Here is a 57,671-nt window from a genome sequence, read left to right as displayed (position 1 = left end):
TTAAGCTCAAAATTCTTTAAATATATAGTAGAATTTATAGTTTCGTGTATTTGTTCATATGGTAAATCTGTTGCAATAACAAACTTAAAGCCTTCTTTTTTAATAATTTCTTCAGATTTTTCATCTGTAACATCTTTAGGTATAGTATTAACTATTTCTCCAAAATCTTTTAAATTATTTATAACATTAAAAGACCTTATGTTTTCCATACCACTTTCATCTTCAAAATAAAGATGACATTCAAATTTATTTTCAAAATTTAAAGCTTCTGTTTTATTTTCTTCTTTGCTCTCTACAACAGTTTCTTGTTTAGTATTATCCCCTTTTTCTACTAATTCTTGTGGTGCATCTTCACCTTTTAAAACACATAAGAAAGCTTTTATTCTTTTTATGACTTCACTTGGGTCTGTATCTGCCTCACCACCATCTGCTATTTTAGCAAGTTCATTTTTTATAAAATCCATACCTTCAAGCACTAAGTCTGTAAGGTTAGAATAGTCTACATCTGATGGATTTTCTTCTCTTAAAAAGAAAAATAAGTCTTCAATAGCGTGTGCTGTTTTAGATACATTGTCATACATCATCATAGCTGCCGAGCCTTTAACTGTATGCATTATTCTAAATATTTCATTAATATTATCCATAGAATAGCCATCTTCACACTCTATTATTAATTGCTCCAACTGGTCTAAAAGTTGGTTCATCTCAAATATAAACATATCTAGCATAGATTCTCTAGAAAAATCTGCCACCTTAATCAATCCCTTCTATCTTTAATAACTTAAAATAATTTATGTTAATCATAATATGCTTTTAATAAAACATCAAATTAATAAAAATATTAAATATAATATTTCTTTTATAATTATACCAAAATTTTTAAAAAAATCAAACTATGTTATTATTTTTTTCTATACACTGCAGGCATAATATATTCATAATCTGTTTTTATATTATTTAGTGTTTCAGAATGCCCTATAAAAAGATATGCACCTTTTTCCGATGCGTCATAAAATTTTTTAATAAGTTTAGTTCTTGTTTCATCATCAAAATATATCATTACATTTCTACAAAATATAACTTGAAATTTCTTTTTAAATGGAAATTTAGGTTCCATTAGATTAAATTTTCTATAAGTTATTTTACTTTTTATACTATCTACAACACTAACTTGTTTATCATTTATATCATAAAAATAATTTTTTTTCCATTCTTCACTAAGCGGTTTTATTTGGTCCTTAGTGTAAACCCCTTTTATTGCCTTTTTTAACACCTGAGAAGATATATCTGTTGCTAAAAGCTCTGTATCCCAGTTTCCTTTATTTTTAAAATAATCTGTTAATATCATCTCTAATGTATAAGACTCTTCTCCAGACGAACAACCAGCACACCATATTCTAACGTCTTTATTTTTCTCATTAGACTCTATGTATGGCAAAACTTTTTGTTTTAAAAAGTCAAAATGGTCAATTTCTCTCATAAAAAAAGTATGATTTGTAGTCATTTTATCTATAAAAGTTATAGCTGCATTGCCTGTTTTATCTTTTGTTAAATACTCATAGTATTCTGTAAAGTTTTTTAGTCCATTTTTGTCTAAAATACTTTTTAATCGAGAATAAACTAGAGATTTTTTATCCCCATCCATATTAATACCATAATTATCTTTTATATAATTACTAATAAGTAAAAACTCTTTATCTGTCATTTCCTGCATTTAACATCACCCAATTTTCTTTTTTAATTGTTATAATAATTATACATAAAATTAATAAATATGTCGATAGTTATATCAAATATTTTTATTTTTTTATATATATTTTTATTTTATGCCAAAATTTGTATAATGTACATTTAATAACTTTTATTTTTAATCTAATCAAACCTTTTAAGTATTATACATAAATTTTTATTTTTTAATATTTAGATTGAAAAATAATATTTTTTATTATATAATTTAATAAAAATATACATTTAAGGAGATGATTATATGCAAAATACACCACATATAAACCAAACTAATGAAATAGCAGAAACTATATTATTGCCTGGTGACCCTTTAAGAGCAAAATTTATAGCTGAAAACTTTTTAGAAAATCCTGTACAATTTAATGCTATTAGAGGTGCTTTAGGATTTACTGGTACATATAATGGTAAAAAAATCTCTGTTATGGGTACTGGTATGGGTATGCCAAGTATAGGTATATATTCTTATGAGCTTATTAATACATTTGGCGTAAAAAATCTTATAAGAATAGGCTCTTGTGGAGCACTTAGCAAAGATTTATCTGTATATGATATAGTATTTGGTATGGCTGCTTCAACAGATTCAAATTTTGCAAGTCAATATCAATTACCAGGTACATATGCTCCTTGTTGTAGCTATACTCTTTTAGAAAAAGCTAAAAACATAGCAGATAGTAAAAATATTCCAGTTCATATTGGTAACATTTTATCTACAGATGTTTTTTATTCAGATTTTAAAGATGTTCATAATTTATGGGCAAAAATGGGTGTATTAGCAACAGAAATGGAAGCTGCAGCTTTATATATGAATGCTGCAAGACTTGGTGCTAATGCTCTTTGTATCTTAACAGTTAGCGACCATATAATGACTGGGGAAGAAATATCTGCTGAAAAGCGTGAAAAATCATTTACAAAAATGATGGAAATAGCTTTATCTATGGCTTAATTTATAATAAAATATAAATATTAAAATTAGACTAATATCTTTTATTTAGTCTAATTTTTTTATAAAATAAATCTATTTATCTTTATATAATATATAAATTTTATAATAAAATAAAAAGCTATCTATAAAATAGATAACTTTTTATTATTTTATCTAACTATTTAGCATTAAAAATTGTTTGTTCTGCTTCATTTAATATTTTATCAAAATCTTCATATTTAGTTAAATCTTCATTAAATTCTTTAACAATTGTATTTCCAATATCTTTATATTTTACATAAGTTTCTGAACTAATTTTCGCTTTAACAAGTTCAGAAGAAACATCTGAATAATCCATATTTAAATTTAATTTACAATCTAATGGTTGATTTTTACTATCTACAGTAAAGATAATATCTGTATTTTCTATTTTAATAGCTTTTAAAGCTTCTAAATCTGTTTCATCTAAACCAAACTCTTTTGAAAATTCTTTAATAAAATCAAAGGCTTTGTTTAAATCTACATTAAACATATATTGTTTATTACCATTTTCTAAATTTTTAAAACTACCATCTAATATAAATTCTTCATTTAAAAGATTATTAACATTCATATTATTAGACATTTGTATAGCTTCTTCAATGTTTAAATCCATTTTATATTTTTGCTCTTGTCCACTTTCATTTACTTTTACATATAATTTATTATCTTTAAAGAAACTTTTTTGTTCGATAGTTTCTTTTTCTCCCATAAGCTCTAATGTTATTTTTTGTTCTGAATACAAACCAGGTTTTTCTTTATTAATATCCATATTTGTTGTTCCAGATATATTTGCTTTCATAGCTAAAGTATTAGTATTATCAGATATAGTAAAGTCCATATTGCTATTTAAATCAATAGTAGCATTTTTAATATTTTGGTTAGCTTCATTTATTTGTTTGTATGCTTCTATAGCCTGAGCTTTATCTAACTTAGTAAATCCTTCTAATTGTTTTAAATCTTTTTTGTTATATTCTACGTTATATCCAAGATTTTTAACAAAATTTACTGGTATATAAGCTTTACCATCAATAATTAGTGGACAAACTTTTTTATTATCTTTATCAATATCAACAATGTTTCCATTTACACTAGCTTTATTATTGTCAATTGGTAATTGTATTTTACCATTATCTAAAACTACTATTTTACTTTCAGCTATATAATCTAATTTTAAGCTTAAAGCATCTGCTAATTCTCTAACTGGTATATAATTATTATTTTCATATACCACTTCACCTTTATTAACCTCTAACTTTTTACCATTTACTAAAATATTTGGTACATTATCTGATACAGAAATATTACCTTTTTCTCTAACTAAATTTACCTTATTTTCTTTAATCTTTATAGCTTGTTCAATTTTTAGGTCAGTATTGGCAAAAACATTTGCCCCAGAAGTAAAAATTATCGTAGATGATAAAATAACTGCAATAAATTTTTTTATAAAATTGCACTCCCTCTTTTTTAATTTAATATATATTAAATTTAGCATAATTTTTTATCAAAGTCAATACTGTTGTCGAATTTTGTAAATAATTATTTAGCATAATGTATATTTTTTCTTTACATATTACATATTATTTGTTAAAATATAATAATATAAATTAAATAAAATTGGTGATTTTTATGTCAAAAAATAATATTATAATAGCTTTTTCATCTGATAAAATTTGTAATAATCTTTGTACTATATTAAATAAAAATGGGATAATTTATAATCATATTTGCAAAACAGGGGCTAATCTTAGGAAATATTGTTCTTATTATGAAAATGGTATTATATTATGTGGAACAAATTTTATAGATGAATCTACATATAATATAGTAGAAGATTTTTATAAAGATTTTTGTTTTTTATTGATAGGTAGTTTAGATAAAATAAATATATATGATAATAAAAAAGTTTATAAACTTCCTACCCCCATTAAACAAGAAGATATTATTAATGCTTTAGATATGGCATATTATAAAAATATTGAAAATATAAAAACTAAAAATTTAAAATTTATAAATGAGGCAAAAAATTTACTTATTTTACATAATAATTTTACTGAAGATACAGCACATAAATATATACAAAAAAAGAGTATGAATACAGGTAAAAAAAATATAGACATAGCTAAAATAATTATATCTAAATATAAAAAGCGTGAATTATAATCACGCTTTTTATATTTAGATAATTTATATTATTCAGGTATTACTCTTCTTGCTCCATAATATGTTCTTAAAGAATAATCACTATTTAAACTAGATATTATAACACCTTGGTTTTTACTATCTGTAGAATGTATATATTGATTGTTTCCTATGTATATACCAACATGAGATATTGGAGAATTGCCTCCAGTATTAAAGAATACTAAATCACCTATTAAAAGGTCTTTCTTTTCAACTGGTTTTCCATTTAAATATTGGTCTCTAGATACACGATTAATATTTATACCAAAATTTTTAAATACTGCATACGTAAAACCAGAACAGTCTGTCCCAATATTAAGATTTGTACTACCATAAATATAAGGCTTTCCTAAATGAGCTTTAGCAAAGTTTACAACTTCTTCTCCACTAACTTTATTGCTTACTGTTTGTGTTTGTGTCTGTGTTTCTTTTTTATCTGTTATCGTTCCAAAGCTTTCGCTTATATAACCAGACTTTCCATTATATTTAACTTTAAGCCAACCATTATTATTTTCTATTAAGTCTACATATGTATCACTAGGTATAACCGCTAAAACTTTAGATGAGGTAGAAGGCTCTTCTCTAAGATTAAGCCCTGCCTCAGATGTTATTTTAACATATTTTCCTGTTGGTTTATCATTATTATTTGATACTGGTTTTTCTTGTGGCTTAGAGTCTACAAGATATGTATTTTCTATATATCCTATTTTTTCATCAAAAAATATTTGAGAAAAGTTTCCTTCTTGGCTTCCTATTACAACAGTTGAATCTACCGGTATAGAGCCTATACTATTACTTCTATTTGATGGACTAGAATAAACTGGTACATAATTTTCACCATTTTTAATACTAGTAACTTTTGCAAATTTTGTTGTAATATAATTATTATCTGTAAAAGATATTCTAAAAGCAGAATCTAAATTATTTACTTTAGATATAGACTCTCCATTTTTAGAAGATATAACAGATATATCATTTTGTTTTATACTATTTGTATTAGTAGCTGTAATAACATTTGCTGCATATACAGAAACATTGCTAAATAATAAAGCTAATGCTATTACAGAAACTTTGGTTGTTATATTTATTTTCAAACCAATTTTCCTCCTTAGTATATTGCTATAATATATATCTTTGTAACATTATACAACAATTTAATCTACTTTGTCAATTTTCATTACACCTAATAAAATAACTCTTTATTTATATACAATTTATTTAAAAAATAGTTAAACTTTAACATAAAAAAATATATAATAACATAATGTTGTTATAGACAAAGTCTACAACCTTTTATCGTAATAATAAAATTATCATGACGAGATGCTGTATGAATAAAATAAGTTTTTTTCGTGCAAGGGGCTAAGCCTCCTTAAAATTTAACTTTATATATAATAAGCAAAGCCTTTTATACTATTTAAGATGAGAACTTTTGCCCACTTTTATTTATAAATTTTAGCCTATCTTAAATTTGATAACTTAAATATGTACATAAAAAGGGCTATGATAAATCCATAACCCTTTAAAAATATTAAATATTAAGCTACTTTTTCGCCTAAAACATAAACATTTACATTTCTTACTCCATACTGTATTGCATCATTATATTTATCAAAAAATACATCTATTTTATTTCCTTTTATAGCACTACCTGTATCTCCTGCTATGGCATATCCATAACCTTCTATATAAAGTTCTGTACCAAAAGGTATAACGCTAGTATCTACCGCCACAACCCCTCTTTGTGCTTTCATACCAGATGCAGTTATTCCATATCCTGCATCTCCTGGTCTTTTACCAGTAGATTCTGGTCCTGCTGTATATGCAGTAGATTTCATATTTATTTTTTTATCTATAACAAATATACCTTTTTCAGTTTTTATAGTATTCTTTTTAGTTCCTTTTTCTATAATTTCTGTAATAGGTTCTTTTGTAACTTTTTCTTCTATAATATTTTTAGACTCTAATTTATCTTCTCTATAAACTTCTTTTATAGTTGTTTCTTTTATACCATTTACACCCTTAGTTTTTATATTAATTTTACCTTCTGGTAAATCTGGATTTTCTACTGTTTCAGTTTTAAAAGGTATCTCTTCTTTTATAGTTTTTATTTCTTCTTTAAAATAAGATACTTTTATAACCATATTATCATTAATATTTGATGCTGAGCTTTGTCCCTCATCTAAAAAAACTTTTTTATTTGTTTCTTCACAAAATTCTTTTATAGCCGTACCAACTAAGCCTTTATTTGTAAGAAATTCAACTTCTTCTTTTTCATCTATAATAAATTTTACTGTTTCTGCAGTATCAATGTTTATTACCATATCTTTATCTATCACTGTATCAAGATTTATATCTACTATGTCTTTTTCAGTTAATTTTATATTTTCTTTTTCAAAAAGCTCAGACACTTTAACATCCATAGTGTTATAAACGTGCCATTTTCCATCTATAACTACTCTTACTTGATAAAGCCCTTCTGCAAATGCAGTTAGTGTGCCACAAAAAGTAGATAAAACTAAAACTGAGCTTGTAAAAATATTTATCCTTCTTATCTTTAATCTTGTAAGCTTAAAAAATTTGTTACATAAATTGTTAAACATTAATATTCCTCCTGTACAGGTTAAAATATTATTTATATAATATTTAATATATTACATTTTTAAACCTGTTTATTAAGCTATATTAAAATTTATTAATATTGGCGTAACACTTAATTTAACACCACAGGTAATATCTTAACATATTTGTAATATTTATGCAATAACTTTTTAAAGACTAATTTAGACAAAAAAATTCTTTAGCAGTTTCTAGTGTTATTTTTTCAACTTTTTCTTTATCAATTTGTTTTATTTCGCTAATTTTTTCGACAATATATTTTAAATTTTGTGAATTATTTCTAGTACCTCTAACAGGCACTGGAGATAAATATGGCGAGTCTGTTTCTATCAAAATTGCTTCTAAAGGGATATTTTCAACCATTTTTAATAGCTTATTAGCATTTTTAAATGTTAAAACACCACCTACACCTATATAAAATCCCATTTTTATATATTCTAATGCCATTTCTAAGCTACCAGAATAGGCGTGAATAACACCTTTTCTAACTTTACTATCTTTTATTATATCAAAAACTTCTTGGCTTGCCTCTCTAGAATGAATTATTACAGGTTTTGTAACATTTTCGCAAATTTTAAGTTGTTTTTTAAAAACTTGTCTTTGAATGTCTCTAGGTGAAAAATCGTAATGATAATCTAAGCCTATTTCACCTAAGGCTACAACTTTATCGTGTTGTAGCCATTTTTCTAAAGTTTTGTAGTCTTCTTCTTTAACAGATTTCGCTTCGTGAGGGTGTACCCCTACGCTTGCATATAAAAAGTCATATTTTTCTGCAAGTTGTATACTATTATATGAAGATTTCATATCTACACCAATATTTACAACATATCCTACATTATGCTCTTTTAAACTTAATAATACTTGATGTCTATCTTCATTAAATCTTTCATCATCATAGTGAGCATGAGATTCAAAATACATTTATTTTACCTCCGCACCACTTTTTATAACATTTTCATTATCTTCAACAGTTATTATTTTTAAGTTGTTTTCATTATCACTAGCTGCTAAAATCATACCCTCAGATATTTCTCCACATAGTTTAGCAGGTTTTAAGTTAGTAAGTACAACAACTCTTTTACCTACCATTTCTTCTGGTGTATAATGATTAGCTATTCCAGATACTATTTGAATAACTTTTTCACCTATTTTTACTTGAGATTTTAAAAGCTTGTTAGATTTTTTTATTTTTTCACATTCTAAAACTTCACCTATTTTAAAATCCATTTTTAAAAAGTCTTCAAAGCCTATTTGTTCTTTTTCCTCTGTTTTATTTTGTTGGTTTGTTTTAGCTTTTGTAGCCTCTAACATAGCATCTAACTGTTCTAACTCTTTTTCTATATCAATTCTTGGGAAAATAACATTACCTTTTGTTATTGTTAAATCTTTTGGTAATAACCCAAATGTTTTACTACTATCCCAAGTTAATAAATTATCATCTTTTATAGATAATTGTTCAAAAATAGCTTTAGCCGTGTTAGGCATAGCAGGTTTAATAAGTATGCCTATTATTCTAAGAGATTCTGCCAAAACATACATAACGTTATAAAGCTTATCTTTATTAGCTTCATCTTTAGCTAAAACCCACGGTGTAGTTTCATCTATATATTTATTAACACGTCTTACTAAATTCCATATTTCTGTCAAGGCATTGCTAAATTGCATTTTGTCCATATAATTTTCTACTTTTAAAATAATATCTGTACAAAATTCTTTTATTTCTTGTTGACTTTCTTCATTATATAATGCAGTTGATGGTAAGCTACCTCCAAAATATTTATCTATCATACCTACTGTACGAGATAATAAGTTACCAAGGTCATTAGCTAAATCAAAATTTATTCTTTCTATAAGTGCTTTATTTGTAAAGTTACCATCTTGTCCAAAAGCAACTTCTCTTAATAGGAAATATCTAATAGCATCTACCCCATATCTATCTACCAAAACTTTAGGGTCTACTACGTTGCCTTTAGATTTACTCATTTTACCACCATCTATAAGCAACCAACCGTGTCCAAATATTTGCTTAGGTAGCTCTAAATCTAATGCCATAAGCATAGCAGGCCAAATAATAGTATGAAATCTAACTATTTCTTTACCTACAACATGTATATCTGCTGGCCAATATTTTTTAAAGTCGCTATCATCATCAGAGCCATAACCAAGTGCTGAAATATAGTTTGATAAAGCATCTATCCAAACATATACCACATGGTCTTTATCAAACTCTACTGGTATCCCCCATTTAAAAGATGTTCTTGATACACATAAATCTTCAAGACCTACTTTTAAAAAGTTATTTAACATTTCATTTTTTCTAGATGAAGGGCTTATAAAGTCTTCATTTTCTTCTATATGCTTTATAAGTCTGTCTTGATATTTGCTAAGTTTAAAAAAGTAGCTTTCTTCTTTTACATTGTGTACATCTCTTCCACAATCTGGACATTTACCATCTTTTAGTTGGCTTTCTGTAAAAAATGTTTCACAAGGTGTACAATATAAACCTTCATAATATCCTTTATATATATCTCCTTTATCATATAAAGCCTTAAAAATTTTCTGAACAGTTTTTATATGTTTTTCATCTGTTGTTCTAATGTAATAATCATAATCTATGTCTAAAATTTGCCAAAGCTCTTTTATATGGTTTGTTATATGGTCTACATATTCTTTAGGAGAAATTCCTCTTTGCTTTGCCGATTCTTCTATTTTTTGCCCATGCTCATCAGAGCCTGTTAAAAATTTTACATCATATCCTCTCATCTTTTTGTATCTTGCCATTGTGTCTGTTGCAATGGTAGTATATGAATGTCCTATGTGTAAATAATTATTTGTATAATATATTGGTGTTGTTATATAAAATTTTTTACTCATTATTTATCCTCCATTATATATGTTTATAATATTATATATTATTTTTATATAAAAATCAAAGTTTTATTAAACAATTATTATATTATTGGTAATAACTTTTGTAATATTAAAAGCAAAAAAATATCCATTTTAATAATATAATAAACTATTTTTACTAAATTATATAACAAATCAAAATATTATGCCCTTAATAAAAATACTTGTATTATATAGCTTAATTTGTTATAATTTTTATTAAAGTTATTATTTTTAGGAGGTAATAATGACTAATTTATTAATAAGATTATTTATAAAAGACTACAAAAATATTAAAGATGAAACTGTTAGAAAAAGATATGGGGAGTTAGGCAGTTTTATTGGTATATGTAGCAATGTTATGTTGTTTATAATAAAATTTTTAATAGGTGTTTTTATAAATAGTGTTGCTATAATGGCAGATTCTTTTAACAATCTATCAGATAGTTTATCTTCTATAATAACACTATTAGGGTTTAAACTTGGGTCAAAACCAGCAGATGAACAACACCCTTTTGGACACGGTCGAATGGAATATATATCTGGGCTTATTGTTTCATTTATAATAATGCTTATAGGCTTTGAATTTTTAAGAACTTCATTTTTTAAAATTATAACGCCAGAAAATATCACTTTTAGCTATGCAACTATTTTTATACTGTTAATAACTGTTATAATAAAAGTATGGCAAGCTTTATTTAACAAAAAAATAGGTAAGCTTATAAACTCACATTCTCTAATAGCAACTGCAGCAGATAGTAGAAATGATGTTATAGTAACATCTGTTACAATATTATCTCTTATAATATTTAAATTTTTTAATATAAATTTAGATGGATATTTCGGCGTGATAGTAGCATTATTTTTAATGTATTCTGGATTTAACCTTGCAAGAGAAACTTTATCTCCTCTTTTAGGTGAAGCTATTGATAATGACCTTGCAGAAAAAATAAAAGATATATGCTTAAGCTATGATGGTATAATAGGTATCCACGATTTATTAGTCCATAATTATGGTCCTAATAAAAGTATTGCTTCTTTACATCTTGAAGTACCTAGCAATGTTGATATAAATAAATCTCACGAAATTATAGATATAATAGAAAAAAGAATACAAGATGAACTTAACATATTTTTGACTATACATATGGACCCTGTAAACTTAAATGACGATAGAATAGACAAAATAGTTAAAACTATACATAATGTTTGTAAAAAATATGATGAAAACATAGATACTCACGACCATAGATTAGTAGATGGTGAAAATACAATAAATTTTATATTTGATTTAGTTATACCCTACAACTTTTCAAAAGATAAGGAGCATAATCTTATACTAGATATAAAAAATAGCGTAATGTCTTTAGATAAAAGATATAAATGTATAATTAACATAGAGAAAAGTTTTATAAATAAATAATTACAAAGGATGTTTATAAATGGCTAAAATAGAAAATAAAAAGGATAATACAAAAGGTAAAAAAGCTATAAAAAATAATCCACCTAAAAAGCCTATTAATTCTAGCCTATCTTTAGAGATAACGTCTATACTCATAATTTGTTTTAGCATACTGCTTATAATAAGTATATTTTTTGGCAGTGGAGGTTTTTTAGGTAAGGCTCTTAGTAGCCTTTTTAAAGGACTATTTGGTATAGGTGCTTATTTGTTGCCAATAATAATGATTGTTTGTAGTGTATATGTATTTTTTTCACAAAATAATAAAATAAATATTTTTAAGGTTGTTTTATCTATTATAGTTTTTATTCTTTTAATTACATTTTTTCACATTGCAACTAGACAAGATATTAGTAGTTTTTCAAACTATTTCACATATTTAGCTAATGAATATAAAACTGCTAAATTTTTAGATGGTGGTGTTTTAGGAGCTTTAGTAGGAGATTTATTTTTAAAAGTGCTTGGTGTTTTAGCAAGTTATATTTTTATTATAATATTATTTATCGCTTCTATATTTCTTTTAACAGGTAAATCTTTTTTTACAAGTGTTTATAAATGGTTTAAAAATTTATCAAACTACTTTTACTACGAATATGACATAGAAGAAGAATATGAAGAAGATATTAATTTACCTGTTAAAAAAAATAAAAATATTATATCAAAAATAAAAAATATAATGCCTAATAAAAGCACTTATTATGAAGATGAACAAGAAGAAATATATGAAACTCATAATAAAAATAATTATTTAGAAAATGAATATAAAAAACCAACAATAAAAAGATATAATAACTATATATTTGATGGAACTTATAAATATAGACGTATACAAAAACCTGTTTTCTTTGATATGAGCAAAGCTCCCAAAAATAATAAAGATAGAAAAATTATTTTTGCTATAGATGAAATTAATAATCCAGAAAAATATAGAAATATTACCTACAACAAACCTTTAGAAAATAATTTTAATAATAATGATACTAACAATACAAATATTATAAATAATTTAAAAGAAGAAAATATTTATAATACAACAGCTAATGTAGTTAAAAATTTTGAAAATACTTCTTCAAAAAGTTCTACAAATGACGATTTATTTAAAATAAAATCTAAAGAAGAATATATTAATAATGTTTATATGAAAAAGAAAACAGATACACCTATAAACCGTGAATTTGACATAGATTTAAAATTTATAGATAATAATATAGATGATATTTTTGAAAATCCACCGGAACAATTTTTATCCGATAATGTAGAAAGTAATTATTTAAATAATTTAGATAATTTTTATAATTTTAATGAAGATGATGATATAGAAGAAGAATTACAAGAAGTAGAAAATATAGAAGAAAAGGCAAAATTTGAAAATTTAGTGGAAAATAATGAAAAAATAGTATATAATGAATACGATGAAGAAACTAAATATGACAATATTATAGATGATACATTAAATGAAGAAATTATAACAAATGATTTAAACAGTACCATCAATAATGATGATTGCCCTTTTGACATAGAAGATAATAATTTAGAAGCTTCGCCAATAGTTCAAAATAATAGTTTACAAAATAAACCTATATCTAACATTAAAAAAGATAAAGATGATTTTACTATTATAAATCAAGATTCTCATAAGTCAGCCTACCAACAAGTTAATAACAATAATATTAAAAATTTAGATAAAACCGAAAATATAAATGAACCTGTTATTATTAAACCAGATGTAGAAAAAATGGTAACAAGTGCAATAGTAGAAGAAGATATTAAAAGAGAATATATTTTCCCAAAACTTGACTTTTTATCTAAAAATCCTAATGAAAATAATGAAAATAACGATATAGAGCTTAGAGAAAATTCATATATATTAGTAAAAACATTAAAAAGCTTTAATGTGACTGCTCAAGTTATAAACATAAGCAAAGGCCCATCTGTTACTAGATATGAATTATCTATTGAAGATGGTATAAAAGTTAGTAAAATTTTAGGACTTGCCGATAACCTTGCCCTTAGTCTTGCCGCTAGCTCTATTAGGATTGAAGCTCCTATACCAGGTAAATCTGCCGTTGGTATAGAAATACCTAATAAAGAAGTAAAAAGTGTATTTTTAAGTGAAGTAATATGCGCAGAAAAATTTCAAAAATTTCCTTCAAAAGTTGCTTTTGGCTTAGGTAAAGACATAACTGGTAATGTTATAGTTACCGATATAGCAAAAATGCCTCATATGCTTATAGCTGGTGCTACAGGCTCTGGTAAAAGTGTTTGTATAAATACTCTTATAACAAGTATATTATATAAAGCAAACCCTAATGAAGTTAAACTTATGATGATAGACCCAAAAGTTGTAGAACTTAGCGTTTATAACGGAATACCACATCTTTTAACACCTGTTGTTACAGAACCTGAAAAAGCCGCTGGTGTTTTAAATTGGGCTGTATCTGAAATGATGGAAAGATATAATCTTTTTGCACAAACTGGTACAAGAAATCTTGTAGGATATAACTCTTTAATAGAAGAAAAAGGCGAAGAAAAGTTACCTCAAATTATAATTATTATAGATGAATTAGCAGACCTTATGATGGTTGCTGCAAAAGAAGTAGAAGCTTCTATATGTAGACTTGCTCAGCTTGCAAGGGCCGCTGGTATTCACCTTATTATTGCAACACAAAGACCTTCTGTTGATGTTATCACTGGTCTTATTAAAGCAAATATCCCTTCTAGGATAGCTTTTGCAGTGTCTAGTGGTACAGACTCTCGTACTGTTTTAGATACTGTTGGGGCAGAAAAGCTACTTGGTAAAGGTGATATGCTATTTAGGTCTGTTGATATGAATAAGCCTCTTAGAATACAAGGTGCTTTTATATCCGACAAAGAAGTTGAACATATTGTAACATTTATAAAAGAAAATAGTAGCCCTAATTATGACGAAACAATAATTAACAAAATAGAAAATTCTACAAAATCTAACGATAGCCTTTCATCTGATTCATCTGATGAAATTACAGAAGATGTTATAGCATTTTTAGTAAAAAAAGGTAAAGCCTCTACATCTATGATACAACGTCAATTTAGGATAGGCTATAATAGAGCTGCTAGAATTATAGAAGAGCTAGAAGATAGAGGTATAGTTTCTTCAGAAAACGGTAGCAAGCAACGTGATGTCTTAATGGATAGATATCAATATGAAGAATATCTAAATAGATATAATAACTATTAAATATAAATTAAGGAGGATTTTTTATGAAAAAATCAAAATTAGCTTTAATTTCTTTAGAAATTTTACTTATTATTGTAACGGTAGGTTATAATGTTTTTGGTATAGGTCAACCTAAAAATATAGAAAACGTTATACAAAGAGAATTAAAAAAAGATGAAATGGCATCTTTAAACTATATTTTAAAATATAAAATGCCTAGTAATTATGAAGAAGTTACAGATTTATACGGAGAAATAGCTATTAGAGAAAAAGAAAATAACTGTATATTTACCTCTGAAATAGTGCCAACAGATACTTTATCTCCAGAAGACTTTTTTAAATCACAAGAAGATATTTTTACTAGTGCTTCAAACTTCTCTGTAATTAATGAAGATACTATAGATTTAGAAGATAGAACTATTAATAAAAAAGTTTATAAAATATCAAATGATTTTATGGAATTATATGCTCTTGTTGGTACAATAGAAATTAAAAGTAATCCAAATGAATTTATAGGTGTTGTTGGTAATGCTACTTCTGCAGATTTTGAATCAGATTTAGATTTATTATTAAATAGTATAAAATATACAAAACAAACTTTAAATTCTGAAAGATTCTTTTCAGATGATATTGAAAAAGTAAGTGTAGTAGTTCCAGCTAATTGGAAAAAATTTAAAAAAGATGTTCCTTATAGCTTTTTTAAAGAAGATGAAAATGGCATAGCTTATTCTGTACTTAATAGTGGTAGTAAAAAAGATGAAGACCCTAAAGAAGGCTATGATTATATTAAAAATGTATTTACAGAAGATGAAAATGCAGTTATAATAGAAGATTCTAAAGTAGAAACTGTAGATAATAAAACTATAACAACTACTATTGTAGAATATCCAGAAAATAAAGTTACAACAATATTAACTTTAGTAGAATTTAATAATTCTGATGTATTTGTAGCTGTTAGACAAGAAGTTGTAAGCGAAAATGGAATAGACTATATAAAACCAGAATTAGATGCTATGGTTAAATCTTTAAAACTAAAATTAAATTAAATAAAAGTACTTAGCACTTCAAATGAAGTGCTAAAACTGAATATAAAATAAATTAACTTTTTTAATACAGTATTTAAAAAATAATCTTATTATTTTTTAAAAAGAGTGTAGACTTTGTCTACACTCTTTTTAATTATATTATATATTCATCTTTTTTATTTGGCATAGAATCTAATTCTTTTTTCTTTTCTTCATATCCTGGTCTGCCAAAATAAGCATAAGTTGCATTTTTACCTTCTTCAACACCTGGTTGGTCAAAAGCATTAATGTTTAAAAGCTCTCCTGTAAAAGCTGTTGCAACTTCAAATAAATATAATAACTGACCTAAAGTATTTTCGTTTACTTCTGGTAACGTAATAGTCATATTAGGTTTGCCTGCTTTTAATAAAGCATACTCTGTAGCTATTTGTTCTGTTTTGATAAGGTCATCTTGTGTTACACCTGCTAAAAATCCAAGGCTTGGTATATCTGTATATATTTCTGGTATAGTTATAGATTTTTTGAATTTTTCTACACCTATAAATGTAATTATTTTATCAAAAGGACCTTCAGCATAAAGTTGTACTTGTGAATGTTGGTCTGTTGCACCTAATGCTTTTACTGGTGTAGACCCTACATGAACTTCATTTCCTTCGTTATCATATTTTTTACCAAGACTTTCTGCCCAAAGTTGTGCATACCAGTCTGCTATAAATTTTAAAGAGTCGGCATAAGGCATCATAACGCTTATATTTTGCCCATTTTTCATAGTTAAATAGTTAAGGATAGCATACATAAAACCTGGATTTTTATAAATATCATCGTTTTTACACATTTCATCCATAACAGCTGCACCTTTTAAAAGCTCTTTAATATCAATTCCACAAAAGGCTGCTGGTAATAATCCAACAGGTGTAAACTCACTAAATCTACCACCAACACCAGCTGGTATAATAAATGTTTTATAGTTTTCTTCTTTAGCTATTTTTATAAGGTTTCCATTTTCTTTGTCTGTTGTACAAACAATATGTTCGTTTGCTTTATCACCTAATTTTTCTTCAAGAAGCTTTTTAATAATCATAAATTGGCTCATTGTTTCAGATGTAGAACCAGATTTTGATATTACATTAAACATAGTTTTAGTAATATCTATTGTTTCGAAAAGATATACTAATTTTTCTGGGTCTACATTATCTGCAACATAAAATTTAGGATAGCCTCCTCTTTTTTCTCTAGATATTTCATTGTAATAAGGATGATTTATTGCTTGTTGTACAGATATAGGGCCAAGTGCAGAACCGCCTATACCAAGAACAACAAAAGCATCAAATTTATCTTTAACTTCTTCTACATAAGATATTATTTCATTACAAACTTCTTCTTGATTATATGGTAAATCTCTCCAGTCCATTTTACCATTAGCACGTTTGTCTATCATAGCTTGTTTAGCTTTTTGTAAGTCTAATGCATCTATATCTGCTCTAGAAACACCCATTTTACCAACAAATTCTTGCATCATATTGTTATAATCTAAACGTATTTTCATATTAAATCTCCTTTGCTTATTTATATTTAATATTATTATACCACTTATTTTATTTTTTTCAATTATCTTTTATCAAATTTAACTAATATATCCATTTCTTAACTTTATAATAATAAAGCTTAATTAACAAAGTTTGATTTTGTATATATTTAATGCTATAATAATGTTATTTTAAACAGGGGGTAGCTTATAATGACTTTAGAAACAGATAGACTTTTTTTAAGAACATTTACAGAAAATGATTTAGATGATTTTTTTGAATATGCCAAAACAGAAGAAATTGGGTTAAATGCTGGTTGGATACCACACACATCAAAAGAAGATTCTAAAATAATTTTAAATATGTTTATAAAAGACAAAAATACTTTTGCTATTGTATATAAAAAAAATAATAAAGTTATTGGGTCTATAAGTTTAAGTAAAGATAAATTACGCTCTGGTGTAAATTCAAAATGCTTGGGATATGTTTTATCTAAAGACTATTGGGGTAAGGGAATAATGACAGAAGCCGTTAAAAAAATAGTGCAATATTGCTTTGTTACATTAGATTTAGATATATTATCTGTATCGCATTTTAAGGATAATATAGCATCTAAAAGAGTTATAGAAAAAAATGGATTTATTTACGAAGGAACTATAAGAAAAAGTTTTTTGCTCTATAATGGTACATTAAAAGATAAATGTTTATATTCATTGTCTAAACTAGATTTTATACTCTCAAATATATAGATTTTTTAAATACTTTATATTATCAAATACCAAACCTTTTTTATAAATTATATTTTAATTAATATTATAAAAAGTATAGCTAATAATAGCTATACTCATACTTAAGACAAAATATTTTGAATTAATTTTTTGCATTTTTATACTTTGTATAAAAATTCTAATCACAAAACAAGACTTTTTCTTAGGTTGTGCAAAAAGGTAAATTTCTAGGGGCTTTAGCCCTTGTATGAAGAAATTAGCTTTTTTTATACAGTACCTCAAAAAAAAATAACAAGATTATTTTTTGAAAGGTTGTAGACTTTGTCTACAACCTCAGTATTAGCTATACTTTTTAACCTATTTTAAACCTGTTTGACAAGTATTTTCATTTCCTTGTAAAGTGTTTGTAACTAATAAATAATAAGCAGCTGCACTCCAACTAAAGTTTTTAGCGTGAAGCCCTTTTCCCGTAACAGGATTATAATTTTCTCTTATAGTTTCATTAGATAAAACACCTTCTGCATTATCTATTAATTTTAATGTTAATTCTTTTGCTTCTTTATTATATCCATAATTTTCTAAAGCTTCTATACCAAATATTGCTTGGTCTAACCAAACAGGGCCTCTCCAATATTTATTAGGGTCAAAATATGGATTATCCTTAGACGCAGTTGGGAATGGTACTTTTAAATTAAATTTATTAGGGTCTAAAATATTTTTAACAACCTTACCTGCGTGTTCTTTGCTAGAAAGTTTTGCCCATAAAGGAATAAATCCTTCTGTACCTTTTCCTCTATTTACAAGTAAATATTTTTCTTTACCATCTTTAGATATTTGCAAGTCATAGTAAAATCCTGTTTTTTCATCAAACATATATTTTTCTATATATTCTTTTAACTCTTTTGCTTCTTTTTCAAATTTTAAAGCGTCTTGTTTTTTTCCTAGAGCTTCTGCCAAAGATTTTAAAAATGCTTTTTCAGCATAAAGATAAGCATTTAAATCTACTGATTCTTGATTTATAGAATATCCAACAACGTTACCTTTATCATCTTTATTTTCAAAAACTAATACACCTTTGTCATTTTCTCCTATGCCTTCTTTATCAAATCTTATAGCATTATCCATACCACTTTCCCAAGCTGCCGCAGTTATTATTTCATCTTCATCTATAATAGGCTTATTATTTTTATCTTTTAAGATGTTACCTTTTTCATCTTTTTTATAGTGTGCATTATGAACCATTGCACCATATTCTGCAACACCATTTTTATCTGTATCTCTATTTGTATACCACCAATTATGATAAGCTATCAATTTAGGATACATTTCTTTTACAAACTCTATATCATTTGTTTCTTTATAAATATTATATACTACCCAAGCAGATAAAGGTGGCTTAGAATTTCTTTCATTAAAATCTGCTTTATTATAGTATATAGCATCTATTATAGCTCCATTATCTTGTGGTCTATTTTTATTATCTTTAGTTATTTGATAGTCAAACATTGTTTTTACTGCGTCTTTTGCAAGTTGGCTATCAAAATCTAAAACACCCATAGCATTTTTCCAGGAATCCCACGCCCAAAAACCATTAAACCATCTATAAGATACCGAAGGTGTTATACCACTTGTTTTTATATCTCCTGCTGGGCTTCTCCAGTTTGTAATCATTGTAACTATAGCTTTTACAGCCACATTGTCATAAGCTTTACTATTTTTAATATTTTCTTTTTTAAAAGTATTGTCTAAATATTTTTGCCATCTATTATTATTTTCAATAAAAGCTGATTCTTTGTTTAAGTCATATAAATTTCTAGTTTCTAAATTATATTCTTGTGTATTAAAAGTAAAGCTTTCTGTTCTAAATGTTTTATAAGTTTCATTAGGGTTTAGATTTATAGTATTTTTTAAAGATGTAGTATAAGATGATTTGTCTTCACTTATTTTTGTTTTTACATCATCATAAAAATTTATAAAAAATCTATTTTCTTTTGTTTCTTCCGATAAACCTTCATTTTTACCATCAAAAATAACATTTACACCTTTTTTATTATCTTCTAGTCTTGAATTTATCTTATAAGTTTTTTTGTTATGTTTATAATCTTTAAAAATTTCACCGTTCCAACTAATATTTAAAGATATAGGCTTTTTGCTTATATTTATTATTTCTGTTTTTATTAAAGCCGTTCTATCTGTAGCAAATATTAGCTCTATATTTAGTTTAAAATCTTTAGTATTATACGTTTGAACTAATTTTCCAGGATAATAGTTTAACACTGGATTAGCAAACTCTAAATCAACTGGCTTATTATCTTGTAATATATTTATTTTACTTATTCCTTTAGATAAATTTATAGCCATTGTTTCATACTTATGTTTAAATAATATAGTAGGACCAGAAAAAGCTCCTAAATTTTCTTTATCGGCTAAATTAGGTAAAGAATATCCGTGCCAAGCTCCTTTATCTATAAAAGTTGAAAAATCTGACACTTGATAATAAGAATATGGTTGGTTAGTAAGCTCTGCCTGTAAGCTTATAACATTTGGAAAATCTTCTACTACATATTTACTTTTAGCAAAAATATTTTGTGTAGATAAATTAATACTTGCTAAAAACATAGCAGAAGCCATCATTAAAGATAAACCTTTTTTAAATACTCTTCTTTTCATAATATTACCTCTAAAACATATTTTTAATTTTTTAATATTCGCATTTATTATATATATTTAAATTTATTTTTTCTATATAAATTTTTATGATTTTTTATTAAATTTTTATGATTTTAAAACTATTATATATTATCAAAATAAGGCCAAAATATAAATAACACAAAAAATGGAGAGTATAAGAACAAAAGCTCATCTTTAAGTGTATACGTAGCTTTGACACGGATAGATTTTTAGGGGTTTTAGTCCCTTGCCTAGAAAACTTTGCTTTTTTCATACAGTACCTAAAAAAATAATCTTTTTATTTTTTTAAAAGGTTGTAGACTTTGTCTACAACCTTATTTATTATTTTTATATTTTAAAGGTGATAACCCATATTTTTTCTTAAATACATAACTAAAATAATTAGCATCTGTATATCCTACCTTTTTTGCTATAACAGAAGTTTTTTCAGATGTAGTATTTATAAGCTCTAAAGCTTTTTCTAATCTTAAATTTGTTAGATATTTTATAAAACTTATATTTAGAGTTTTTTTAAATATTGCTGAAAAATATGTAGGGCTAATAAATAAAACATCACAAATACTATTTATAGAAAGCTCAGGATTATCATAGTTTTCATCAATATAAATTTTAGCTCTTTCAACTATGTTATTTGTATAATTTATCCTTTGATTTTTTATAAGATTACTTAAGATAATAAACTTTTCTAAAAAATATTCTTTTAAATTATCGATAGAATAAATTTCATTTATTATTTTATTAATTTCAAAATTTTTACCAAATAATTTTTCAGTAGAAATATTATAATTTTTACTTAATTTTAAAATAGATAATATTATTTCTATAAAATATAAATTATAATCACTAGAATTAATTATTATTTTATTTATGTTATAAAATATTTCTTCTACAAATTTTTTTATTTCTTCTTCTTCAGATAATTTTATCAAAGAATATAACTTTTTTTCATCATTTTCAGAAAATACTAATTTTATATTTTTATCTGGCTCTATATCATTTATGTATATAGTTTTTCTATTTCCCATTATAATTTTATATAAAAGTGCTTCTTCTGAGCTTTCATAAGAAACTTTAAGGTTTTGGATTTTTTCAACACAATATCCAAGGCCTATACTTATGTTGATTTTCATTATTTTATAGTAAATTTCGCATATATTATTAAGCTCTTTTATTAGATGTTTAATTTCTGATTTATGTTTTATATTAAATATAGTTACTATACTATCTAAATAAAAAAAACTATAAAAATTTATACTTTTATTAAATTGTTCTATGCTTTCATCTAAAATATTTTTTATAGAAAATAATATAAGCTCTTCATCTTCAAAATAACTTTTTTCTATATTTTTTAAACTATATTTTATAGTAGCAACTAAAAAATATTTGTTGTCTAATTTTATATTTAATATTTTACATTTATTTTGCCAATAATCTAAAGTTAATTTTCCTTCTATAGCTTTGCTAAAAAATTGTGTTTTTATTATAGGTAAGCTTTCTGTATAATACTTTTTTAAAGCCTCAAAATCTCTTTTTTGGTTATATTCTATATCAAAATTGTTTTTTGCCTTTATCAAAATATCTTCAATTTCTTTAATATTTATAGGTTTTAAAATATAACCTATAACATTATTGTTTATAGCATCTTTTATATATTCAAAATTTGTAAATTTTGATACTATTACTATTTTTGTATTATATCTATTTTTACATAATATTTTTATAAGCTCTATACCTGTTAAAAATGACATTTTTATATCTGTAAAAATTAAATCTGGCTTTAATTTTTCTATTTTTTCTAATGCCTCTTTTCCATTTTCTGCAATATCTAAAATTTGAAAGTTATATTTTTCCCAATTTATTTTTTTTATTAGATTATTTCTTGCATCTTCTTCAGCGTCTATAATAATAACCTTGTACAAAATTTAAACCTCTCAAAAAATTTAATAATTTTATTAATAAATATAAATTTTTAAATTATATTTATTTTAAAGTAAACTACTATTTTTTATGGTACTTATTATAACATATTTAAAATTAAAATAAAATCATATTTAATACACTTAAATATATAAATTTTTATATAAAGTTATAAAATAATAACTTTATTATAAATAAAAGGCTAATTTCATTTTATTGAAACTAACCTATTTACATTAATTAGCATAATAATCTAAAATACCTAAATATATAGCCCACGCTATTTTCTTTTGATATTCTTCATTTTTTAAGTTATTATTTTCTTCTGTGTTAGATAAAAATCCACATTCTACAATTATAGCAGGCATTTTGCTTTGTTTTAATATATAATAATCTTTACTTTCTTTAGCTACTCTATCATTAGTTTTATCTATTTCTTTTAACCTATTTTGCACACATTCGGCTAATTTTTTACTTTCTTCTGAACCTTTATAATAAAATACTTGTGCTCCTTTTACATTTTCTTTAGGAAATGAATTTTGATGTATACTAACTAACAAATCTACATTTTCATTATTTGCTATATTTTTTCTTTGTTTCAAATCTTCTCTTTTTTTATCTGATAAAGCTTTGTCATCTGTTCTTGTTGTTAAAACAAATCCTCCCGATTGTTCTAAATATGATTGTAAATATTTTGATATACTAAGGTTTATATCTTTTTCAAGTGTTCCATCTTTTGCTACTTTTCCTGGGTCCCATTCACCGTGTCCTGCATCTATAAAGATGTTTTTATTAGCTACTGGCATAGAAAATGTCTCTACAGTTTCATCAAAATATGTTTTCATCATACCTACAAATATAATCAAAATATAAATATATAAAGCAACTTTACTTTTCTTCATTTTCTTCAGGTTTTGCTTGAGATTTAGATATATCTTTTTCATTATTATCTATATCCTCTCTTTCAATTTGTTTTGTTATATTTTTAATATTTTCTATTTCTTGTTGTAAAATATTTATTTTTTCTAAAAGACTATTATTTTCATTTTCCATATTTTTTATTTTTTGCCTTAAATGTATTTCAATATCTGTCTTTTCATTATTTTTATTTTGTATAATACTATTTAATTTTAAAATTTGACTATTTTTTTCACTTAATTGTTCATTTAACATTTTAACTTTGTTTTCTAATATTAAATTATTATCTATATTCTCCATATTACTAATATTATTTGAAGTGTTTATTGTATTATTAAAATCTAGTTGTTTATTATGTTCTTTTAAATTACTAATTTTAGAAAATTCTTCAAGATTAAAATTAGCCATAAAATCATTTTCTAAAAACATAGTATTCTGAGGTTTATTTAAATTTTTATATGTGTTATTAACATTTGTCTCTGGCTTTTCTATATCTATATTATCTATAAACTGACTATTTAAATTAGTTATAAACTTATCTTGATTGTTATTTTCAAAACTATACCTATTTTGTTTTATATCTTGTTTTTTATTAAATAAATTAGGTAAAAGCTCTGGTAACATATATATATTTAAAGTATTTTTAGCATCTATATAGACTTCATTTACACTGCTATTAGTCATATTAACAGTAGATAAAAATCTAGCTTTTATTATATCTTGTGATATTTGTTTTCTATATTTAGATATACCTAAAAAAGACCTGCCAAAATCTTCAGATTGGCAATAATATAAAGTAGAGCCTGCAATAAAGCTACAATATAGATTATCATTTAAAACACTAATATTACAACTTTTTATTTTCTGTCCTTCAAAAAGTATTATTGGGTTAGAAAGTCCATTTTCATCTTTTCTCTTATATATCACTTGGCTAGAAAATAAACTTTTTATAACATATACATAATGTACAACATCTTTAAAAGCTATAAAAGAATAATCTACTATTTGATATCCTGTTTTATGTACTGTAATAAAATCTGATATATTTCCATTTTTTATTTCTTTATACCCTATTTGTATATCTTTAGATTTTTTTTGATACGCAACAACTATATTATCTTGATTTACTTTTTGTACATAAAAAATATTATTTGGTATTACAGAAAATGCATCTATATTTTCAGCACGAGTCCAACCTTTGCCTCCAACAAGAGTTTTTATAGCTAAAAAATTGTTATCCATATTATTAGGGGTATTATATATAAGACTCATATTTCCTTTAAAAAATATAGGGTAAAATAAAATATTTTCAGCACCTTCACTTTTGTTTTTAAAAAGTACTTTATGTTTAAATGTATCTTGCTCTAGCTTACATAAAACAATTTCTCCGTTATAATTTTGACAAAAAATATAAATTTCTTTATTAGGCCCTATATCAACAGTAAAACAGTCTGTAACATCTTGTATAATTTTGCTTACTATAGGATAATTATTACTCCCTAGCTTTTTACAATAAATTGCCCTTTCTTCTCCATAATAAAATGATAAAATTTCATTATTTTTATTATTTAAAATATAGTTATTTTGCAATTTTTTCACCTCTTAATATAATTTATATATTTATATTCTATATAAGGTAATGTTATAACTATAACCAGTTTATAACTATATTAAAAAATTTTTAATTTATGCTAATATTGTAGCTTTTAATAGTATTTTATGATATAATGTAATAGATAAGTTTTATAATATAAATTTTTATGTAAATTATTAATACTTATTAAATTAGGAGGTAATTTTTTATGAAAAAAAGACTTTTAACCTTAGGGTTATCTTCAACATTAGCATTAAGCTCTATAATGCCTGCTTTTGCTAATGCTATATCATCTAATGATGATAAAACATATATAGAAACAGCAATAGGATTTAAATATCCTGAGCTAATAGACGATTTAAAATCTAAAAATTTAAAAGCTACATTAACTGGTAATTCTATTAACATAACTGTAGACTTAAATCAATTTTTAGATAATTCGTCATCTACTACTATCGATGGTTATACAATCACTCCAGAGGTTATAAAAGAAAATGATAAAGTTACTATTGTAAAATTTAAAATAGAAAACTTGCCAGCATATGATAACTATAACCTTAAAGTAGATGGTAAAAACTATGCTACAACGGTTGTAAACTTAAGCACGGCTACATATTCAAAAAGGGTGAATATTAGCACAGCTACAAATATGGTTTTAGGTGATATAAATAAAGACAATAAAGTAGATATCTCTGACAGAAAATTGTTAGAAGATAATCTTAATAATATAAATGAAGAATATGACCTTAATAATGACAATAAAATAACTGCATCTGATATAGCAATAGTTAATGCTAATATGGTAAATATTTCTAGTCCTGAAATATTTGAAACAGAAATGGTAGCTTCTAAAGTTATAGAAAATATAAAGCAAGATGAAATTTCAAAGGTTGTTGATATTAAAGAAGGGGATGATATTAAGAATCTTTTTACAGAAAATGGAAGCGTATCATTTAAACCAAAAGAAAACGAGAAAAACTTATCTATACCACTAGAATTTAATACTGTTCAAGAAATGTCTAGTGTTGTAGTTACTATACCAGAAGGAGCTGAAAGCGCTGAGGTTGTTTTATATGATGAAAATAACAATATTATACAACCTGCCGAAACTTCTCCTGCTTTATTTACTAGAGCAAGAACTAATCAACAAGTTGTTGTAGTTAATCTTGGAGCTAGAAAACCTGTTAAAAAAATAAGCATTAATGTAGTTCCAGCACAAAATAACGAATATGTAGTAATAGATGCAGTTAAATTAATAGGAGATATTGTTAACGAAGACATTGTTCAAGATAATGTAGTAAAGAATATTAAAGCTATTGCGGATAGCGAACAAGTTTCTTTATCTTGGAGACCTGTTAATAACGTTACTGGATATAAAGTTTATTATGGTACAGACCAAAACAACTTAGACCAAGTTACTACAACAGATGTTCCTAATATAACTATAACTGGACTTAATAACCTTACAACATATTACTTTAGTATATCTGCTATATCTGGTGATTGGGAAGGTGAAAAATCTGCTATCGTATCTGCAACACCTTTACCTAAAAAAGCCCCAAATAGACCAGACTTTGTTAAAGCAACAGCTAATGATGGTTCTATAACTTTATCTTGGAACAAAGCAGAAAATGCCGAATCGTACAATATATACTCAAAAACCTCTAAAGATTCTGAATATAAAAAAGTTGCATCAAACATAACTAATACAAGCTACACATTAAGCGGTCTTACAAATAATGTTGAATACACTTTATATGTTACATCTGAAAATAGCGTTGGTGAAAGTACACCTTCTGAGCTTATAAATGCTACACCAAAAAAAGATATTGTAACACCCCCTACTTTACCTACAAAAGATAGAATACCTAATTCTAACATAGAAAAAGTAGAAATGGGAGCTTCTGGCAATTTTGATAGTGCTTTATATCCAAATGGATTTGACCCTAAATGGTTAATAGATGAAAACTTTAATACCGATTGGGTAGCACGTGTATTTTGGGAAACAAACACATTTTCATTTACTTTTAAACAACCTAAAACTATGGACTATTTAATATGGGCTCCTAGATTAGATGGTGAATATAAAAATTCTAACGAAAATTATACTATTACTGTATGGACTGATGGCCAAGACCTAAATGGAGCTGGAACTATTATTGCAAAAGATTATACAATAACAGAAAAATTTGATGAAAATAAATATTATGCTCTTACTTTCCCTAAAACAGAAAATATCAAAAAAATAAGTATAAAATTAGGTGAAAGAACAGGTGGACCTCGTGTAAATGGCTCTGAAGTAGCATTTTATGAATATAATGATATAGCCGATAGAATTAGTAATCTTTTTGCAAATTCCTCTAGAACAGAGCTTAAAAAAGAGGTTACTAAAGAAAAGATAGAAGAGCTTAAAAATATTGTAAATAATACTGATGGTTTTGTAGTAGATAAAAATATTTTATTAAAAGAACTTGATATAGCAACTTCTCTTTTAAATAATAATAAAGAAGCATTAGGTGTTATAAAAGACAATATCTATTCTATAAATCCTCAAAATGATATTAAAAATTATGGTATATCTATAAATAATTGGCAACCTTTAGGTGTTGTTGGTAATGCTGGTAAAAAAGTTGTTATATATGCCGATATACCAGAAGGCGAAACTGTTTCTCTTGTTGCTACACAGTTTTTTGAAGAAGCAGACAAATTATCTTCTGCACCTATAACTTTAAAAAATGGTAGAAATATTATAACTATTCCAAAATTAGGTAATATAAATACAGATAGAGGTGGCTCTTTATATGTTACTTATACTGGAGAAAAAGCTTCTCAAATTAAGCTACAAGTAGTTGGAGCACACAAAATACCTTACCTTGAGCTTAGAGATTTTCACAAACTACAAGAAAAAGAAATAAAAGAAAGAATAACTAAATTTATAGAAGAGCTTATAGCTTATAATCCTAATGGTTTACCTGGTAATAAAGAATGGCAACTTCTTAACCAAGCCGAAATTTCTTTACCTAACGTTTTATTATCTTTACCTGCTAATAAAGTTTTAGAAGGTATTAACCAAAATGTTTCTAGCTTAGAAGAAAAGGTTAATAAAATGTATGATAATGTTAAAGCATGGGAAGAGCTTATGGGCGTTATGTATAAAACTTATGGTATAGATGACCATAAAAATGCTAGCTTAGAAACAAGACATAATATACGCTATATGAAAATGTTTGCTAATGCATTTATGTACGCTTCTGGTAATCATATAGGTATACAATATGGCTCTGTTGCTCCTCTTATGAATGGTAAACCAGTAAATGAACAAACACCTAATGAAAGAGAAAATAACTTATTTGGCTGGGGAATAGCTCACGAAATAGGACACGTAATGGATAAACTAGGCAAAGCCGAAGTAACTAATAATATTTTCTCATTAATGGGTCAAACTTATGATGGTAAACAAAATACATTGCCATCTAGACTTGAGCTTAACAATGTATATGACAAAATATTTAAAAAAGTTTCTGTTGGTAACGAAGGTATTCCTAACGACTTATTTACCCATTTAGGTATGTATTGGCAACTTCATTTAGCTTATGATGACGGTGAAAATCCATTTATGTTTTATAATGAACTTTATAAACTTTATAGAACAGATAATAGCTTAAATAGTTTTAGGGATATGGATAAATTTGCAGTTGCTGCTAGTAAAGTTGCTAAAAAAGATTTAACAGAGTTCTTTACAAGATGGGGTGTATCCTTATCTGAAAGTGCTAAAACAGAAATAGCTAAACAAGAGAAAGAAACTAGAGCTATATACTATATTACAGACCAATCTAGAAGAGAAAGATTAAATAATAATGAAGGTAACAAAAATATTATTGTATCTGCTTCTTCTGCTATAAATCCAGAAAATCCTAAAGAAATTATAGTTACAATAGATGAAAAAAATAATCAAAATGTACAAGGATATGAAATAATAAGAAATGGTAAAGGTATTGGATTTACTACAACAAACACATATAAAGACTTTATAGGTTCTGCCAACAATATGGCCTTTACTTATGAAGTTGTACCAGTAGATATATTAGGTAATATTAGTGATAAACAGCCTGCTGGTCAAGTTAAAATATCTTATGATAATACAATAAATACTTCTTTATATAAAATAGATGAAAACACTGGAATTGTAACATTTAATGAACCAACTGTTGTTACTGGTATTAAAGTTACACCTAAAGATAGTAACACAGAGATGCCAACTGGTAAATATACAGTTTATGCCGATATTGCAGAGCCTGTATCTCCAGTATCTGAAGCAGAAACTATTCCAGATGGATTTAATAAAATAGCTAAAAATGGTGATTTTGCTAATAACTTTGCTAGTGCTCCTAAAACATATATAAATTACTTTAATAGACCTGGTTCTACTGAAGATAAAATATGGGCTTATGATGTTACTAGATTAAAATTAACTGGATTTGATTTTAAAAAATATAATGTAGAATTTTTATCTTATCCAGGTGATAATGTAGAATTTATGAATATGGGTGTTGGTAGATTAGCTAATGATTATATTTATGATAGTGTTGACGAAAATGGTCAACCTATTAAAGAAAAAATAGCTAAAGATACTTTAGTTATTATTGGTAACTATCGTGGCAACTCTGCCTTAAGCAATATATATATTAAAGGTAAATATGCTACTCAGAATTCATTAATAGAAAATCCTACAACAGAAGAACGTGTGGTAAGCGGTTATACTCTTATGCTTGATACATTAGATGAAGACGGTACTATTACTTCTTCAACTGCTGGTGGTATATTTATATTTGTACCTGAAATACAAGGTGAAAATGAAGATAAAAATCATCAACACGAAGGTATTAGCGATTTACCAACAGAAATTATGGCTGAAATGTGGCAAGGTGAATTTAATGGAGAAAATAGTCGTATGACAAGTAACACAACTTGGTCTACTATGCCTAGTGATGACTCTTTACCATTAATAGTTCTTCAAAATGGAGAAGATAATACACCAAAAATAACTATTAAATAATTTTATATATAAATCAATTTTTTGAATAATTTGTATTCAAAAACAGATATACCTACCATTTTAAATATGGTAGGTAAATATTAAAAAAGGAGTTTTTATTGTGATAAAAAAATTATTATCTAGTATTTTAATAACTTTAATGTTTGTGACAAATGTTTTTGCTACAAACACAACTGTATCTATTAATGTAGACAATAAAGTTGCAAATATAAATTTAGATGGTATAAATAATAATATCCATGGATTACAATTAAATATTATAGATGAAAACGGTAATACTAATGTAAAATTTGAACCTGCTCAAAATTTTACTTATTCATTAATTAAAGAAAAAGAAAATAATGGAAAAACTACTATATCTATTGTTATAGATAACGGTGGTATCCTTACTGAAAATAATTCTTTAAATCTTGGTAAATTAATATTTAATAATAAACCTAACTTATCTAAAAATGTTACTTTAGAGCTTGTTAATTTAAATGAAAGTTTAAAAGGAACTTATACTGATATTACTGCTAATATAACAGTTAAAGAAGAAACTAGTACAGAAAATACTACTAGTAGCAATAATAATAATAGTAATATTTCTTCTGGTGGTAGTGCTACTATTGGAAAACCAAATGATAAAAATACAGAATCTACTACACAAGCTAGTACAGAAAATAATAATAAAACTGAAAATAATGATAAAATAAATATAGATACAATGTATCCTGTAATAAAACAATCAAATTTTTCTGATACATCTGGACATTGGGCTAATTCTTCTATAAAATATCTTGCAGATAGAGGCATTATAAATGGTGTATCTGAAACTTCATTTAAGCCTAATGATAATATAACTAGAGCAGAATTTGTAACGCTTCTTGCTAAAATGGATAATATTAATGAAAATAAATATAAATCTGAAAACTTTACAGATGTATCTAGCACTGCTTGGTTTAACCCATATGTAGATTGGGCTTATAAAGTTGGTATAACAAATGGTACAACTAATACTACCTTTGCACCTAATGCTAAAATAACAAGAGAACAAATGGCTGTTATGATAGAAAAATTCTGTGAATATAAAAAATTTGACTTAAAAAATAATAAAGAAGAAATAAGTTTTACAGATATAAATAATATATCTAGCTTTGCCAAAAGTTCAGTTACAAGAGTTCAACAAGCTGGTATTATAAATGGTAGACCAGATGGTAGCTTTGCACCTAAATCAAATGCAACTAGAGCAGAAGCTGCTCAAATGATTTATACTATGTTAACTATACAATAATTTTAATATAAAAGGTTGTAGACTTTGTCTCCAACCTTTTAAAAGTAACAAGATTATTTTTTAATCTACTATCTAGCTTTTTACACAATCTTAAGTAAAACCCTGTCTTGTGATTAGAATTTTTATACAAATCATAAAAATAAAAAAACTGTCGCTAAAATATTTTATCTACAGTCTAAAAGGTTATTTGTTAATAAAACAAATAACCTTTTTGTTGTCGCCGAATAGGCTTGATTAAACCACCAGCTATGCTGGTGGTAGGTAAAAACTCTTATAGAAAAGTAAAAACCTCCTATGATAGAATATAATTGGTCTGGCAACCAAAAATAAAATAATAGGAGGTTTTGTCATGAAAGACATAAATAGTTTATCACATTCTAAATGGAGATGCAAATATCATATAGTATTTGCACCAAAATATAGGAGACAAGAAATATACGGAAAGATAAAAGCAGATATAGGGAAAATATTAAGAATGCTGTGTGAAAGGAAAGGAAGGCAGAAGCTTGTAAAGACCATTACATATGTTAGTAGAAATACCACCACATTTAAGTGTATCACAATTTATAGGGTATTTAAAAAGTAAAAGTAGCTTAATGATATTTGATAGGCACGCAAATTTAAAGTATAAATATGGGAATAGGCATTTTTGGTGTAGAGGATATTATGTAGATACAGTAGGTAGAAATCAAAATGCAATAAAAGAATACATAAAAAATCAATTAGAAGAAGATATAGCAAATGACCAAATAAGTTTAAAAGAATATATAGACCCATTTATGGGTAGCCAGAGTAAGTAGGCAAAAAAATAGCCACTTTTAGTGGCAGCCAAGAAATAGTAATGTAATTGTCAGATCATTCAGTGCCTCTCTTTAGAGGCTTATAACAAGAAAAAAGCCCTTATAGGGCTTGAGCAAACCACCCGTTAAACGGGTGGTTTTGATTATATATAATTATTATCTATTAGTTTTGCTTAAAACATCATATAACTTAGACATTATAGTAGCCATTTCTGCTCTAGTAACAGGAGCAGTAGGATTTAATTTTCCATTGTTTCCAGATATAATACCTGAGTTAACTAATATTGCTACACTTTCATTTGCATAACTAGAAACTTTGTTTGCATCATTAAATTTATTTAATACACTTGCATCTGTATTTACATTTAAATCTAATGATTTTAATATTTGTGCTATCATAACCATTGTATCTTGTCTAGATATTACACTTTCTGGTTTAAACATACCGTTAGACCCATTTACTATACCGTACGTAGATGCTGTTCCTACATATGGTGCATAATATGCTGAAGGATTAACATCTGTAAATTTATTGTTAGCTTGTGGTTGTAATCCTAAAAGATTAACAAGCATAACTGTAACATCGGCACGTTTTGTTTGTCCATTAGGGTTAAAACTTCCATTTGCACCATTTATAACACCTGCTTTAGATAATTTATCAATATGAGCTTTTGCCCAATGATTAGCAGATATATCTCCAAATGTTTTAGCTTCACCTTCTACGCTAGGTAATTTGATAGTATCTAATGTAAGTTTTTTATCTTCTACAACTGTTTGATTATTTTCTGTATTATTATTGTTTGTTGTAGTATCTGTATTATTATTTTTATCACCTGTAACACCTACGTTAGCTCCACTACCATATGATCCTGTTGAGCCAGAACCTGAACCTCCTGTTGAGCCACCACTACTTGGGTTGCTTGGTTTTACTATTTCTGTATTATTACCATTAGCAACTGTTACATTATTAGAACTAGAGTTATTAACCGCTGATACAATAGTATTTTTACTTTCACTATTAGTTTCAACTTTATCAAGGTTTTTAACTCCTGTAAATATATCTGATGCTACAGAAGTAGTTTTTGCTTCTTTACCTAAATTAGCTGTACGAACATCTGTATCGGCAAATGCTTTTGCTTCTATTTTTGTTACTTTAGGTAAATCAACAGTTGTTACTTTAGATGCACCTTCAAATGCACTAGCTCCTACAGTTGTAACATTTTTAAAGTTTACATTTGTAATATTTGTATTTCCTTTAAATGCATTATCTGCTATAGTTGTTACATTATCTGTATGACCTTTTAAAGCTTCATCTGTTAAAGTAGTTATAGGATTAGTTCCATTACCTATTTGTGTTAATGTGTAAGTTTTTGTATCTGCTGTAAGTTTACCACCTTCAAATTTAGCATTTTCTTTTGATACTTGTCTAGCAGATCTAAATTTAGATTTTGGATTTGTATAATTTACTAAAGTAACTTCATCATCTTTAGCTCCTCTTTCAAATGTATATCCATCAACAGTTGCTTCTAAATATGAAACAGTAACATTTTTATTTGTTAATTTTGTTTTAAGTTCTTCTACATCTTTTTTATCAGTATTAAATGGTACTACTATATTAATTTTTGCAGTTGTTCCAAAAGCATCTTTATCTATATTTTGAATTGTTTCCTTTTTAAAATTTGGTAAGAAGAAGAAAACTGTATCTTTGTTAGCTACATCAAATGCATCTTTTTCAATTTTTGTTACTTTTTCAAGAGATATATAAGAAGGTACTGTTACCCCTTTTAATAAACCAGCTGGTATAGTAGCTTGTTCTGTTATATTACCCAAATCTTTTATAGTTGCTCCTCTAAAGAAACCTTGTTCTTCAAATTTAGCTTTTTCAAAATCTATTTCTATGTTTTCAATAGTTGCTCCTGTAAATCCATTCTCTAAGCTTTTAAATACTGTATCGTTTTCTTTAGGGGCGATATTTAATTTATATACTTTAGAATTTTCAAAAGCATTTTTTCTAACAATAAAATCTCCACTTTTAATAGGTTTAATATTTACAACACCATTAATAGTTGCTCCTTGTAAATTACTCTCTTTAAAATGATCTTGTACAGTACGTATTAATTCAGTATTATTTCTTTTAGTTTCTTCTCCACCTATTGTTGCATTTTTATATAATTCTTTTAAACTGCCGTCATTTAAACCACTAACAGCTATTTTTAATTCTTTCCCTATTGTAACATTTTCAAATTCATTGTTTTTTAATTGGTGTGTTTTAGGAGTTGGCTTTTCAATATTATACATAATTAATGAACCATCAACTGTAACACCTTTATTTGTTTCGTCTCCTTTAAATGGTTGTTTTTCTAAATTAATATTCCCTTCTTTATTACTATTATCTTTTATTTTGGAAAAATCTAAGTTCCCTTTTATATATGCATTTTGGAAAGCTTTTTCACCTATTTCAAGCCCTTTACCATTAATAGTCATTTCTGGAAATACTAAATCTCCCTCTACTGTAACACCATTAAAAGCATTTTTTACTATTTTTGTAAGGTTTGATGTAACAATATTATCTATTGCTTTTTTACTAAAACTAACTGTATTAGTACCATTACCTCCTAAATTATTAGTACCATCACCTATTTGAGTAATTTTAAAGGAATAAGTTTTACTATTTGATTCTGGCGTTATAACCTTAATAATTCCTGAATCAAGTTTTCCTTTAAAAGTTTTATTTTGTTCAGCAATAACTGATGATGTATTATTTATACTAACAAGTACTACAGCCCCTGTATCATAACCTGTAATATAAGTAGCATCAGCAGTATTGTCTTGTGTTAATACTTTAAAAGTATAATTTATTCCCTCATCTGATGTAACATTAATTACATCATTTTCTTTAGGTGCTTGTGCTGGATTTGTATTTTCTTCACTTGCAATAACATTTGCTTCTTCTGCATAAGCAACACTGCTCATAGCCGTAATGCTACCAATAGTAACAGTCATACCAATTGCCATAGCCTTAATAGCTTTTTTAGATAAATTTTTCTTCATTATTTATATCCCCCTATTTATTATTTGATATTTATTTTAAAAATATAAAATACATTTCAATATGTACTAATAATATAATATACCTTTTATATTATTTTGTCAATGCATGAAATATTACTAATTTATTACAAGAAATATGTAAAATTTTAATATACTGATAAAAATTTATTTATAAATATAATAAAAAAAAGAGGTTGTTTGTCAAATTTAGTGATAAATTTTTAAAATCTATAAATATAGCTAAATTATAATTTACTTTATGAGTATCTATGCACTTTATTTATACATTTATTATAAAAATATATATTAATTTATGATTTTTTAATAGTAATTTTCTATTTATAAAACATTTTAATTATTTATATTTTTATCTATCTCTAAAAACGGTAAACAACCATTTTTTTAACCTTTTATTTTTATACCGGACCTGCTTTTTTATGTTTAGATAATGGTTTTAAATGTATGTTAGCTCGTTGTTCGCTTTCTGCCCAGTATATATCTTCTGCAACTAAACATTCAGGGTTTAAATCAACACCATCCAATATTATTTCTTTAAATTTATGATATCCTGCTCTGTCTATCAAATGTCCTCCGTGTATATATTCTGGTTTATTATCCATAACCCACGCAGAAAACTTTTGCCAGTTTCCTAGCATTTGAAGTACTGTATTTTCATCTGCCCAATTTAAAAACATTTTTCCCATACGTGGATATTGTTTACCACTACGTCCACCAATTGTTACTCTATAAAGTTTTTTAGGCATTCTAGTCCACGCACTTGTAGGACATACAAGAACACATTCGCCACATCCAACACAACAACAAGCATCTTTATCTATTTTACCTTGAGAGTTTAAAGATAAAACTCTTGTTGCGTGGTGTTCACAAGCTTTAACACAACCACCACAACCAATACATCTTTCTGGGTGATATTGCATTTTTGAAACACCTATAACGCCAAAATCATTAAACTGTGCTTTACCACAATCGTTAGGACAACCAGACACAGATAATTTAATGTGATAATGACTAGGAAAAACTAATTTTTCAACTTTTTTAGCCATATCTTGTGTGTTAACATTAGCTTTTATACAATGTGTGTTTCCTATACAAGCCATAACATTTCTAGCACCTATTGTAGGGTATCCATTGTCATTAACTTCCATATCTACATCACAAAGTTCTACTTCTACTTCTTTAATATATTGTTTTATATATTTATTAACTTCTTCTATATGTTGATATTTGATACCTGGTATATTTAAAGTTTGTCTCATACCTGGATGAAAAGTTCCATTTCCCCATTTTTGAGCTACTTCTTGTATCATTGTTAAATGTTTTGCATCTATTAATGCCCCCGGAACACGCAACTGGAGCATAAATTCTCCTGCAACTTTAGATTGTCTATAACAATTTATACGAGTCTTTTTTACATCAATATCATAATTCATAGGTTATGGTCCTCCTTTAGTCTATTAAGTTTTTAGCATCAGTATAGTTAAATACTGGTCCTTCTAAACAAACATACACTTCATCTATACGGCAATGTCCACATTTACCTACTGCACAAGACATTTTTCTTTCAAAAGAAACCCATATTTTATCCTCTGGCACACCACATTTAGCCACTGCTAGTCCAGTAAACTTCATCATTTGAGGTGGCCCTACAATAATCACTTCATAGTCATCGCCAAAAGCTTTATAATCTATTTTAGAAACAAAATCGGTTACAAATCCTACATTCCAACCATCTATTTTATCTTTATCTAAAGTATAATAAGTGTTAAATTTATTTTTCCACTTTTCAAGTTCTTCTCTAAATATAATTCCTTCTTCATTTTTAAATCCAGATATTAAAGTTACACTTTTAGCTAAATCTTGTTCATAACAGGCATTTAACATACTTCTAACAGGAGCTAAACCTGTCCCACCTGTTATAATAACTAAGTTTTTACCTTTAAATTTTTCTTCAAAAGGCCAACCATTACCATATGCTCCACGTAAAAAGAGTGTGTCTCCAGGTTTTTTTTGGAATATTTCATCTGTAACTTTTCCAACAGCTCTAATAGTAAAATCTAACCAGCCATCACCAAAAGCCGATACAGATATAGGTGCTTCTCCTATCTTTGGTATAGAAAGTTGTAAAAACTGTCCGTGGTTTACTTTTATGTCTGTTTTTACTTTAAATGTATGCTCTAACAAACTTTCTTTTTTAATATCCAATATTTCACACGGAGTTGGCTTTAAAATATTATCCATCCTAACACTCCTCCTTTTCAATCTCTAAAATAGCATTGTTCATTTTTTCTACTGTTGCAACAATAGATATAAACTCTGGACAACGGTCTATACAACGTCCACAACCAGTACACATATGATAATCTTTAAAACGTTGTTTATAGTCATAAAATTTGTGTAAAACTTTATATCTCATTCTATCACCAGCTGTTGGTCTAAAAGAATGCCCTCCTGCCATATTTGTAAAGTCTGCAACTTGACAAGACGCAGATATTCTTCTTCTTTCTCCAATGTTAGAATTTTCATTATATATAATATCTGTTGTTGTAAAACAAGTACAAGTAGAACAAGATATTGTACAAGCTCCACAAGATATACAGCGTTTATTATATTCTTCCCACATTTTATGAGATTTTAATTTTGTTAAAATATCTTTATTTTTTATTTCAGGTGGTGTAACTTTTAGTTCATTTTCTTCTACAAATTTTAAGTCAAAATCTACTTTATCACCATCAAAATAATTTTCAAATTCATTATCTTTAATATCAACTACTAAATTATTTTCTTCATTTCTTATAGCAATAGAGTAGTTATCTGTTTTGTTACAGTCCATACTTACACAAAAACAAGTATCCCAACCTTTAGAACATTCTATTAAAGCTATTTTTACTCTATCTTTAACCCTTTTATAATAAATATCGCTAAACCCACCATTTTGTAAGTAAATTTTGTCTTGTCTTTCCATAGCGTTAATATCACAAGGTCTCATAAATAAAAGTATTTTTTTATCTTTGTCTTTGCTTTCTCTAAAGTCATCTTCTGTAAAGTAAAATATAGATTGTGTTATAGGAGATAAAACTTCTTTAGCAGGATAGTCTGACTTTTCGTCAAATACAATATCTTCTACTTTTTCTATTTTATCATAACGAATAATGTCTGTGTCAGAATATCTTCCTTGTTTTAAAAACCTTTTAGGTGCATAAACATCATATTCTTTAGATAAATTTTTAATAATTTCATTAACTTTTTGATAGCTAATTTTATATGCCAAAACAAACACCCCCGAAGTAAATTTATATAATACTTAGTTTATACTTGTATAATACCACTTATTATGTTATTATACAAATATAAACAAACAATAAGTGATATTAGTTTTTTCAATATCAGAGGTGAATTTATGATTACAATTAAGCATCTTATTATATTTAAAGAGGTTGCACGTGTTAAATCTATGTCAAAAGCAGCTGAAAATTTATATATTTCTCAACCTAGTATTTCTCAAAAAATACAAGAAATAGAAAGTTATTATAATGTTAAGCTATTTCAAAGATATTCTAAATCTCTTGGTATTAGTCAAGAAGGTCAATTATTTTTAGAACACGCCAACAGAGTACTTAATGAAATAGAAGAATTAGATAAAACTTTTTTTAATAACAAAGAAAATATTACTCTTAGAATTGGTACAACTTTAACAGTTGGTACAACTATCGCCCCAAAACTTTTTAAAGACATAAAAGAAAAATATAACAACTTAAATCTTAGTGTATATGTTGATAATACTCAAAGTATAGAAAGTCTTATATTAGAAAATCAATTAGATATTGGTATAATTGAAGGAGATATACATAACGAAAATATTATTCAAGAAGACTTTATAGACGATAAAATAGCCTTAATTTGTAGCTCTAGCCATCCTTTTTCTAAATATAAGACTATAACTCCAGATAAACTTGCAAATATGCCTTTTATAGTTAGAGAAAAAGGTAGTGCTACTAGGTCAAAATTAGAAAAATATATGATTTTTTATAAAGTACCTTATCATATAACTTGGCAGTGTCATAGCTGGGAAAGTGTTAAGGAAGCTGTTTTACATAATCATGGTTTAACTTTAATATCTATTAATCTTATAGAAAAAGAACTTGAAGAAGGACTTTTACACATAGTAAATGTAGAAGGCTGTAATTGGGATACCACGTTTTCCATATGCTATCATAAAAACAAAGCTTGGAACCAAAATTTAGAAATATTTAAAAATTATATCCTTAATATAAAAAATTATACTAGTAAAGAACAAAATCAAGACAAACTAAAACTTTATACATAAAAGCAAAAATATTATAATAAATAACTCTAACTTAAGCTTTAAGAGGGCTTTAGCCTCTTACAAAAACTTTGCTTTGTTGCTACCTCGGTGTAACAATTTTATTATTAATATAAAAGGTTGTAGACTTTGTCTACAACCTTTTATATTTTTTAACAACTAAATTATTTAATTAATTTATAGTTTTTCATTGCATTTTTTAAAACTATAACGTCATCTTCTTCCATATCAACAAGAGGTTCTCTAAAATAAGCTTTTCCATAGCCCATAAGCTCTAAAGCTGTTTTAATAGGGATAGGGCTAACTTCACAAAATAGTGCATTATTTAGCTCTATAACAGAAAGTTGTAAATCTTTACTTTCCTCAAATTCTCCATTTAAAAATTTTTCTATAATATTATGAGTATCTTTAGGTATAATATTAGCCATTACCGATATAACACCTTTACCACCAATAGATAATATAGGTAAAATTTGATTATCATTTCCAGAATATATATAAAAATCTTTAGGACAAATGCTAGCTATCTCCACAATTTGTGATATATTACCGCTAGCTTCTTTTATACCTACAATATTATCTATCTTTGATAATTCTAAAACAGTTTTTGGTGTCATATTAAGACCTGTTCTGGATGGAACATTATAAATTATTATAGGTAGGTTTACGCTTTCTGCTAATATTTTATAATGATTTATAATACCTTTTTGAGTTGTTTTATTATAATAAGGTGTAACTATTAAAAGCCCATCTACTCCTATTTGTTCGCACCTTTTACAAAGCTCTACACTCTGTTTAGTGTTGTTACTACCTGCTCCTGCTATAACTGGTACACGCTTTGCAACCTTTTCTACACAAAATTTAATAACTTCAAAGCGTTCTTCATTTGTCAAAGTGCTAGGTTCTCCTGTTGTCCCACATACTATAATAGCATCTGTACCATTTTCTATTTGAAAATTTATAAGCTTTTCAAATGTTTGAAAATCTATTGTTTTATCTTCTTTAAAAGGAGTTACTATTGCAACACCAGACCCTGTAAAAATACTCATTTTTATCACCTCTTTTATTGGTTATCAAAACATTTCATTTTTTATAATATATTCTGCTATCTGAACAGCATTAGAAGCTGCTCCTTTTCTTATGTTATCTGCCACAACAAACATATTTATACCGCTTTCTACACTTTCGTCTCTTCTAATTCTTCCTATGTATACTTCGTCTGTTCCATTAGATATTGTAGCCAAAGGATATTCATTTTTTGTATAATCATTTAAAACTACAACACCTTGCATATTTTTTAAATCTTGTATAAGTTCTTCCATATCAAATTGGTTATAAAACTCTACATTTATAGATTCGCTATGAGAATTTTCTACAGGTACACGAACAGTAGTTGCTGTTATTTTTATGTTATCATCGTGCAATATCTTTTTAGTTTCATTTATCATTTTCATTTCTTCTTTTGTATATCCATTATCTAAGAAGTTGTCAATATGAGGTATACAGTTGTTAGCTATTGGATGTAAAAACATTTTAGGCTCATTACCTTTTAAGCCTTCTTGTAAATCTATAACACCTGCTCTACCTGCTCCAGAAACAGCTTGATAAGTAGAATATACTATTCTTTTTATTTTATATTTATCGTGTAAAGGTTTTAATGCAACAACTGCTTGTATAGTAGAACAATTAGGGTTTGCTATAATTCCTTTATTTTTAGCAATATCTTCTGGGTTTACCTCCGGTACAACTAACGGAACATCTTTATCCATTCTAAAATATGAGCTATTGTCTATAACTATACAACCTTTACTTTTTGCAATAGGAGAATATATACGGCTTGTTTCTCCTCCTGCCGAAAATAACGCTATATCTATACCTCTATCAAAAGATTCTGGCTTAAGCTCTTCTACTTCATATTCCTTACCATTAAAAGTTATTTTACTGCCCGCACTTTTCTTAGATGCAAATGCATAAAACTTATCTATAGGTAAATTTTTTTCTTCTAAAACCTTTAAGAAAGTTCTACCAACCATACCTGTAACACCAACAACAGCTAAATTAACTTTTTTCATAAACATTCTCTCCTAAAAATATAATATAAAAGACTGACTAAAAAGCCAGTCTGAAAATTTATAAAAACTAACCCAAAAAGGCTAATAAGGATACAATTGTTTTCTTCAGATAGCTCTCCGTCATAAAGACGACAGTCATACGGCTATTAACCTGCACAACCAGGTTTAAAACATTTAGGTGTTTTAAACCTTCGGCATTTTTCCCTTTTGGTATATTTCTTTTGTACCTAAATACATCTACATACTTACTAATAAAAAATGCACCTCTATCATTTTTTATATAATAACATTTTAATTTTTTTATGTCAATATATTATATTAGGTTTAAAGCATTTTATACTTATTTTTATATTTTAAAACTAAAAAAATAATTAAAATTATAATTAATATTGCAGTAAAAATAGTAGCTAGTGCTAAACATATAATTGCTATTAAAAAATAATCTATATCTTTATTTTTATTATATGAATAATTGCTATTTTGGTTACTATTTATATATGTTTCTTTATGTTTTTTACTACTTACTTTATTAATTCCAATTGTTCCATTACCAGATATTCTGATGTTAGAATTATATTTATCAAGGGTTATAATAGGTAAAACAAAAAGACCTATTATAAATAAAATACTCATAAATATTGTTATCTTTCGTTTCATAAAGCTCCTTTTTACATAGCAAATTCTATTATCTCATCTAAAAAATCAGTAAAACTTTTGTTACAAAGCATAAGTGCTTTAGGTAACAAGCTTTTATTTGTAAATCCAGGTATAGTATTTATTTCTAAAACGTATATATCATCTTCTTTTATTATAAAATCTATATTTACATAGCCTTCACATTTTAAAACATTAAACACTTTCTTTGCTACTTCTTTTATCATTGTTTGTAAAAAGTTAGGTAAATTTGAAAAATCTATGTTAGTTTCTTTATCATATTTAGCGCTATAGTCAAAAATATCACTATTTGTATTAATGTCTAATATAGATAATACATATAAACCTTCCTTGTTTTGTACTATACTACAAGTTACTTCTTTACCAGATATGAATTTTTCAATTAAAATATCATCATCTAATTTTTTTATACTTTCTATAGCTTCAAATACTTGTTCTATATTTTTAGCTATCTTTATCCCTATGCTAGACCCACCTTTATTAGGTTTTACTATAACTGGATACATTAGTTCATCTATGTCTACTTTATATAAATATGGATTTTCATCTTTTTTAATATAAACATAGTCTATAACTGGTATATTGTTAGCTTTTAATATAGTTTTGGAGATATTTTTATCCATACATATACCACTAGATAGTGCTTTACTACCTACATATTTTATATTTAATAATGATAATAACGATTGTATAGTACCATCTTCGCCCATACCACCGTGTATAAGATTTAAAACTATATGAGGTTTAAAATTTTTTATATTTTCAATTAATATATCTATATCTTTTACATCTATATCTAATATATTATATTTTTTTTTATCAATATTTTGCATAACATTTTCAAAAGATTTTAAAGATATTTCCCTTTCTAAAGAAGTTCCACCTTTTAAAATCATAAGATTCGTTTTCATTTTATCCCTCCAAAACTATAACATTTATATTTCTCTTAAAGATTTTGCTGCTTCTTTTGGTAAAACAGAGTTTACAAACATACCAGTAGAAAATTCAAACCCTGCTAAATTGCCTATCCTTGGTATAATTTGTATAAAAAAGTGATATTCATCTTCTTCTTTAAATCCATTATATACACAAATATTATAGTCTAAATTAATGTATATTAAATTTAACTTTATCAAACATTTTTTTAATATAATTCCTAGTTGTTCTAGCATTGTGTCATCTAAGTATCTAATACTTGTAATATGTTTTTTGGGTATAATATTTATTTCATAACAATATAAACAATCTTCTGGACAAAAAGCTAAAAACTCATTGTTTTCATATACTATGTTTTCATCAAAATTATTACTACAAAAATAACATTTTTTATTTTCTTTTTCATATTTATTTAATACGTCTATCATATATTTTTGTTTATTAGGCAAAATAGATAAGCCTAAAATTTGCCAATGAGAGTGAGACTGAGATGCTCCTGCATTTCTACCTTGATTTTTAAATATTTGTACATATTTAAGATTTTTATCTTTATATAAAATATTTAATATATCTTTTATAGATTTCATTAAATAAAACATATGCTCATCTGTATAATTTATTATGCTTTTTTCGTGGCTTTTTGTATCTATCAATACATAATGGACTCCATAATTTTCATTTATATCTGATATTATAGGATATTTATTATATATTAAGCGTATTTCATCATTAAAGCTTCTATATATAGGTTCAGATATCATATGTTTATTTTCTGTGCAAAATGGGCAAAACTTAATAGGTGTTGTAAGTATATCTTTTTTAATATTTTGTGGCCTTTTTACTCTATCTAGAGAAAAAATAACATATTCTCCAGTCAAAAAATTTTTTCTAATCAATTATCCACTTCCTGTTCTATATACCATTTTTCTATATTATTAAATTGGTTATAAATATTAGGTTTTTTTTCTCCATTTACAGTATAATCTGTAAGAAGTATTTGTTCTTTAAAAAATATACCTACCACTGGTAGTTGCTCTGAAAAATACTTTTGCATATTTACACACGCATTCATAAATTTTTCTTCTGAAGTTGCAATGTACATTTCGCCTATTAAAAAGTCCATTGTAGCATCTGTAAAGTTTTGGTAATTAATACCTCCTTCACCAGTTCCAGAAGACATTAAAAAGCTTTGAAAATTAGGTACTATCCCAAAGTCTATACCAGCTAAAAACATATCAAAATTACCATCTTCTAAATCTTTTTTATATTCTTCAAAAGGCTTTTTTATTATCTCAATGTTTAAGCCTACCTGATTTAACCTTTTTTGCATAAGCTCTGCTGTTTCTGTTCTTTCTTTATTTTCTTCATTTACTAATAATGTAAAATTTATCTGCTCTTTTGTTAAATTTGCTTTTCCTAAAGCCTCTATAGATTTTTGCATACTATAATCATATTTTTCTAGCTCTTTATAAGCTAAAAAAGATTTTGGATTTATAGGCGATAAAGTTTTTTGCCCATTTCCTAAATATATATTATTTATTATTTCATCTTTAGGTATAGAATAAGCTATAGCTTTTCTAAGCTCTAAATTTTTAAATATATCTTTTTCAAAATTAAATCCTAAATACTCAAAGTTATTTGTTGTTATACCTGTGCTTATCTTTTCTCTTTTATAATTTAAGTTACCCCAATCAGAAAAATCAATAGAAATACTATTTATTATATTTTTTTCAAAAGCATATAAATCTGTTTGACTATCTGATGTTATAATCACTTTTATTGTGTTTATATATGGTTTACCTTTAAAAGACGTTGTCTTTTCCAAAATAAGTTCATTTGCTAACCTATAATTAGAATATTTAAAACTTCCGTTACCTAAAGGCTTTAAGCTCTTGCTATTTTCTATATCTAAATTATTTTTATAATAATGCTTTGGTATAATAGGAAAACACAAATTATGCATAAAAAAACTATAAGGCTCTGTATAGTTTATGATAACTTGGCTCCCTTTGCTACTATATGATGCTACCTTGTTTAAAACATTTGTATATAAAGATGTAGGTGTGGCTTTTATGGTATCTAATGAAAAAACAACATCTGTGGCTGTTACTGGGCTTCCATCGTGCCAGTATATATCTGTCCTCATATTTATATATACTGTTTTACCGTCTTCAGAAATAGAATAAGAGCTAGCAAGATTAGGCGTTGGCTTTAAAGTTTCACTATCTATGCTAAAAAGTGGCTCAAACATAATTTTTAATATATTATCAACTGTTACATCTTCATTTATTAAAGGATTTAATGTTTTTGGCATACGCATAGAAAGTATAAGCTCTCCACCTTCTATTGCCACTTTTTTATTATCTTGTGGCTGGCTTTTATCTTCGTTTTTTTCTGCATTGTTAGTTTGTTTTGTATTATTTTGAGTATTTGTTTTATCATCATTTTCACAGCCTACTAAAATAATACAAATAAGCATAATTAAAAGTCTTTTGTATATTTTCATATACCCTCCAAAATATTTTATAATATATTAATTTTAAATAAAATATTATATCCTTTTTTCATTATATCTATTTTTTTTACATAATTATTTGTTTCTTTAAATGGTATGGTGTGTATATTCCCATCTTTTGTATATTTTTCATTATTAAGCCACCTATAAACATTAGTGCTACCTGCATTATAAGCACATAAAGCTAATGTTTCATCTTCAAATTTTTCTAAAAGATAACTAAGATAATAAGTGCCTAATTTTATATTTGTTTCTGGGTCATATAGCATATTTTCTGAAAATTCTTTTATATCTATTTTTTTTGCAAGCCATTCTCCTGTTTCTGGCATTATTTGCATAAGTCCTATTGCACCTTTATTAGATACTGCATTTTTATTAAACCTACTTTCTGCATTTATAACTGCAAATACAAGGCTTTTTTCTATATTGTACTTTTTTGCATATTTTTCTATTATACGTTCATATTTTATAGGTAATATATAATTTATAATACCATTTGCTAAAAATATTAATATAATAAAAAATATTATAAGTTTTAAAGCTTTTGTTATCTTTTTACCATCTAAAAAATAAACCATTGTCAAATTTCCTTTTTTAATTGTTGTTTTATAATCTGTTCAAGGTTAGCCCCTTCTTCATTAAATATAATAAAATTAGCAAATTTTTTATTTTCATCAAAACTAGTTTGGCTATTTATCCTTTTTGATAAAATATCTACTGGTAAATTGTCTCTTTTTTTTAGCCTTTTTATTCTAGTTTCTAAAGAACAGTGAACAATCCATACACTATCTACTATTTTATGTAAGTTTGTTTCTATCAAAAGAGGTGCATCTATAACTATATAATTATATTTTTTATCATTTTTTTTTATGTTTATAATATTTGTTATTTCTTTAATAATATATTTATGTGTTATATTGTTTAAATATTTAAGCTTTTCTTTTTCACTAAAAACTATCTCGCCTAGTTTTTTTCTTATTATTTGGTTATCTTCATCTAAAATGCTATTTCCAAAATAATCTATTATTTCAAAATAAGCTTCTTTTCCTTTTTCAATAACACTATGAGCTATTTTATCTGCATCTATAATATAAGCATTATATTTTGTTAAGATAGAACAGACTGTTGTTTTGCCACAGCCTGTTCCTCCTGTTAGTCCTATTATCCTTGGTCTATTTTGTGTCATACCAGTTTTCACCCTCATTTATATCTATAAGAAGTTTTACAGAGAAATTTATAGCATTTTCCATTTCATCTTTTAATATAGTTTTTATAATACTTTCTTCACCTTTATATGTTTCTATTAAAAGCTCATCATGTACTTGTAAAATTAATCTAGATTTTAGACCTTCTTTCTTTATACGGTTATATACTTTTACCATTGCTATTTTTATAATATCTGCCGCCGTACCTTGTATAGGTGTGTTCATAGCTATTCTTTGACCAACACCTCTTTGAACAAAATTTGAAGAATTTATCTCTGGTACATATCTTATTCTGTTAAACATTGTTTTAGTATATCCTGTCTCTTTTGTTTCTTCTACTGTTCTATCTAAAAATTGTTTTATTTTAGGATATTTATCAAAATAATCATTTATATATTCTTCTGCTTTACTTTTTGTTATTCCTAAGTCTTGAGATAAAGAAAAAGCTTGTTTACCATATATAAGACCAAAATTTATAGCTTTAGCCGCTCCTCTTTCAAAGCTTGTAATCTCTTCTAATGGTTTATTAAATACTTTAGAAGCTGTTATTTTATGAATATCTTGCCCTTCGTTAAAGGCTTTTATAAGATGCTCATCTTGAGATAAATGTGCTAAAACTCTAAGCTCTATTTGAGAATAGTCTGCATCTATAAATATATGCTCTTCTTCTGGTTTAAACACTTTTCTAACTTTATGTCCAAGCTCTATTCTTATAGGTATATTTTGTAAATTAGGTTCGGTGCTACTTATTCTACCTGTTGCCGTTGCAGTTTGATTAAAGTTTGAATATATTCTGCTTGTTTTTTCATCTAATACATTTAATAACCCATCTGCGTATGTGCTTTTAAGCTTTGCATATGTTCTATATACTAATATTTTAGGTATTATTTCGTGTTGGTCATATATTTTTTCTAACACATCTGCTGATGTAGACCAACCTCTTATTGTTTTTTTTCCACCTTTTAAGTTAAATTTATCAAAAATTATTTCTCCTAGCTGTTTTGATGAATTTATATTAAATTCTTCACCTGCTAACCAGTATATTTCTTTTGTAAGTTTTTCTATTTCTTCATTAAGCTCTTGTTGGTATTGTATAAGCTCTTGTTTAGATACTTTTATTCCATAAAGTTCCATACTTGCCAAAACTTCAATAAGAGGCATTTCTATATTATAAAAAAGCTCTTGTTGGTTATTTTCTTCTATTTTTTTGCTTATTATAGGCTTTGTTTCATAAGCTACATAGCTTTGTCTTACACAATAATTAAACCAATCTTTTTCATCTATATCATATATAAATTTTTTAGATTTTCTAGTACCTAAAAGTTCGTCTTTATCATCATAATTTTTGTTTAAAAATTCCTCTGCTATGTGATTATATTCATATTTATTTTTACTAGGGTTTAAAATATAAGCACCTATCATAGCATCAAATATTAAATTATTTAATTTTATATTGTTTTTATTTAAAAATATAATATCCGTTTTAGCATCTATTGTTATTTTTTTATAATCTTCTTCAAAAAATGTTTTATATATATTTAAAATTTCATTTTTTTCTATATCATTTGAAACTTTTATAAAAGTACCTACATCATTTTTAGTTGTAAAGCTTATACCAACAAATATATTGTTATCATAAATTATTTTATAAGCTATTTCTTCATCTTTGTTTAGACCATTAAAATATTCCTTAGCCTTATCTATATTTTCTATCAATTTAAACTCTAATACTTCTTCTTGTTTAGAACTTTGTTTAAATTTTAATAAAATAGTCTTTAACTCATATTTTTCACATTGTTTAAAAAATTCTTGGTTAAAAATATCTTCTGTCTTTTTTAATAAAAATTCAATAGGAACTTCTGTATCTATTGTAACTAAATATTTACTTAATAAGGCTTGTTCTTTATATTGTAAAATATTTTCTCCTGCTTTTTTAGGCTTAATATTTGGTGCATTTTCTATCGCATTTTCAACTGTTTTATATTCAGTAATGATTTTTATAGCAGTTTTTTCACCAATAGAAGGCACCCCTGGCACATTATCTGAAGTATCTCCCATAAGTGCTTTTACTTCTATAAATTCTTGTGGTGTTACACTATATTTTTCTATTACATCTTTTGCAAAATAATCTTCTATTTCTGTTTTGCCTGCTTTTGTTTTGGGAATTTTTATTTTTATATTATCTGTAGCTATTTGTAGTAAATCTCTATCTCCACTTACAATTATAGGATATATTCCTAAATGTTCGGCTTTTTTTGCAACAGTTGCTAAAACATCATCTGCTTCATAGCCTTCTTTTTCATATATAACAACATTCATTGCTTTTAAAATTTCTTTTATTAAAGGTATTTGACTTCTTAGCTCTTCTGGTGTCTTTTTTCTATTACCTTTATATTCGCTATATTTTAAATGTCTAAAAGTTGGTTTAGGCAAGTCAAAACTAACCCCTATATATGTAGGTTGTTCTTCTTCTATAAGTTTAAATAATATATTTAAAAATCCATATATAGCATTTGTATATTGCCCTTCTTTATTTGTTAAAATCGGTATTGCATAAAAAGCTCTATTCATTATGCTATGACCATCTATTAGCATTAATTTTTCCATTTTATTCTCCTTAAAAATTTTAAATATCTATGTAAAACAAATTATTGTGTTTATATTTACTTTTGTTATAAGTAATTTTAACATAAACTAAAAAATATATCCATAAATTTATAAATAAATATTTTAAACTATTAACAAGTTACATAACAAATATTTAAATTTATTAAAAACATTAAAATATAACTTTAGACAATAGATATAATTTTTGTTATACCTATTGTCTAAAGTTATATAAATTTTATTCTATCTTTATTTATTATTTATTAAGAATTTTTAATAATATACAATATACTATAAAAAGTGAAACAATAAACATTATAGGCATTATAATTAAAATATTTTTTTTAAATTTATATTCTTTATTACTTTTAATAGTATAATAAATAATTAAAATTGAAAATATTATATAATATGTAATAAGAAAATAGCTATTAATATCGATATTAAATTGTAATTTTAAAAAAGGTATTATAATTGTTATAATACTAAAAATTATTAAAATATATTTTAGTAATTTCATTTTATACCTCCTAAAAACTTATCTCAAATATAATTACTAATTTTCTACCCTATATTTTAGTGATATACCTGCTAAGTATGTATATAATCTTTATATACTTTAAATTTTTATTATTTATAAGCCGTTTTATTTACAAAGTTTTCTTAATATTCTCAATATGTTTAATTATATCATATATTTTGGTGCAAATGCTATATAATGTACATAATTCTACTTTAATAACTACTATTATTCATATTAAATATATCATTTATTTTTATATGTATTTTAGTCTATATATTTGACATTAAATTTTTTTATTTTTATCACTAAATACAGTATACAACCATTATTTTTTACACTCATAGGCTTATATTTATATATAAAAAAAGCATACGCTAATCGCGTACGCCCCTTTTAAAGTGAGTTACCCGGGGCTCGAACCCGGGACACCTGGATTAAAAGTCCAGTGCTCTACCAACTGAGCTAGTAACCCATATGCCCAGAGACGGAATCGAACCGCCGACACGAGGATTTTCAGTCCTCTGCTCTACCGACTGAGCTATCTGGGCTTGCCTTAACGACAAAGTCAATTATATATTATATTTTTAAATATGTCAATACTTTTTTGCATTTTTTTCAAAAAAATTTTTCTAGTGCTTAAAATATAAAAAAATTTGACCTTTTTATATGTTTATAATATAATAATAAATTAATAGTCAATATATGGAGGTTAGTATAAAATGGACCTTTTAGATAACCTAAAAGACATTATGTTAAATGATAATAATTTTAAAAAAGTAAAAATTATTATTTTGAAAATCATATTTGTGAAAAAACTGGTAATAATATAAAAATAAATTTAGATTTTAAACTTTCTAATGAAAATAATGATAAAATTATGAAATTTGGTATATGCCCACATTGCAAAACATTATTTTATTATTACGACTTTGAAAGTAAGTCTTTTTAACTTAGGAGGATTTTATTATGGAAAATGAAAATAATGCCTTATCTCAAACTGGCAATTTTATACATAACTATATACAAAAAGATTTAGAGGGAAATCTTAATAAAATACACACTAGATTTCCACCAGAACCAAATGGCTATCTTCATATAGGACACGCCAAAAGTATTTGTTTAAACTTTGGACTTGCAAACTATTATGGTGGAAAATGTAATCTTCGTTTTGATGACACAAACCCTGCTAAAGAAGATGATGAATTTGTACGTTCAATAAAAGAGGATATTAAATGGCTTGGGTTTGATTGGGAAGATAGACTTTATTTTGCTTCTAGCTATTTTGATAAAATGTATGATTGTGCTGTACAGCTTATAAAAAAAGGTAAAGCCTTTGTTTGTGATTTAACACCAGAACAAATTAGAGAAAAAAGAGGCTCTTTAAATAGTCCTGGTGAAGAAAGTCCTTACAGAAACCGTTCTATAGAAGAAAATTTAGAACTTTTTGAAAAAATGAAAAATGGTGAATTTAAAGACGGCGAAAAAACTTTAAGAGCAAAAATAGATATGTCTTCGCCTAATATAAATATGCGAGACCCAGTTATATATAGAATAGCTCATATTCCTCACCATAAAACAGGTGATAAATGGTGTATATATCCTATGTATGACTTTGCTCACCCTCTTGAAGATGCCTTTGAAGAAATAACTCATTCTATTTGTACAATGGAATTTGAAGACCACCGTCCTTTATATGACTGGTTTATAAACGAGCTAGACTTTAAAATAAAACCACGACAAATAGAATTTGCAAAACTTAATTTATCTAACACAATTATGGGTAAAAGATATTTAAGACAACTTGTAGAAGAAGGGAAAGTAGATGGCTGGGACGACCCTCGTCTTGTTACTTTATCTGGTATTAGAAGAAGAGGATACACGCCTGAGTCTATAAAAAACTTTTGTCAAATGGTTGGTGTGTCTAAAGCATCTAGTGTTGTAGATACGGCTCAGTTAGAATACTGTATAAGAGAAGATTTAAAAGCTAAAGTAAATGTTGTTATGGCAGTGTTAGACCCAATAAAAGTTGTTATAACAAATTATCCAGAAGACACTGAAGAAACTTTAATTATTGAAAATAACCCAGAAAATGAAGAACTAGGTAACAGAGAAGTTATGTTTTCTCGTGAGCTTTATATAGAAAGAGAAGATTTTTTAGAAGATGCACCTAAAAAGTTTTTTAGACTTTCTGTTGGTAAAGAAGTTAGGCTTAAAGGAGCTTACTTTATAATGTGTAATGAAGTTATAAAAGATGAAAATGGCCATATTATCGAGCTTAGATGTACTTATGACCCAGAAACAAAAAGTGGCTCTGGCTTTACTGGACGTAAAGTAAAAGGAACAATCCATTGGGTATCTGCAAAACACGCCGTTAAAGCTACTGTAAACTTATACGATAGCTTAGTTATGCCATCTGAAGATGAAAAAGAGCTTATAGAAAATCCTAATTCTTTAGTTACATTAAATAATGCTTATATAGAACCTTCTATTCTTTCGGCAAACAAAATGGATAGATTTCAATTTATAAGAAATGGATATTTTGTTGCAGATAATAAGTATTTTGATAAAAACAACCTTGTATTTAACAGAATTGTTTCTTTAAAAAGCTCTTTTAAACCTTGATTTTTATAATATAAATTAATAAATTTCTATTATAATTATTAAGATTTTATACTTATAAATTGTATTTATTAACTATATTACTTTTGATATAAGCATTATAAAAACAATTTTATAATGCTTATATCCCTTATTCTAAATAATTTTTAGTAAGGAAAATTATTGTTTTACATATATTTTTAACTTTATTATTATTTCTAAAATATAATTGGAGGAAATATGAAAAATAAAAGAAAAAATAAAAAACAAAAGAAAAAAAGCTTAGTTAAAAAGTTTTTTACAATAGTTTTTTCTATACTTACAATATATTTTATAGGGCTAATATGCTTTTTTGTATATGCTTTTATGACAAGTGATAATAACACTAAAACAAATAATAGTATCGTAAATAAAGTAGTAGAAAAAGTTGCACCTCAAGCTCCAGAAAGAACATTAGCTCTTATAGCTTGTACAGACGAAGGAGAAGGCAGAACAGACGGTATAATGCTTGTTGGTTATAATTCTGTAAATAATCAAATAACTTTAGTATCTATACCTAGGGACATCAAAGTTAGTATCCCTGATGATATGTGGGAAGTTATGGTACAAAACGAACCTAGCATTAAAGGGGATAACCCTTCTTTTAAAAAGATAAATGCTATACCTAACTATGGTAAAGACCGTGGTATGGAATTTTTAGAAAAATATTTAGAAGACTTACTAGACGTAGAAATAGACTATTATGTGCATTTTAACCTTAAAGGCTTTAGATATATAATAGATTCTGTTGGTGGTATAGAATTTGATGTTCCTCAAAGAATGTATTACTCTGACCCAACTCAAGATTTATATATAAATCTCAAACCTGGAGTGCAACTTTTAGATGGTAAAAAAGCTGAACAACTTTTACGTTTTAGAACATATCCTCAAGGCGATTTAAAAAGGGTAGAAGTTCATCAAGCATTTATGAAAGTATTTTTTGAGAAAATACTTAGCCTAGATTCTATTATATCTAACCCTAAAGCTTATCTTACAACATTAACCGAATATATAGATACAAACTTTACATTATCTGATGCCTTAAAATATGTAAATGAAATAAAAGAAATAGATGTTAATGCTATTCAAAATTATACTCTCCCTTGTACTCCTAAAAATATAAATGGAGTATCTTTTGTAATAGTTGATGACCAACAAGTAAAAGAGTTTGCATATGAAATGTTTAAAAAACCAACTGTAAAACCAGAGGACATTGTATATGAAGATAGCTTTGATAAATCTATTCAAGTTTTAAACGGTAGCTATACCTCAGGATTAGCTGGAAAAACTAAAGAACTTCTTCAAAATAATGGGTACATTGTAGGTAAAATAGGTGATTCTTCATCTGCTAAGTCTAAAGAAACTAAAATATATGTTAGCAAAGTTGGAGAAGGTAATGACTTACAAAAATATTTCAATAATGCTAAAATAGTGGTTAATCCACAAAAAGTATCTGAATTTGGCTATGATATAACTATTGTTTTAGGTACTGAAGATAGCATAAAAGAAGATACCAGCACTAGCACAAGTGAATAAAATCAAAACCACCCGTTAAACGTGTGGTTTGCTCAAGCCCTATAAGGGCTTTTTTCTTGTTGTAAGCCTCTAAAGAGGCACTGAATGGTCTGACAATTACATTACTATTTCTTGGCTGCCACTAAAAGTGGCTATTTTTTTGCCTACTTACTCTGTCTACCCATAAATGGGTCTATATATTCTTTTAAACTTATTTGGTCATTTGCTATATCTTCTTCTAATTGATTTTTTATGTATTCTTTTATTGCATTTTGATTTCTACCTACTGTATCTACATAATATCCTCTACACCAAAAATGCCTATTCCCATATTTATACTTTAAATTTGCGTGCCTATCAAATATCATTAAGCTACTTTTACTTTTTAAATACCCCATAAATTGTGATACACTTAAATGTGGTGGTATTTCTACTAACATATGTATATGGTCTTTACAAGCTTCTGCCTCTATTATTTTAACTCCTTTCCTTTCACACAGCATTCTTAATATTTTCCCTATATCTGCTTTTATTTTTCCATATATTTCTTGTCTCCTATATTTTGGTGCAAATACTATATGATATTTGCATCTCCATTTAGAATGTGATAAACTATTTATGTCTTTCATGACAAAACCTCCTATTATTTTATTTTTGGTTGCCAGACCAATTATATTCTATCATAGGAGGTTTTTACTTTTCTATAAGAGTTTTTACCTACCACCAGCATAGCTGGTGGTTTAATCAAGCCTATTCGGCGACAAAAAAATAGTATTAGTATATAAAGTTCATACTAATACTATTTTAAATTATGTATTTTTAATTGTTTAGAATTTAAAGTGTAATATAATTTAGACATTATATTAGTCTGATCTAGTAATGTTTAATTTACATTTTTTCCATACTAAAATACCTAAATTAATAATAGCTATACTTTCTTTTGTATAACTATAAACTTGATTTATATCATTAAATTTATTTAATACAGTTATATATGTATTAATATTTAAACCTAATGATTTTAATATCTAAGCTATCATATCCATATCTTGTCTAAATATTACACTTTTTGTTACTATTTCATAAGTAGATTTAGTTACTAAATATGGTTCATAATATGTATAAGAATTAACATCTATAAATTTATTGTTAAATTATGGTTTATTCCTAAAAGATTAATAAACATAACTGTAACAACTACAGATTTTGTTCATCCATTAGGTTCAAAGTTTCCACCTACTTCATTTATAAAATATGCAGTAGATAATTTATCAGTATAGGATTTTGCACAATGATTAGCATAAAAATATCCAAATATTTTAGCTTATCCTCCTATGCTAGGTAATTTAATAGTATCTAATGTAAGTTTTTTATTTTCTACAACTGTCTGATTAATTGTTTATTGTAGTGTTTGTGTTGTTATTTTTGTAACCCATAACACCTATATTAGCTCAACTATCATTATTATAAGTAGCTACTTGAAGATCCGCGAACCACTATCTATTGCTCCACCACAATTTGGGGTAATTAGCTTTACTGTTTATGTATTTCATTATTAACTGTTACATTATTTGAGCTAGAATTATTAACTGCATCTATAATAGTATTTTTACTTTCACTATTAGTTATAACTTTATTAAGGTTTTTAACTCCTGTAAATATATCTGATGCTACAGAAGTATTTGTTGCTATTTTACCTAAATTAGCTGTACGAACATCTGTATCAGCAAATGCTTTAGATTGTATATTTGTAACTCTAGGTAATTTAACTGTTGTTAATTTAGATGCACCTTCAAATGCACTAGCACCTACAGTTGTTACATTTTTAAATTTTAAATTTGTAATATTTTTATTCCCTTTAAATGCATTATTAGATATAGTTGTTACATTATCTATATGGTCTTTTAACTTCTCATCTGTTAATGTAGTAAGAGCTTTAGTTCCATCACCTATTTTAGTTAAAGTATAAGTTGTTTTATTTCCTTCTGATTCTATTATAAGTTTACCATTTTCAAATTTAAGCTCATTTGAATTTTTTTCTCCTCCAGGTACCGGAAGATATGTTCCTACCAATGTCATTTCATTATCATTTGATCTTTCAAACATAAATCCATCAACTAATAATTCAAAATATGAAATAGTAACACTTTTGTTATTTAAGTTTTCTTTAATTTCTTTTACCTCTTCTTTACTAGTATTGAAAGGTAATACTAAATTAATTTTTGCATTTGTTCCAAAAGCATCAGGATCTATATCTATTTTACCTTTTTCATAATTTCCTAATAAAATATTAACTGTATCTTCATTAGCTACATCAAAAGCATCTTTTTCGATTTTTGTTGGTTCAATATATACATAAGAAGGTATTATTGCACCCTTGAATATATTTGCTGGGATAATCTTTTCTTCAGAAAGTCTACTTATTATGTTAATAGTAGCTCCTTTAAAAAAGCCTTCACTTCCAAACTTAGCATTTTTTAAATCCATTTTTAAAGTAAAAATAGTTGCTCCTTCAAAAGCATTTTCCTTACTTTCAAATATTGTATTCTCTTTTTGAGGCTTAATATTTATAGATCTTATTGTAGAGTTTTTAAATGCATTTTCTTTTACTTCAAATTTTCCACTCTCTTTAGGCATAATATTTACAACACCATTACTAGTTACTACTTCTAAAGTACCTTCATCTTCTGTTGCAACATTACTTATATTATCTATTTCATGTACTTTATTAAGATTTTCACTTTCAGCCTCTAAGATAGCACTTGCTTCTTCTGCATAAACACTTCCACTCATAGCTACAGTACTACCTAAAAGAGCTATACAAACTGCCATAGCTTTAATAGTTTTTTTAGATAAATTTTTCTTCATTATCTTTACCTCCTTAAATATTGTTTACATATACTTTATAAATAAAGTTTACAATAATATAATACACCTATTATATTATTTTGTCAATATTTATATCATACTAATTTACTAAAATTTTATTTTTATGTTGATACTAATCATAT

At 26.0% G+C, this 57,671-nt stretch carries 38 protein-coding genes, 2 tRNA genes, 1 pseudogene and 1 riboswitch (1 of these 42 cut by a window edge); of the genes and pseudogenes, 12 read left to right on the top strand and 29 right to left on the bottom strand.

All coding sequences use genetic code 11. The features are described from left to right. Both NBW53_RS01005 and NBW53_RS01000 read right to left on the bottom strand, forming a co-directional pair. Positions 1 to 752: the 5' end (the start) of a chemotaxis protein CheW gene (locus NBW53_RS01005; RefSeq protein WP_250278268.1), read on the bottom strand. 1,582 nt of this gene lie to the left of the window's left edge; the window shows 752 of its 2,334 coding nt (coding positions 1-752); it begins with the start codon at positions 750 to 752; its stop codon lies beyond the left edge, outside the window. 149 nt (positions 753 to 901) lie between these two features. Further along, a complete protein-coding gene (locus tag NBW53_RS01000) occupies positions 902 to 1,714 on the bottom strand; it encodes a CheR family methyltransferase (protein ID WP_250278267.1) in 813 nt (270 codons plus the stop codon). Between the two features lie 273 nt (positions 1,715 to 1,987). On the opposite strand from NBW53_RS01000, the gene deoD reads away from it, so the two are divergent. Beyond that, positions 1,988 to 2,689, top strand: a complete 702-nt coding sequence (gene deoD, locus NBW53_RS00995; protein ID WP_250278266.1) for a purine-nucleoside phosphorylase — start codon at positions 1,988 to 1,990, stop codon at positions 2,687 to 2,689. A gap of 157 nt (positions 2,690 to 2,846) precedes the next feature. Here deoD and NBW53_RS00990 read toward each other — a convergent pair whose 3' ends face one another. Beyond that, positions 2,847 to 4,202: a copper amine oxidase N-terminal domain-containing protein gene (locus tag NBW53_RS00990; RefSeq protein ID WP_250278265.1), complete on the bottom strand. Its 1,356-nt coding sequence runs from the start codon at positions 4,200 to 4,202 to the stop codon at positions 2,847 to 2,849. A gap of 134 nt (positions 4,203 to 4,336) precedes the next feature. Here NBW53_RS00990 and NBW53_RS00985 point away from each other — a divergent pair, with 134 nt between their 5' ends. Further along, on the top strand, positions 4,337 to 4,870 hold the full coding sequence (locus NBW53_RS00985; RefSeq protein ID WP_250278264.1) for an ANTAR domain-containing response regulator: 534 nt from the start codon (positions 4,337 to 4,339) through the stop codon (positions 4,868 to 4,870). A gap of 29 nt (positions 4,871 to 4,899) precedes the next feature. Here NBW53_RS00985 and NBW53_RS00980 read toward each other — a convergent pair whose 3' ends face one another. The 4 genes from NBW53_RS00980 to metG form a co-directional block, all read right to left on the bottom strand. Then, the gene (locus NBW53_RS00980) at positions 4,900 to 5,985 is read right to left on the bottom strand and encodes a C40 family peptidase (RefSeq protein ID WP_250278263.1); all 1,086 of its coding nucleotides are present in this window, start codon (positions 5,983 to 5,985) and stop codon (positions 4,900 to 4,902) included. Between the two features lie 444 nt (positions 5,986 to 6,429). Continuing rightward, positions 6,430 to 7,494: a 3D domain-containing protein gene (locus NBW53_RS00975; protein ID WP_250278262.1), complete on the bottom strand. Its 1,065-nt coding sequence runs from the start codon at positions 7,492 to 7,494 to the stop codon at positions 6,430 to 6,432. 175 nt (positions 7,495 to 7,669) lie between these two features. Then, positions 7,670 to 8,431 carry a TatD family hydrolase gene (locus NBW53_RS00970; RefSeq protein WP_250278261.1) on the bottom strand — a complete coding sequence of 254 codons (762 nt, stop codon included), beginning with the start codon at positions 8,429 to 8,431 and terminating at the stop codon, positions 7,670 to 7,672. After that, positions 8,432 to 10,384 carry a methionine--tRNA ligase gene (gene metG / locus NBW53_RS00965; RefSeq protein ID WP_250278260.1) on the bottom strand — a complete coding sequence of 651 codons (1,953 nt, stop codon included), beginning with the start codon at positions 10,382 to 10,384 and terminating at the stop codon, positions 8,432 to 8,434. Positions 10,385 to 10,646: 262 nt separating this feature from the next. Here metG and NBW53_RS00960 point away from each other — a divergent pair, with 262 nt between their 5' ends. From NBW53_RS00960 to NBW53_RS00950, 3 genes are read left to right on the top strand one after another with little or no spacing between them, the layout of a single operon-like run. Then, positions 10,647 to 11,822, top strand: a complete 1,176-nt coding sequence (locus NBW53_RS00960; protein WP_250278259.1) for a cation diffusion facilitator family transporter — start codon at positions 10,647 to 10,649, stop codon at positions 11,820 to 11,822. 19 nt (positions 11,823 to 11,841) lie between these two features. Further along, entirely contained in the window at positions 11,842 to 15,075 is a 3,234-nt protein-coding gene (locus NBW53_RS00955) for an FtsK/SpoIIIE family DNA translocase (protein WP_250278258.1), read from the top strand. Between the two features lie 23 nt (positions 15,076 to 15,098). Further along, a complete protein-coding gene (locus NBW53_RS00950; RefSeq protein ID WP_250278257.1) occupies positions 15,099 to 16,100 on the top strand; it encodes a hypothetical protein in 1,002 nt (333 codons plus the stop codon). A 133-nt stretch (positions 16,101 to 16,233) separates the two neighbouring features. On the opposite strand, the gene NBW53_RS00945 is transcribed toward NBW53_RS00950, so the two are convergent. Then, positions 16,234 to 17,625, bottom strand: coding sequence for a glucose-6-phosphate isomerase (locus NBW53_RS00945; RefSeq protein ID WP_250278256.1), 1,392 nt, complete (start codon positions 17,623 to 17,625; stop codon positions 16,234 to 16,236). Positions 17,626 to 17,817: 192 nt separating this feature from the next. Between NBW53_RS00945 and NBW53_RS00940 the strand changes: the two genes are divergently transcribed. After that, complete coding sequence (locus NBW53_RS00940; RefSeq protein WP_250278255.1) at positions 17,818 to 18,354, top strand: GNAT family N-acetyltransferase; 537 nt, start codon at positions 17,818 to 17,820, stop codon at positions 18,352 to 18,354. A gap of 336 nt (positions 18,355 to 18,690) precedes the next feature. Here NBW53_RS00940 and NBW53_RS00935 read toward each other — a convergent pair whose 3' ends face one another. From NBW53_RS00935 to NBW53_RS00920, 4 genes are all read right to left on the bottom strand, one after another. Further along, a complete protein-coding gene (locus tag NBW53_RS00935; RefSeq protein WP_250278254.1) occupies positions 18,691 to 21,003 on the bottom strand; it encodes an MGH1-like glycoside hydrolase domain-containing protein in 2,313 nt (770 codons plus the stop codon). Positions 21,004 to 21,338: 335 nt separating this feature from the next. Next, positions 21,339 to 22,943 carry a response regulator transcription factor gene (locus tag NBW53_RS00930; protein ID WP_250278253.1) on the bottom strand — a complete coding sequence of 535 codons (1,605 nt, stop codon included), beginning with the start codon at positions 22,941 to 22,943 and terminating at the stop codon, positions 21,339 to 21,341. A 234-nt stretch (positions 22,944 to 23,177) separates the two neighbouring features. After that, positions 23,178 to 23,807 carry an N-acetylmuramoyl-L-alanine amidase CwlD gene (gene cwlD / locus NBW53_RS00925; protein ID WP_250278252.1) on the bottom strand — a complete coding sequence of 210 codons (630 nt, stop codon included), beginning with the start codon at positions 23,805 to 23,807 and terminating at the stop codon, positions 23,178 to 23,180. Positions 23,808 to 23,829: 22 nt separating this feature from the next. Beyond that, positions 23,830 to 25,449, bottom strand: a complete 1,620-nt coding sequence (locus NBW53_RS00920) for a coiled-coil domain-containing protein (protein WP_250278251.1) — start codon at positions 25,447 to 25,449, stop codon at positions 23,830 to 23,832. A gap of 212 nt (positions 25,450 to 25,661) precedes the next feature. Here NBW53_RS00920 and NBW53_RS00915 point away from each other — a divergent pair, with 212 nt between their 5' ends. The 3 genes and pseudogenes from NBW53_RS00915 to tnpA (NBW53_RS00905) all read left to right on the top strand — a co-directional run bounded on the left by NBW53_RS00915 (position 25,662) and on the right by tnpA (NBW53_RS00905) (position 32,582). After that, positions 25,662 to 30,509 (top strand): M60 family metallopeptidase, encoded by a 4,848-nt coding sequence (locus tag NBW53_RS00915; protein WP_250278250.1) that lies wholly within the window; start codon positions 25,662 to 25,664, stop codon positions 30,507 to 30,509. Positions 30,510 to 30,609: 100 nt separating this feature from the next. Next, entirely contained in the window at positions 30,610 to 31,782 is a 1,173-nt protein-coding gene (locus tag NBW53_RS00910; protein ID WP_250278249.1) for an S-layer homology domain-containing protein, read from the top strand. Between the two features lie 349 nt (positions 31,783 to 32,131). Continuing rightward, a pseudogene (gene tnpA, locus NBW53_RS00905) lies at positions 32,132 to 32,582 on the top strand (IS200/IS605 family transposase). A 156-nt stretch (positions 32,583 to 32,738) separates the two neighbouring features. Here the strand turns inward: tnpA (NBW53_RS00905) and NBW53_RS00900 are convergent. From NBW53_RS00900 to asrA, 4 genes are all read right to left on the bottom strand, one after another. After that, on the bottom strand, positions 32,739 to 35,633 hold the full coding sequence (locus NBW53_RS00900) for an S-layer homology domain-containing protein (protein ID WP_250278248.1): 2,895 nt from the start codon (positions 35,631 to 35,633) through the stop codon (positions 32,739 to 32,741). Between the two features lie 416 nt (positions 35,634 to 36,049). Continuing rightward, complete coding sequence (gene asrC / locus NBW53_RS00895; RefSeq protein ID WP_250278247.1) at positions 36,050 to 37,084, bottom strand: sulfite reductase subunit C; 1,035 nt, start codon at positions 37,082 to 37,084, stop codon at positions 36,050 to 36,052. Positions 37,085 to 37,100: 16 nt separating this feature from the next. Continuing rightward, the gene (gene asrB / locus NBW53_RS00890; protein ID WP_250278246.1) at positions 37,101 to 37,892 is read right to left on the bottom strand and encodes an anaerobic sulfite reductase subunit AsrB; all 792 of its coding nucleotides are present in this window, start codon (positions 37,890 to 37,892) and stop codon (positions 37,101 to 37,103) included. Position 37,893: 1 nt separating this feature from the next. After that, positions 37,894 to 38,922 (bottom strand): anaerobic sulfite reductase subunit AsrA, encoded by a 1,029-nt coding sequence (gene asrA, locus NBW53_RS00885; RefSeq protein WP_250278245.1) that lies wholly within the window; start codon positions 38,920 to 38,922, stop codon positions 37,894 to 37,896. Between the two features lie 129 nt (positions 38,923 to 39,051). Between asrA and NBW53_RS00880 the strand changes: the two genes are divergently transcribed. Beyond that, on the top strand, positions 39,052 to 39,978 hold the full coding sequence (locus NBW53_RS00880; protein WP_250278244.1) for a LysR family transcriptional regulator: 927 nt from the start codon (positions 39,052 to 39,054) through the stop codon (positions 39,976 to 39,978). Positions 39,979 to 40,139: 161 nt separating this feature from the next. Here the strand turns inward: NBW53_RS00880 and dapA are convergent, their stop codons facing one another. From dapA to NBW53_RS00825, 11 genes are all read right to left on the bottom strand, one after another. Further along, complete coding sequence (gene dapA, locus NBW53_RS00875) at positions 40,140 to 41,024, bottom strand: 4-hydroxy-tetrahydrodipicolinate synthase (protein ID WP_330651624.1); 885 nt, start codon at positions 41,022 to 41,024, stop codon at positions 40,140 to 40,142. A 24-nt stretch (positions 41,025 to 41,048) separates the two neighbouring features. Beyond that, complete coding sequence (locus NBW53_RS00870) at positions 41,049 to 42,047, bottom strand: aspartate-semialdehyde dehydrogenase (RefSeq protein WP_250278243.1); 999 nt, start codon at positions 42,045 to 42,047, stop codon at positions 41,049 to 41,051. A gap of 102 nt (positions 42,048 to 42,149) precedes the next feature. Further along, positions 42,150 to 42,324, bottom strand: a riboswitch (Lysine riboswitch). A 47-nt stretch (positions 42,325 to 42,371) separates the two neighbouring features. Then, the gene (locus NBW53_RS00865; protein WP_250278242.1) at positions 42,372 to 42,680 is read right to left on the bottom strand and encodes a hypothetical protein; all 309 of its coding nucleotides are present in this window, start codon (positions 42,678 to 42,680) and stop codon (positions 42,372 to 42,374) included. A gap of 35 nt (positions 42,681 to 42,715) precedes the next feature. Further along, entirely contained in the window at positions 42,716 to 43,633 is a 918-nt protein-coding gene (locus NBW53_RS00860) for a D-alanine--D-alanine ligase family protein (RefSeq protein ID WP_250278241.1), read from the bottom strand. Positions 43,634 to 43,657: 24 nt separating this feature from the next. Beyond that, positions 43,658 to 44,554, bottom strand: a complete 897-nt coding sequence (locus NBW53_RS00855; protein WP_250278240.1) for a galactose-1-phosphate uridylyltransferase — start codon at positions 44,552 to 44,554, stop codon at positions 43,658 to 43,660. Next, positions 44,551 to 46,164, bottom strand: a complete 1,614-nt coding sequence (locus NBW53_RS00850) for an ABC transporter substrate-binding protein (protein ID WP_250278239.1) — start codon at positions 46,162 to 46,164, stop codon at positions 44,551 to 44,553. Before NBW53_RS00850 ends, NBW53_RS00855 begins: the two co-directional genes overlap by 4 nt. A 17-nt stretch (positions 46,165 to 46,181) precedes the next feature. Beyond that, entirely contained in the window at positions 46,182 to 46,751 is a 570-nt protein-coding gene (locus tag NBW53_RS00845; RefSeq protein ID WP_250278238.1) for a lytic transglycosylase domain-containing protein, read from the bottom strand. Positions 46,752 to 46,753: 2 nt separating this feature from the next. Further along, positions 46,754 to 47,359, bottom strand: a complete 606-nt coding sequence (gene coaE / locus NBW53_RS00840) for a dephospho-CoA kinase (protein ID WP_250278237.1) — start codon at positions 47,357 to 47,359, stop codon at positions 46,754 to 46,756. Further along, positions 47,346 to 49,985: a DNA polymerase I gene (gene polA, locus NBW53_RS00835; protein WP_250278236.1), complete on the bottom strand. Its 2,640-nt coding sequence runs from the start codon at positions 49,983 to 49,985 to the stop codon at positions 47,346 to 47,348. The genes coaE and polA overlap by 14 nt, the downstream gene beginning before the upstream one ends. 922 nt (positions 49,986 to 50,907) lie before the next feature. Continuing rightward, positions 50,908 to 50,980: transfer RNA gene (locus NBW53_RS00830), tRNA-Lys, on the bottom strand. A 3-nt stretch (positions 50,981 to 50,983) separates the two neighbouring features. Continuing rightward, positions 50,984 to 51,056, bottom strand: a tRNA-Phe gene (locus NBW53_RS00825). A gap of 418 nt (positions 51,057 to 51,474) precedes the next feature. Between NBW53_RS00825 and NBW53_RS00820 the strand changes: the two genes are divergently transcribed. Both NBW53_RS00820 and NBW53_RS00815 read left to right on the top strand, forming a co-directional pair. Continuing rightward, a complete protein-coding gene (locus NBW53_RS00820; RefSeq protein WP_250278235.1) occupies positions 51,475 to 53,130 on the top strand; it encodes a glutamine--tRNA ligase/YqeY domain fusion protein in 1,656 nt (551 codons plus the stop codon). Between the two features lie 216 nt (positions 53,131 to 53,346). Continuing rightward, positions 53,347 to 54,681 (top strand): LCP family protein, encoded by a 1,335-nt coding sequence (locus tag NBW53_RS00815; protein WP_250278234.1) that lies wholly within the window; start codon positions 53,347 to 53,349, stop codon positions 54,679 to 54,681. A gap of 143 nt (positions 54,682 to 54,824) precedes the next feature. On the opposite strand, the gene tnpA (NBW53_RS00810) is transcribed toward NBW53_RS00815, so the two are convergent. Together tnpA (NBW53_RS00810) and NBW53_RS00805 are read right to left on the bottom strand one after the other, a co-directional pair. After that, a complete protein-coding gene (gene tnpA / locus NBW53_RS00810; RefSeq protein WP_250278233.1) occupies positions 54,825 to 55,289 on the bottom strand; it encodes an IS200/IS605 family transposase in 465 nt (154 codons plus the stop codon). Between the two features lie 904 nt (positions 55,290 to 56,193). Beyond that, positions 56,194 to 57,528, bottom strand: a complete 1,335-nt coding sequence (locus tag NBW53_RS00805; protein ID WP_250278232.1) for a leucine-rich repeat protein — start codon at positions 57,526 to 57,528, stop codon at positions 56,194 to 56,196. Positions 57,529 to 57,671: the final 143 nt, after the last annotated feature.

This window comes from [Clostridium] colinum (genome assembly GCF_940677205.1).
Lineage (GTDB): Bacteria > Bacillota > Clostridia > Lachnospirales > CAG-274 > Tyzzerella > Tyzzerella colina.
The sequence above is the reverse complement of the archived record's forward strand: the minus strand, read 5'-3'. Positions and strand labels throughout refer to the sequence as shown.

Bases quoted from the DNA above. Each gene is read 5' to 3' on its own strand.
- NBW53_RS01000 (WP_250278267.1), bottom strand. From the start codon at position 1,714: ATGCAGGAAATGACAGATAAAGAGTTTTTACTTATTAGTAATTATATA.
- deoD (WP_250278266.1), top strand. From the start codon at position 1,988: ATGCAAAATACACCACATATAAACCAAACTAATGAAATAGCAGAAACT.
- NBW53_RS00990 (WP_250278265.1), bottom strand. From the start codon at position 4,202: ATGCTAAATTTAATATATATTAAATTAAAAAAGAGGGAGTGCAATTTT.
- NBW53_RS00985 (WP_250278264.1), top strand. From the start codon at position 4,337: ATGTCAAAAAATAATATTATAATAGCTTTTTCATCTGATAAAATTTGT.
- NBW53_RS00975 (WP_250278262.1), bottom strand. From the start codon at position 7,494: ATGTTTAACAATTTATGTAACAAATTTTTTAAGCTTACAAGATTAAAG.
- NBW53_RS00970 (WP_250278261.1), bottom strand. From the start codon at position 8,431: ATGTATTTTGAATCTCATGCTCACTATGATGATGAAAGATTTAATGAA.
- metG (WP_250278260.1), bottom strand. From the start codon at position 10,384: ATGAGTAAAAAATTTTATATAACAACACCAATATATTATACAAATAAT.
- NBW53_RS00960 (WP_250278259.1), top strand. From the start codon at position 10,647: ATGACTAATTTATTAATAAGATTATTTATAAAAGACTACAAAAATATT.
- NBW53_RS00955 (WP_250278258.1), top strand. From the start codon at position 11,842: ATGGCTAAAATAGAAAATAAAAAGGATAATACAAAAGGTAAAAAAGCT.
- NBW53_RS00950 (WP_250278257.1), top strand. From the start codon at position 15,099: ATGAAAAAATCAAAATTAGCTTTAATTTCTTTAGAAATTTTACTTATT.
- NBW53_RS00945 (WP_250278256.1), bottom strand. From the start codon at position 17,625: ATGAAAATACGTTTAGATTATAACAATATGATGCAAGAATTTGTTGGT.
- NBW53_RS00940 (WP_250278255.1), top strand. From the start codon at position 17,818: ATGACTTTAGAAACAGATAGACTTTTTTTAAGAACATTTACAGAAAAT.
- NBW53_RS00935 (WP_250278254.1), bottom strand. From the start codon at position 21,003: ATGAAAAGAAGAGTATTTAAAAAAGGTTTATCTTTAATGATGGCTTCT.
- NBW53_RS00915 (WP_250278250.1), top strand. From the start codon at position 25,662: ATGAAAAAAAGACTTTTAACCTTAGGGTTATCTTCAACATTAGCATTA.
- NBW53_RS00900 (WP_250278248.1), bottom strand. From the start codon at position 35,633: ATGAAGAAAAATTTATCTAAAAAAGCTATTAAGGCTATGGCAATTGGT.
- asrC (WP_250278247.1), bottom strand. From the start codon at position 37,084: ATGAATTATGATATTGATGTAAAAAAGACTCGTATAAATTGTTATAGA.
- asrB (WP_250278246.1), bottom strand. From the start codon at position 37,892: ATGGATAATATTTTAAAGCCAACTCCGTGTGAAATATTGGATATTAAA.
- NBW53_RS00880 (WP_250278244.1), top strand. From the start codon at position 39,052: ATGATTACAATTAAGCATCTTATTATATTTAAAGAGGTTGCACGTGTT.
- dapA (WP_330651624.1), bottom strand. From the start codon at position 41,024: ATGAGTATTTTTACAGGGTCTGGTGTTGCAATAGTAACTCCTTTTAAA.
- NBW53_RS00870 (WP_250278243.1), bottom strand. From the start codon at position 42,047: ATGAAAAAAGTTAATTTAGCTGTTGTTGGTGTTACAGGTATGGTTGGT.
- NBW53_RS00865 (WP_250278242.1), bottom strand. From the start codon at position 42,680: ATGAGTATTTTATTTATAATAGGTCTTTTTGTTTTACCTATTATAACC.
- NBW53_RS00860 (WP_250278241.1), bottom strand. From the start codon at position 43,633: ATGAAAACGAATCTTATGATTTTAAAAGGTGGAACTTCTTTAGAAAGG.
- NBW53_RS00850 (WP_250278239.1), bottom strand. From the start codon at position 46,164: ATGAAAATATACAAAAGACTTTTAATTATGCTTATTTGTATTATTTTA.
- NBW53_RS00845 (WP_250278238.1), bottom strand. From the start codon at position 46,751: ATGGTTTATTTTTTAGATGGTAAAAAGATAACAAAAGCTTTAAAACTT.
- coaE (WP_250278237.1), bottom strand. From the start codon at position 47,359: ATGACACAAAATAGACCAAGGATAATAGGACTAACAGGAGGAACAGGC.
- polA (WP_250278236.1), bottom strand. From the start codon at position 49,985: ATGGAAAAATTAATGCTAATAGATGGTCATAGCATAATGAATAGAGCT.
- NBW53_RS00820 (WP_250278235.1), top strand. From the start codon at position 51,475: ATGGAAAATGAAAATAATGCCTTATCTCAAACTGGCAATTTTATACAT.
- NBW53_RS00815 (WP_250278234.1), top strand. From the start codon at position 53,347: ATGAAAAATAAAAGAAAAAATAAAAAACAAAAGAAAAAAAGCTTAGTT.
- tnpA (WP_250278233.1), bottom strand. From the start codon at position 55,289: ATGAAAGACATAAATAGTTTATCACATTCTAAATGGAGATGCAAATAT.
- NBW53_RS00805 (WP_250278232.1), bottom strand. From the start codon at position 57,528: ATGAAGAAAAATTTATCTAAAAAAACTATTAAAGCTATGGCAGTTTGT.